Source organism: Alkalicoccus luteus (genome assembly GCF_052061695.1).
Taxonomy (GTDB): domain Bacteria; phylum Bacillota; class Bacilli; order Bacillales; family Salisediminibacteriaceae; genus Alkalicoccus; species Alkalicoccus luteus.
This window is the reverse complement of sequence record NZ_JBPZEY010000011.1, coordinates 1-56,181: the sequence shown is the minus strand read 5'-3', so window position 1 is coordinate 56,181 and position 56,181 is coordinate 1. Positions and strand designations below refer to the sequence as shown.

Sequence of the window (56,181 nt, the reverse complement as noted above, 5' to 3'; positions counted from 1 at the left end):
CGGAGGGCAGCGCCAGCGGATTGGCATTGCCAGGGCGCTGATCGTTCGTCCAAAGCTGATTATTTGCGATGAGCCTGTTTCGGCGCTCGATGTATCGATTCAGGCCCAAGTGCTGAATTTGATGGAGGATCTGCAGGAACAGTTCGGTCTTACCTATGTGTTTATTGCGCATGACTTAAGCGTCGTAAAACATATCAGTGACCGGATCGGTGTCATGTATCTCGGTAAGATGGTAGAGCTTGCAGATAAAGAGGATTTGTATGCAGAGCCGCTCCATCCCTATACGCAGTCTCTCTTATCTGCAGTGCCGGAGCCGGACCCTGATCTGAAGAAAGAACGCATTATTTTAGAGGGGGATGTTCCGAGCCCGGCAAATCCGCCTTCCGGATGCCCTTTCCATACACGGTGTCCTCACGTTATGGAGGAATGCCGCACGGTCGTACCCGAGTTTCGGGAAATCAGAGCTAACCATTTTGCTGCTTGTCACCTCTACAACGAGGAGCGTACGGGACAATCAGCAGAAACCACTATACATCACCAATCTTAAAGGGGGAAATGGAATGAAGAAGTCTTTTGTACTGACGTCAGTTGCTGCAGCTGCGCTGCTATTCACAGCCTGCGGCGGAGAAAACAACGAACAAAATACAGATGTCGACAACAACGCTGAAGCGAACAATGCTGCAGATGATGGGGCCGATGAGAACAACGGTGCGGATGCTGAGGATAATGGAGATGAAGAAGCAGGAACACCTTCTGAAGACCAGACGCTGATTTTTGCCAGGGGCGGCGATTCTGTCAGCCTGGATTATGCGAGCGTAACAGACGGAGAATCGTCCCGTGTGACAGAACAGATTTATGAGTCGCTGCTAAGCTTTGAAGAGGCTTCGTTTGAAATTCAGCCTGGGCTTGCAGAAGACTGGGAAGTGCATGATGACGGCATGCGGTACACGTTCCAGCTGCGTGAAGGGGTAACGTTCCATGATGGAACAGACTTTAATGCAGATGCGGTCAAACTGAACTTTGAACGCTGGGCTGATCCGGATCATGAATTCCATTTCGCTGATGAAGGATACGCATACAGCGTGTACGGAACGCAGTTTGGTGGTTTCGTGGGAGACGAAGGCCACGTGATTGATGAAATTAACGTGCTTGACGACTATGAGGTTGAATTTGTACTGAATCAGCCGCTCGGATCGTTTATTCAAAATATGGGGATGAGCTACTTCTCGATCACGTCTCCAGCAGCCTTTGAAGAGTATGGAGCAGAAATTAACGAGAATCCGGTTGGGACAGGCCCATTCCAATTTGTCAGCTGGTCTCGTGATGATTCAATCGTACTGGAGAAATACGAGGACTACTGGCAGGAAGATCTGCCTAAGCTGGATCAGGTAATCTTCCAGGTGATCCCGGATAATTCCGCTCGTCTGACGGCTCTTCGTTCCGGAGAGATCGATATTATGGACGGACTGAACCCGGACGATTTGGAGCAGCTTGAAGGAGAAGAAGGCGTTCAGACATTTGAGCGTGCAACAAATAACATCGGCTATCTGGGCTTTAATGAAGACAAAGAGCCGTTCGATGATCCAGAGTTGAGGCGTGCATTGAACCATGCGATCGACAAAGAAAATCTGATTTCCCTGCTTTATGCTGACATGGCAGAGCCGGCTAAGAATCTGATTCCACCTGATTATCTGGGCTACAATGATGACATTGAAGCGTATGAGTATGATCCGGAGCTGGCTCAGCAGATGCTGGAAGATGCAGGCTATGAAGACCTGGAATTTGATCTTTGGACGATGCCTGTTGCACGTCCATACATGCCGGATCCTCAGAGAGCTGCAGAGGTTATGCAGGCAAACCTCGATGAAATTGGTGTAACGGCGAATATCGTCAGTATGGAGTGGGCGACGTACCTGGAGCAGACAGAAGCAGGTGAACATGACCTGTTTATGCTCGGGTGGTCCGGTGTAAACGGTGATCCGGACTACTTCTTCGGCAACCTGCTTCATTCAGACGCAATTCCTGGCGGTAACCGTAATTTCTACCGCAATGATGAAGTAGATGCACTTCTCGATGAAGCGAAGGTTACGATTGATGAAGACGAGCGTGCAGAGCTTTACATGGAAGCTCAAGAAATCATCCATGAAGACGCGCCGATGATTCCACTCGTTCATTCCATTCCGGTTCTTGCGGGCAGCGAGCGGGTTTCTGGATACGTACCGCATCCATCTACCAGTGAGCCGTTGACAAACGTTGAACTTATGGATTAAAAGCATATTGGTGCAGCGGGCAGGTTGCCTGTCCGCTGCGTTCCTTATGCAGAAAAACGGATACATACGCTGTAAGGCAGCGGGGGGTGCAGGCAATTGCTTTCATATACGATAAGAAGACTGCTCATGCTCATTCCGGTTTTGATCGGGATGTCGCTGATTACATTCTCCATCATTCATTTAATACCAGGTAACCCTGCCCAGACCATTCTCGGCGAGCAGGCTACTCCTGCGGCAATTGAACAGCTTGAAGAACAGCTGGGGCTGAATGAACCGTATTTTGTACAGTATACAGAATACATGTTAGGTCTGCTCCAGGGAGATCTCGGAAACTCGCTGCGAACAAACGCGGCAATCTCTGCAGAAATCTGGCCGTTTCTAGCGGCTACAATTGAACTGACGTTTTTTGCAATGGTATTTGCTGTAATTGTGGGCGTTAACGCCGGAATTATCAGTGCTTGGAAGCAGAATTCTATGTTTGATTATACAGCTATGCTGATTGCTCTCATCGGTGTATCGATGCCAATATTCTGGCTGGGGTTAATGCAGCAGTGGGTGTTTGCCCAGGAGCTCGGATGGCTGCCGGCTTTTGGCCGCTCCAATCCACGGGACCCTGTGGAAACAGTCACCCATTTTTATCTGATTGACACCTTGCTTTCAGGAAGACCGGACCAGTTTGTTACGTCGTTGAAGCACCTCGTTCTCCCGGGAATCGCGCTCGGTACGATTCCTATGGCGATTATTGCGAGAATGACAAGATCGAGCATGCTGGAAGTCCTGCGCTCCGACTACATACGGACCGTGCAGGCAAAGGGAATCAATCACATGTCCATCGTGTATCGACACGGGTTTAAAAATGCGGTTATCCCAGTTTTGACAGTAGTCGGTCTGCAAACTGGAACCTTGCTGGGCGGGGCGATTTTAACAGAAACGATTTTCAGCTGGCCTGGAATCGGGAGATACGTGTTTGAAGCGATCGGTACACGGGATTATCCTGTTATTCAGTCCGGCATTCTGGTCATCGCTACCATGTTCGTATTTATCAATCTGATCGTGGATCTGCTTTACAGCTATATCGATCCTCGTATTAAATATTAGGGGGAGAGGAACATGGAACAGGCTAACAAACAAAAAAGCCCCATTCCAGGCCCTGAAAACGATGAGGCCGGCACGGTGCTGCCAGCACCAGCCTCTCCCTGGAAGGTCGCTTATAAGGAACTGAAGAAAAACAAGCTTGCGCTTGTCGGATTGTTTATTATCGCCTTTTTTATTCTGACAGCGATTTTTGCACCGCTGTTGACGAGCTATCAGCCTCAATCGATCAATGCCGGTCCCAGGCTCCAGTCTCCGAATGCGGATCACTGGTTTGGTACGGACGATCTGGGACGGGATATCTTCACGAGAATTGTGTACGGGGCTAGAATTTCCCTAATGGTCGGTTTCTTTGCTGTAACCGGTGCCCTTTTCTTCGGCTCTCTTCTCGGGATTATAGCCGGATACTTTGGGCGCTGGATTGATATGATTATCTCGCGCATCTTTGATATTATGCTCGCATTTCCATCCATTCTGCTTGCGATCGCGATCGTAGCGATTCTTGGTCCGTCTCTGCAGAATGCGTTGATCGCGATTGCGATTATCAATATTCCGATTTTTGGCCGTCTTGTCCGATCGAAAGTTATCTCAATCCGGGAAGAGGAGTACATTCTTGCGGCTAAAGCTCAGGGAATGAAGAGCGGGAGAATCCTTATTCATCACGTCCTGCCTAACAGTACCGCACCGATTATTGTTCAGGCAACGCTCGGTTTTGGTACGGCCATTCTGGAAGCCGCAGCACTTGGGTTTCTCGGGCTTGGTGCCCAGCCGCCGACGCCGGAATGGGGCAGCATGCTCTCTGATGCACGGCAGTATATTCAGAGCGCCCCTTGGACGGTACTATTCCCGGGTCTCTCGATCATGCTTGTTGTACTCGGCTTTAATATGATTGGCGATGGCCTTCGCGATGCACTTGATCCAAAAATGAAAACATAAGCGCTGGACCGTCCGGTGACCGGACGGTTTTTTCGTTTGTTCGTGCAACTGATCATCTGCCGACTCAGCCTCTACGCACCCTGCAGCATGGAATAGAGTGAGTGCTTTTTCACAGCAGTATAATAAGCTATACTGTATAGGAAAGGGGGGCTGCGGATATGAGTGGCCAGAACAGAGCATCCGTTACTCCGGGAGCGAGAGTAGCAGTCGTGCAAAAACAAGATCAGCGCAGCGGTAAGCTGACAGAGGGTGTCGTAAAAGATCTTTTGACGAAATCAGCGACGCATCCGCATGGAATAAAGGTCCGGCTGGAAGACGGCACCGTCGGACGTGTAAAAGAAATTCTGGATCAGAAGCAATAACTAGTCCGGGACGCTTCGCAGATTGCTTGCGGGCGTTCTTTTTATAAGGTTGAGACAGGAGCGTATCATCATGTCATTTTTATTTGCAAAACAGAACAACTGGACGGTGCTCGGATTTTTATGGGCAGTCACAGCAGTGATGACAGCTTGGCTGACGGCGGCCAGAATTCATTTTGGCGGCGTCGGTCTGCTGGAGGCTGCAGCAGCGTTCACATCGCTGCTCGCTGTAATCGTCAGCTTTTATTTTTTTCGGCTGCACCGGATGGAGCTGTTTCGAATCGAGGAGGACGGAATCTATATCCACGAAGGGCCTGCACGAAAAAAACGTCTGGTGCGATGGACTCAACTGCATTATGCTATTTGGACCCAAGAGGGCTGCCTTCTGGTGAAAGAAGACGGAGAACAGGAAGTTCTGCAGACAAACATGCTGAAAGAAGAAGATATCTCCCTTTTTTATGAGCAGATCGGGACAAAACGACCGGTTTATAAGCGGATAGACTGAGGTTATCTCCTGCTTGGACCGGGTATAGATTACCACTTGCATCAGACAAATGGATGGCCAAGTCGAGGTAGCTTTTGAAACGGCCTCGCATCAGCCGGGAGGTCTTCGTATGAGAAATGCTGAAGAATGGACGACCCTGCTCTCGATCGGCACAGAGGGGGGAACAATCGAACTCAAAGGGGCAGAGCGGTACGATGGCTGGTGGGACTTCCGCCTGCGTACAGATGAATCATCAGAGGGCGTCACGTATCATACAGCGCAGGGAGCAAAAGAAGACGGCTTAAAGCTGCTGGATGGAATCGCCTGGATGTCACTTTATCCTCTCTACGTGAGCCCGGAAGCAGCAGGAGCAGTTGAAAAGAAAGTGCTTCACCATAAATACAGAAATGAGTCATCGTTTATGGCTTGGCTTGAAGCCTGCTATCCGGAAGCGGAGCGAAAAGCAGCGCTGCTTGCTAACTGGCTGCTGACGGCCGAGCGAACAGTATTGTTCACCGGAGCAGGAATGAGCACTGAATCGAACCTGCCTGACTTTCGTTCTAAAGAAGGATGGTGGAGACGGGTCGATCCGCGAACCGTCGCCACTCCGGAAGCGATGAATCAGGATTATCCGTTGTTTAAGGATTTCTATGCAGCCAGGATGGCATCTTTAGAAGCGGCTGTGCCGCACGCTGGCTACTATGTCATTTCATCATGGGAGAGCCGGGGCATGGTGCAAGCTGTCGCCACGCAGAACGTAGACGGGCTTCATCGTAAAGCGGGCAGCCAAAGGGTGTATGAGCTTCATGGCAGGCTGCAGGCGGTCCGGTGCTCGCGATGTGATGAAGAGGCTGGTGAAGCAGATTTCCGCAAAGGCAGACCGTGTCAGATTTGCGGCGGAAAGCTGCGTCCAGGGGTAGTACTCTTTGGCGAGATCCTCCCCGAAAAAGATTGGGATGAAGCCCTTTTAGCTGTACAGAAAGCAGATCTTGTCGTCACAATAGGCACCAGTCTGGAAGTGTATCCGGCCAATCAATTGCCGTTGATGTCAAAAGGGCGGTCCGTTTATATTAATGCCGACTACAGCGGAACAGCATCCGATTTCGACTTAGTGCTGGAAGGACGGGCAGGAGAGGTGCTTCAGGAGGTAGACCGGCTGCTGAAAAGCGTGCAGTTATGATTTTGTTCATAAATTCACAAAGTCGACACGTTTTTTTGCTAGCTTTCATTTTTCCAAGACTGATTTCACGGTATAATGGAATCAGTCCTTACATAAATCTATTTATGTGAAATGTTGAACAAGGAGGGCGTCGGCAATGCTCATGCTTACAGCATTAAGTGCAATTATTCTTCCTTTTCTTTTTCTGGTAGTTCTGCGCCTTCCTGCGAGAAAAGGTATGCTTTACAGTGCCGTGCTGTTTATCATACTTTCGGCAGTCGTCTGGCAGATGGAGCTTCTCGTGCTTTCAGCTTCCATTTTGGAAGGGCTGCATCAGGCGGTCACGATCTTATTCATTCTGCTTGGCGCTATCGTGCTGTTGAATACACTAAAACGGACAGGGGCCGTCGTTCGTATTAATCAGGGATTCCGGCGTGTCTCAGGAGATATGCGCGTCCAGGCTGTATTAACTGCCTTTCTATTCGGCAGTCTGATTGAGGGGGCGGCAGGGTTCGGCACTCCGGCTGCTGTTACAGGTCCGCTGCTCGTCGCCCTCGGTTTTGCCCCGATGGCAGCGGCTTCGCTCGCACTCATTGCAGATAGTACGGCTGTTTCATTTGGAGCCGTAGGAACGCCTGTTATCGTCGGCCTCGGCGGTGTGCCGGGAGCCGATTCAGCATTGTTCCAGGACACAGCGATCCGGATTACGGCAATGGATCTTGGAGCTGGGACCTTTATTCCGCTGCTGCTCATATTCGTGCTTACGTTTTTTGCCGATAAAAAACATGCCTGGAAGGATACGCGGGAGATGGCTCCCTGGGCACTGCTGACAGGGATGACATACACCGGATCTGCTCTTCTGTATGCCGTTTTATTCGGACCTGAGTTCGTTGCGATCCTGGCTTCTTTGACAGCGCTGGCTGTCGCAGCAGCTACGGCAAGCGCCGGTATTTTTATGCCGGAAAAAGAGTGGAAGAAAGCGCTGGAACCTAAAGCGGTGCAGGAAGAGGAAGCACCGAATATGTCGCTTTTTGCAGCATGGAGCCCATACTTTATCGTCATCGGCCTGCTTTTGCTGACAAGAATAGTAGAACCAATCCAGGAATTTGCTCAAACGGCGGTCGATTTGTCATGGACAACGATTCTCGGTGTTGAAACCGCCACTTCTACTTGGCAGGTGCTTTACTCACCAGGTGCAGTTTTACTTCTTGCAGCGGTGCTGTCTGTATTCGTGCAGCGGAAAAAACTGCGAGTCGTCGGAGAAGCCGTAATGGATTCGAGGAAGATGGTAGGCGGAGCCGCACTGGCTTTGTTCCCGACGCTTGCGTTAGTGAACGTGTTTATTAATTCCGGTGTTAATGCCGGAAATCTCGTATCAATGCCGGAACACATTGCTGTGATGCTCGCATCAGGCCTCGGAAGCGTCTGGCATCTTGCAGCGCCGTTTCTTGGACTTTTGGGATCGTTTATTACAGGCAGTGCAATGGTATCAGGCTTGACCTTCGCGCCAATTCAGACATCTGTTGCGTCGGCAGCAGGGCTTGATCAGACGCTGGTTCTCGCTCAGCAGACTGCGGGTGCAGCTGCAGGGAACATGATCTGCGTGCATAACGTCGTCGCAGCTGCGGCGGTGGTCGGGCTTGCAGATAAGGAAGGCGATATCATCAGAAGAACGGTCGTTCCTGCGCTTGGCTACGCGGCGCTGATCGGAATTGCGGGAACGATTCTCGCCGGCCTGACCGGCCTGTTTTAACGGTCATGCTTCGGACTATGCTTTCGAGCGGGTTCATATGCTACACTGATAGAAAGACATGGTGCTGCTTTGACAGGATACTGTTGAAGCAGCATTTACTTATGAAACAGCAGCAGGAAATGGAAGGGGAACCGCCATGCATTTAACTCAATATACCGATTTTTCACTCCGGGTGCTTATGTACACTGCAGTTCAGCCATCTGGAAAGCTGTCGCAAATCAAGGACATATCAGAGGCTTACGGCATTTCCAAAAACCATCTTATGAAGGTTGTGTATCGACTCGGTAAGCTCGGCTACATAGAGACAATCCGTGGCAGGAACGGCGGTATCCGACTTGCACGTGAACCGCAGAATATAAATATTGGCGAAGTTGTCAGACATACCGAAGACAATTTTCATTTGGTGGAATGTTTTAACAGTGAAACGAACACGTGCCCAATTACACCGGCATGCAAGCTTCAGTTTGCTCTTTCTGATGCGCTGACAGCCTACTTGGATGTGCTGGATCAGTATACGCTGGAGGATATCACCGATAACAGGGATGCACTTGCAGTCTTATTGAAGCAGCCGGACTAGGAGGAATTTTCATGCAGGAATTAAAGAAGCTCTCGGAGCGATTTTATTATCTCACACCGGTCGAAGAAACAGACAGGCCCATTCTTGGCGCAGTAGTCGGGGATAATCTGACGCTGCTGATCGACGCCGGAAACTCAGAAGCACACGTGCGTCTGTTTTTAGACGAATTAACACGAAGCGGTGTTCCTGCCCCTTCACTGGCTGTTCTGACCCACTGGCACTGGGACCATGTTTTCGGGGCGTCGGCGTTAAACCGAACGCCTGTTATCAGCACAGAGGCGACGAAAACAGAGCTGCAGCGTTTGTCGTCCTATTCATGGGAGGATGAAGCACTCGACGAGCGGGTCAAGACCGGAGAAGAGATTCGTTTCTGTGCAGAAGCGATAAAAAAAGAATTTCCAGCTGAACGTTTTATACGTATCCATATGCCGGAGATAACGTTTAACGATGAGCTGGTACTTGACCTCGGCGGAATCACTTGCCGGCTCGTTCATGCTGGCGGCAACCACGCGTCTGATCATTTGATTGTTCACCTTGCAGAGGAAGATATTTTGTTTGCAGGAGATATTACTGCTCCGAACTTATATGCATCATCCTGGCACTATACGCCAGACGAAACAAAGCAGCTTGTAAAAAAGCTGAAGCCTTTTGCTTCAGCCTGGAACGTCATATCACACTGGAAGCCCTTGTCGAAAGAACTGTTTATCGAGGAGCTGGAGCTGCTGGAGAAAACAGCCTCGTTAAGCGCTCGTGCAGGCGATGAAGCAGAACTGAAAAACTTGCTGATGGACGAATACGGAAAACCGTTGTCAGAAGAAGAGAGTCTTGCAGCGCAATATTTCATGAACGGAAAAAAGCTTTAGATGAACAACGAAACCTGCATCTTTTGACAAAAAAAGAAATATGGTCAGCTGAAGGCGGTCTACCAGTATGTCGTTGAAAATGATTTGCTATTCTGCAAGTTTCATGTTGCAAATAGCTGGGAATAGAGGTAGCATAATCAATATATTGAGTGTATAAGCAAGTAGACATCTAAATATAGCGTGCAGAAACGTACAGGTACCGCAAAAGCGGTTTAATAGGGAATCCGGTTAAAAGCCGGAGCTGTCCCCGCAACTGTAACTGCTGACGAGCAGCCGATCACCCACTGTTTTTTAACGGGAAGGGAGGCTGTAAGGATGAAGCAGAAGCCAGGAGACCTGCCGTACGTTTCAGACGTTTCTTTTCTTCGGGGATTGAGAAAGGGAATGGTGCAGCGCCGTTATGCCGGGCGTCTGTGCTGTTTCCTTTTTCGTGTCTCTTCCTCCGAAGAGGCACTTTTTTGGTTCTGCTGATTTGTGCTGCATCATTCAATATAGTGAATCATGTAGAAGAAAAGGGAGGCATTTCAATGAAATCTGCACTACAATCACGGATTCAGCTCACGATCAACGAGCTGGAAAACAACTACAAACTTGATTTATCGGAACTGAAACAGCAGGTCGAATCGAAACAGGAGGAGGAAGCGTTTGATCATGCGCTGCATACCTCCCTTAACAAGATCGCCATGGACCAGCCGGATTATACATTTGCAGCAGCCCGGTTTTACTTAACGCGACTTTATGAGCAGGCAGAGGCTCAGCGCGGTTATAAGGCTTACAGCGGGTTTTATGAACTGCTGCAGGTACTGACGGATAAGGGAATTTACAGCTCCTCGCTGCTGCAGTCGTATTCAAAAGCAGAAATTGAAAAATTAGAAACAATAATAGAGCCGGACCGGGATCATTCATTTACATTTATCGGACTGTTTTTGCTCGCAGACCGGTATCTGGCAAGAGATCATGATAAGCAGGTGTGGGAGCTTCCACAGGAACGGTGGCTCGTAATCGCAATGGCCCTGATGCAAGATGAGCCAGCCAGTAAACGGATTATGCTCGTAGAAGAGGCATACTGGGCGCTGTCTAACCTCTACATGACGGTAGCGACGCCTACGTTAGCAAATGCAGGGAAAAGCTACGGGCAACTCTCCTCCTGCTTTATCGACACCGTCTCGGATTCGCTGGACGGCATTTACTTAAACAATTGGGATACGGCAAGACTCAGTAAGGATGGCGGAGGAATCGGCGTTTATTTTGGCAAGGTGAGAGCGCTTGGTTCGGACATTAAAGGCTTTAAAGAGACCTCTTCAGGTGTTATTCCCTGGATCAGGCTGCTTAATGATACTGCTGTAAGCGTCGACCAGCTTGGCCAGCGGCAGGGGGCTGTTGCAGTTTATTTAGATATTTTCCACAAGGATATTATGAGCGGGTTTTTGGACTTGAAGACAAACAATGGAGATGAGCGCAGAAAAGCGCACGATATATTTACGGGCGTCAGTATTCCTGATCACTTTATGAGAATGCTGGAAGAAACAGATGAAGCCGGACGCAGCAGTGGAGAGTGGTCGGTATTTTGTCCGCATCAGGTGAAGACCATCATGGGATGGAAGGATGAGAACGGCAATTCGCTCGGTCTGGAGGATTTCTATGATGAAACGGACCACCTTGCGTTTACTGAAAAATACAAGGAAGCCTGCGCGCATCCGATGCTTCCGCGGAAGACGTACCGTGCGATGGATATCATGAAACGCATCATGATCGCTCAGCTGGAAACTGGAACGCCCTATATGTTCTATCGGGATGAAGTGAACAGAGGCAACCCGAACAAAAAGGCAATGGGCCGTACCTCGATATTCTGCAGCAACCTTTGTACCGAAATCGCCCAAAATATGTCCGCCTCAGAAATCACTGATGAATATGTGGCGGAAGACGGAAGTATCGTGATCGTGCGAAAGCCGGGTGAATTCGTCGTCTGCAATCTCTCCTCTATCAACCTGGCTGCAGCCTGCAGAGATGATGTGATTGAGCGGACGGTAGCTATACAGGTAAGAATGCTCGATAATGTTATTAATTTAAATACGCTTTCTGTCGGCCAGGCACAGGAGACGAATAAAAAATACCGGGCCGTCGGTCTCGGAACATTTGGCTGGCACCACGTACTTGCTGTGAACCATATTGACTGGGAATCAGAGAACGCGGTAGCTTTCGCGGATGACCTGTATGAACGGATTGCGTTTGCCGCTGTTCAGGCAAGTGCAGCGCTCGCAGAGGAGAAAGGAGCTTATCCTGCTTTTCGGCACTCAGAGTGGGAAAATGGCCGGTACTTTGAGCGGCGGGGCTATACGTCAGACCGCTGGCTGCAGCTGAAGCAGAAAACAGCTGAGACAGGAATTCGAAACGGCTGGCTGATGGCGGTCGCCCCAAATTCATCAACGGCAAAAATTGCCGGTTCGACAGATGGCATTGATCCTGTTTATGCACTGGAGTACGCGGAAGAAAAGAAAAATTTCAAGCTCAAGGTTACACCGCCGGACCTTACGCATCATACGTACCCATATTACAACAGGGCCAGGCATGAGCTGGATCAGCACTGGAGCATCCGCCAAAACGCAGCGCGTCAGCGCCATGTCGATCAGGGAATCAGCTTTAACTTGTATGTCCGCCACGATATTCACGCAAAAGACCTGCTGCAGCTGCACATGGAGGCTTGGCGTCAAGGGCTGAAAACGACCTATTATGTGCGCAGCACGTCCCAGGGAGAAATTGAAGAATGCGAAAGCTGTCACTCCTGATTGCAGGAGGCAGCAAAACGAAAGGATGGAGCATACGATGACATTGACAAAAATGAAGCTGCTTGAGCCGGATCACGCGAATAAATCGACCGGCATTATAAACGGACGAGCTTCCGGCATTTTAAACTGGAACGATATCGCCTATCCGCAAATGTACGATATGTACCACGTTTTACTGTCTAACTTCTGGAAAGCGCAGGAGATTAACATGCAGGACGATATTAAACAGTGGGAAGCCTTGTCTGACGCAGAAAAGGAGATTTTTTTAAAGGTCAATACGCAGCTGGCTTCACTCGACAGTCTGCAGACACCAACGATGTCGATGGTGCTTGATTATGTAAGCGATCCGAGCTTTAAAGCAGTATTTGCCGTGATCGCGCAGCAGGAAGCCGTGCACAATGAATCGTACTCTTATGTCCTGAGTTCTCTCGTTTCCACCGATGAACAAACAAAAGCATTTGATGACGCAAAAAATGATCCGCTCGTCCGAAAGCGAAATGCCCTTATTCTGGATTCCTATGAACGTTTCAGGAAGAACCCCTCACCTCAGCGTTTATTGGAGCTGTGTATTAACTCTGTCAATCTGGAAGGAATTTATTTTTATGCTGGATTTGCATTTTTTTATCACCTCGCCCGCAATCAAAAAATGGTCAAAACGAGTACGATGATCAGCTACATTCAGCGTGATGAAATGCAGCATGCCTATTTCATTTCCCAATTTATCCGAATTCTGATGGCTGAAAACGAAGAGCTTCGGACAGAGGAAAACGAAGCATTTATTTATGACACGATCGCTAAGGCGGTTGAGCTTGAAAAAGAGTGGGCCGCTGTCCTTTTGAAGGACATAAAAGGCATTGATACGAATGAATATGAAGCATATGTGGAATACCTCGCAGATAAGCGGTTCAGGCAGCTCGGTCTTTCCAACCTGTATCATCGTTCAGAAAACCCAATGCCGTGGATTCAAGTATTCAGTGACGACATGATGAATGAAACAAAATCAGATTTCTTTGAGCAGAAATCCAGAGCCTATACAAAAGTAACGGAGCAAAACGGGTTTGATGAGCTGTGATCGCGGTTCTTGTTCAATCGATGTCGGGGAATACGGATGAGCTTGCAGATTTAATTATTCAAAAGCTTCATGAGCGAGGCTGGTATGCAGAAAAAACGGCCGTTCGTGATCTGCCGGATGAATTGGATTTGCACCAAATCGAGGGGATTCTGTTCGGGACGTATACGTGGGGAAACGGCGAGATTCCCCGTCACATGAAGCCTGCACTGGATCGGATCAAATCACAGGATTTAACTGCAACGCCATGCGGCATATTTGGAACAGGTGATTCGTTCTATCCACATTTCTGCGGTGCGGTGGATCGGCTTCGTTCCTTATTGAAGCTAGTAACCGGGGCAGAGCCTCCTGTTCTGAAAGTGGAGCTGCTGCCCCAGCCTGATGACGAAGAGCGGATTGCTTCCTTCGTTCAGGCATACATGGAACATGTTGAATCGGTAAAGCAGTCACATTTTCAAAAACGGCAGGAATTGACGCGATGAAAGCGAATACACTGTAGAGAAACCAAAATCTGCAGAGGAGGCTCATCATGTCAGAACAGTTTTATGCGTTTCAGACTGAAGGAGAGGGAACGGGGTCACTGATTCAGCGGAATAAAGAAGACCTTCCTCAAGGAGAAGTACTGATTAAGGTTCATTATTCAGGTGTGAATTATAAAGACGGGCTTGCGCTCCATAAAAAAGCGAAAATTGCAAAGGACTATCCGATGGTACCTGGGATCGATCTGGCGGGAACCGTTGAGCATTCGGAATCTCCCGATTTCAGTAAAGGCCAACGGGTGATTTGCACGAGCTATGATCTCGGCACTGCCCACGACGGGGGCTACAGCCAGTTCGCGAGGGTGCCGGCTGCCTGGGTTGTGCCTCTTCCGGAAAACCTGTCTCTGCGTGAATCAATGATTATCGGCACTGCCGGTTTTACTGCAGCTTTGTCGATTCATCGTCTGGAACAAAATGGCCTGACCTCTGAAGATAAGCCGATACTGGTTACGGGAGCTTCAGGAGGTGTCGGCTCCATGGCTGTTGATATGCTGGCGGGAAGAGGCTACCATGTTACAGCGAGTACAGGACGTCTTGAAGAAGAAGCTTATTTGAAAAAGCTCGGTGCAGCAGAAGTGATTGATCGGGAGGAGGTCACTCCTGAGAAGATCCGGCCTCTCGATAAACAAAAGTGGGCAGCAGCAGTAGATCCGACAGGAGGAAGCGTACTCGCGGCTATTTTAAGCAGCGTGAAGCAGCATGGAAGCGTTGCTGTATCTGGGCTTACGGCCGGGGTAGAAGTACCGACGACGGTGATGCCCTTCATTTTGAGAGGCGTGGATTTGCTTGGAATTGACTCAGCATACTGCCCGATGCCGCTTCGTAAAGAAGTCTGGTCCAGATGTGCTGGCAGCTTGAAGCCGTCCCATATGGAAGAAACAGCGACAGAGATCGGACTTGACGGGATTCAGCAGGCTCTTCACGATATTCTTAAAAGCAAAATCAGAGGCCGCGTGATTATCGACGTACAAAGGTAAGTGCTCCCTTTGCGTGTAGTGGCCAGCCGCATGCTATCGAAACAGCAAACGTAACGCCGGAGGTCTGGATGCGACCTCCGGCGTTACGTTCTGCGTTCCATCGAGAAGCGCGTTCCATTCAGGACTTTATTATAGGTGTTAAAAGCATCTTAACGTGCCGTAAAGTCCGGTCGTAGCGTCCACCTGGAAAGCTTGGACGCATTACGTAGGTTGCCGGCCTCCCTGGCTCTTTCTTGAGCGGAACAGATCCTGAAGCTGATCTTTTATCTGAAGCGACTGATTCTCAAGCTCTCGCAGCCGGGAAGTATTCACCCGGGGCTCGCGCCCGGTTTCCTGATGCTTCATGTCATCAATCAAGTAGAGGAAGAAGCCGTTTAAAAGCGGAATCCACCAGCCATTTAAATGATAATCGACGCTGTGTTCCTCCGGTTTAATGCTTGAGAGCGTAACGGTAGCAACCTTGATGCCGTCATCCTGGCCGAACTTGCCGTCAGCACCGCGTAAGTGCACATAAATATTCACGTAGTTGGACAGCGGAAAACGAAAAACAAGCAAAATATCGCGTGAGGCCTCATAAAAGACATAACGTCCCATTGAACCCGCACCGCCTAAAATGTCAGTCGCATCCATAAACGAATCCCGTTCCTGTACGGCCTTAATGATGTAAGGAGAATCTGTGATGCGGAATTCCGGAATCTGCCAAGTCTGATACGTACGGTAAAACAGTCCAAACATTTGATCATCATTCCTCCCTGCAGCCCGCGGAGGCTGAGAAGCAGGTTACAGTCATAGCAGCTTAGAAAGAGTAGGTGGTAGACCTCTGCAAGGCATGATTTCAGTTTACGTACAGTTTACCATACCCGGTTTAAGGCCTGTATCAATCTGCTTATTAAAAAATAGCTCTAAGGAAAGGGGCTCTTCCCTATCCATAGAGCTATTTGCCCGTCAGAGGGAAGGGTCTTCGGTAACTTCCAGCAGTTCGACCCTGTTGCCAAACGGATCACGGAATTCGAAGCGTTCCATTCCGGGGACAGGGACCGATTCTTCCGGCACAAGGCCTTGTGCTCGAAGTGTTTCTTTCCAAGCTTCCAAGCCGGTTACTTCATAAGCAAGATGTGCTTTCGTTGTGCTTCTTGCATCCCCGTCTTCTGTACCTACGTGAACCTGCAGGTTTCCGGCGTGAAGCCAAAACCCGCCTCTGCCTTTTAGAGCTTCCGGTTTTTCCATTTCCTCTAAGCCAAGCAATTCACAGTAAAACTGCCGGCCTTCTTGTTCACGTCCTTTAGGGATCGTAATTTGAGCATGGTGCAATCCTTGAATCTGCATCGATTGAATTCCTCCTCATCGTGGTAACGTTTGAACAGCCAGTGGCGTTAAAACAAGGGGCATACACTTTTCTTTTCTGGGCATGCTTCATCAAGCGTTATTTCCTCTCAAATGAGGAAAAAAGGGTACTATTGCTGGGCAGGAGTTCCTTGAAACATCCAAGCAAGATAGAATGCGATGATGATATACGCGGTTGGAAGCATCGTAACGACGATCCCCCACGTTCTCATACGCGGCTTTGTCTGCCAGATGATCCCTGTGATCCATATTGCAGCAAGCAGGAAATAATACCATCTGGAGGGTATGAGCCGGGATTCTTCAAATGCAGCTCCGCTCATCCAAATCACAAATACAAAGACAACAGCACCCGTCAGGATATTGCTGATATAACGGAGCAATCGAATCATAGGCGGCCTCCTGATTCATTCGGATATCGAATGATACATCCTTTATTCTAATGCAATTGGCAATAAACGGATATAGCGAACGTGAAACGGCAATTCTCAAAGAGAACCTAACATGCGTATGGTATACTAAACGAAAATCAAATGCTGCAGGGGGAACAGGATGAGAACGATGTTATTCGATTTGGATGATACGCTGCTCGATTTTAAACGATCAGCTGAGCAGTCGCTTCATCAGGTTTTTCACGCATATGGATTACCGTTTAATCAGGACGTTCGTGATTACTATCAGAAAACGAATCGTTCCTTATGGGAGCAATATGAACAAGGAAAAGTAAAAAAAGAGTATGTGATTACCGAGCGGTTCAACCGAACCTTCGCTGCCTTTGGGAAAAAAGGATCCGGGGAACGGGCAGACCGGATGTTCCGTCAGGGGCTGGAAGAACATGTATACTTAGTCGACGGTGCCGAACAAATACTGGATTATCTGTCGTATCATGCAGTGATCTGTGCGGTGACAAACGGGATAGGCGATACACAGAGGCGCAGGCTTAAAAAAGCAGGCCTCATAGACCAGTTTGATCAGCTTTTCATATCCGGTGATATTGGCAGTGCGAAACCGTCCAATCATTTCTTTGATCACGTTTTTGCAGTACTCGATCAGCCAGACCGCAGTCAGACTGCTATCATCGGCGACAGCCTGGCAGCCGACATTGAAGGTGGCTTTCGTGCGGGAATAAAGACGGTCTGGTTTAATCCGGAGCATCATAAGGTTCCTCACAACGCAGATGCAGAGATTCATCGGCTTCAGGAGCTGGAAAAGCTCGACTTCACTGTACAGAAACCTATGTAAAAACAGGCTTTCAGACTGTTGAAGAAGTCTTTCAACTTACATGTGTAAGCGAAATGACTCTGCTTGTTGAAGAACAACGTCATAACAGGCGGACGCGACTGCTTTTTTTCCATTTATCATGAATTCGATGAAGGCCTGGCATCCCTATTTAACTTCGAAACGTCTCATGGGAAGCTCTATCCGTATGGAAGCCGATCGTGCCTTCATAACCAGGCTCGTGAAACGTATGATCAGCTGCCGGCATCGAAGGATCTCGGCTCAGAACGAGGCGAAGATCCGGCGGACAGCAGGAGGGAAAGCCGAGCTCGTTCCCTTCAGGAAGCGAAATTCCGCAGCTACAGGCAGATGCAATGATATTCACTTTAATTGACTTTATCCACGCTCTGGAAGCCCGGACTGATTACAGGTCCGGGCTTTCCTGCTTTTGACTATGTTTCGTTTGAAACACAGAATGGAGGAGGATGAAAAAACAGATTGATTGAATGGTCCCTATGCAGCACACGTCCGGCCAAGAAACCGTGTTGATGATCAGCCTTGTTCTTGAGATGCATATACTGCTTCAATCACCTTCATGTTGTTATGTGTACTCTCCGGTGTGTAGACCGGCTCCGTACCATCGAGCAGACACTGGGAAAAATGCTCCACCTGGAGGGTGAACTGATTGCCTGCAAACGATCTGCGCTCTATTTCCTTACCATTTTCATCTTTTATGATGACCAGGCCTTCGCCGTTATCTGGATTCTGATCCGGGCGGAACGCATAGGGGACTTCTATCCGGCCTTTCGTTCCGGACACTTCATACCGGTTCAAAGCAGACTCGTTAAAGCTGCAGTCGATAACGGCATCAATTTCCGGAAACGTTAGAATCGCAGAGGTAGAAATATCTACTCCTGTTTCACTCTGCCTGCGCCCTGTACCGACAACCGCCTCCGGCTCCTGATCGATAATGTGCCGGCAGGCATGTACGCAGTAACAGCCAACATCATAAAGGCTGCCGCCGCCTAAGGAAGAATTCAGCCGAATGTTCGAGCTGGTCAGATCCAACGGGAATGAAAAGGAGGCACGCATTTTTTGAATCGTACCGATCGTCCCTATAGCGATCTGTTCCTTTACATAGCTGTGCTGCGGATGAAACTGATACATAAATCCTTCCATCCACGTCATACCGGTTTCTTTTCCTGCCTCACGGATCTCACGGATATCGTCAGAAGTAACGGCTGCAGGTTTTTCTACCAGCACATGCTTGCCGTGATGCATGGCTTTTATGACCCATTCCTTATGAAGGGCATTTGGGAGGGGAATATAGACAGCGTCTACTTCAGGATCATTCAGAAGCGCTTCGTAGGAATCATGATGGACTGCGGCTCCCCATTCTGCGGCTGTAGCAGCAGCTTTGCCGCTTCCGCTTGCAACGGCGTATAGCATTGCATTTCCGGCCTCTTTAATAGCCGGAACCATCTGCTTGCGTGCAATTCCTGCTGTACTGAGTATTCCCCATTTGATTTGCTGCATCGTTGATTCCTCCTTTAAGAGTTAACTGCATCATCCTAGACCAATTCCATACGAACGTCCGGATTCCTGCAAGATTTGTCTATTTTAGACTAAATGGAATGGGTGAGAGTCAGAAGTACGGTTTGAAGCTTGTGAGGGCTGGGAATAGGTTGGTACTTAACATGCTATTAGGGGAGGGGACTGCGATGATCAGGATGGCAGCTGTCACACTTTTGCTCAGCAGTCTGTTTCTGCCAGGGTGCCTGCATTCCTCAGTGCCTGAAGAACCTCCGCAGCTCTCTGGAACGGTTGTCGACCATCAGCATGGACAAGGGCGTATTCAAATACGTATCAATGATGAAGAAGACCAGCAGCTGGTATGGCTGATTGAACATTTGGATTCAGTCATCTTATCGTCAGAAGAAGAACCGCTTTCCATTTCTTCAATCCGAAGGGGCATGGAAGTAAACGTATGGATCATCGAGCGGGAAGAACTTGAAGGACAGCCGAGGGCTGTGATTGATACGATGATTGTTTACGACAGCAACTAAAAAGACAGAAATAAGCGTCTGCTTCATCCCTGTCTTCATGTCCAATTTATACATGTATAATGGCAGTAATCGGGTTAACGGCTGTCAGATAATCATATACAAAAATACGTGCATCTGCTAAGTCCACAGCTTGTAAAATGGCTTTTACAGCTGATCATTCGTCCAGCACCAGACAAAGTGCAGCTTATTTTAACAGCATTTTAACGGAAAAATCTTTATAAGCCTCTTTCAGTTCATCGTAAAAAACACGTGCAGACTGAAGATCACCTGCTGAAAGCTCCTCCAATGCCTGACCGTTTCTAGGATCCATAATGTGCTGAGTCTCACCTTCTGCATCGAGCACAATCAGGGAATATTGCTTATCCAAGAATGACCACTCCTTTCTAAGTTGACTTAAAGATAGGTAACTAGTACGACTATAACCGGCTTTTTGCGATTGTAAACGTCTGGATAGAAAAAACAGGAGGGATTCCAGTGTTTTTTGGCGGAGATGCTTCAGAAGCCCCGTTCACCATGTTCGACTGGCAGCATATATCCGCTCTGGCACTGCTTATCGGTGCCATCCTATTCGTGCGGTTAAATCAGAATCGTTCACCAAATAGAAGGCTGGAATGGACGGCCGCCCTGCTGCTTGCCGGAATGGAGGTCTGGTATCAGCTCTGGCTGCTGATGACCGAAAGGTGGGAAGTCCACCATGCCCTTCCACTTGAACTGAGCAACATCATGGTTATATGTACAATTATCCTCCTGCTCACAAGAAATCAATTCGTCTTTGAAGTAGTATTTATGGCTGGAATTGCGAGTGCTTTAATGGCCTTTTTAACACCGGTGCTCTCGTTTGGACTGCCTCACGCCCGTTTTTTTCATTTTTTCCTGACACATGGTGCCGTCATCATAACAGGCTTTTACTTTCTCTGGGTGCACCGCTATTCTCTTTCATTCCGCTCCGTCTGGCTGACACTGCTGCTGCTTAATGTGCTTCTTCCATTTATATGGATCATTAACAGAGCAACTGGGGGGAACTACTGGTTTATTATGGACAGACCGGATGGTACCAGCCTGCTTGATTTATTCGGAGGACAGCCGTGGCACATTATCGGCATGGAAGCAACAGCAGCTGCAGCTTTCCTGCTCTTGTGGATGCTGTTTGGAGACTGGCGTAAAAAGCCTTAACCGTGATAAGGTAACGAAGGATGTTTAATTGATGCAGGGGGGAAGAATGGAATGATGTTGAAAAGCAGGCGCCTGTATTTAATCCTGTCCGGTGGATTGATCGGTGCTGCCGCTGTGGCGCTGCTTCTGATTCATACAGGGGGAGTATACCCTGGAACGGTGCAGTATGAAGAGCAGGGAGAGGAAGTACAGTTTGAGCAAGGTGTTTTTCAGCCGGAGCGGTTCACCATAAATACAGCAAATGCAGATGAAACGAGTGAATTCCTGACCGTTCTGGCGATGGCGCAGGCTGATGAGCTGGAAAGAGCAGCCGGGTCAAGTGTGGTATTGCTTGCAGCAGCAGGTGCTGCTGTTTTATACGCCCTTCGAATGAACAGTGAGACGAGGGGCAGGCGAACCATAGCTGTCATCCTCATTCTTGCTGCGGTGTTTATTATGCTGTATGTGTTCGTCAGCTACCCGACGATGATGGAGGCTCCAGCCGAAACGCTTGAGCTGTTGGAGACAGAAACGTCATAAAACAGATTCTGGACAACCACGAACCTGTCAAAAAAGACCCGGTCCCTTTCATAAGAGGGGGCCGGGTCTTTTTTTGTTGTCAAGTACAGGAGCGCTTACTCTTCAGGTACGTGTGGTTCGATTTCGGATTCACCGTCCATCGTATCCTGATCCATTAAATACAAATAAGGACGGTCAGGCTCGTCGTCAAACACAACTTCGAACATGAAGATCGGATGCGTCTCTACTTGGCTTCTATTCATTTCCCATTCCCTTTCCGGATATTCCTCTTCCAAATGGGAGGAAAGAGCAGCCTCCCGCTCCGGCAGCTCCGTATAAATCAGCTGGTACGGACGAACAAGCCAAAAGGTTACGCCTACAAGAATGACAGCAAAAAAGAGCGTGATGGAGATGCCTGTCACAAGCTTTAAACGGCGTGGGATGAATATCGCTAGTGCTAAAAACATGGCGGCAAGTGCTGCGGTTGCAATAGCCATGACTGTTTCGACAGGGTGTGCATAGTCTGCTATGTAAGTCTGATAAAAAATAATCGATGTGATCAGAGCAGCCGCAAATAAGATAGCAGCTGTAACGGTTAATTTCATCTTGTCAGCTCCTTCATAAAAAACGTGCAGATTGGCGGCAAGCCACAAAAAATACCGGAATAAAAACTTCTTCCGGCGAAGACGAATTACATATAGGACGCGTAATAAAAAATGAGGGCAGTCCATAAAAGAGGTAAAGCATTAATCATGGCAGCGCGGCGCGGATGCTCCAGTGACTTCCATGCATAAACGGCGCACAATCCTGCTACAACAGGGAAGAGGGTAGTCAGGCTAAAAAACATGACGTTCCATAAGTGAAAGCCAGCATCAAGCGTCATAAGTGCAATAAGCCAAACAATCACCCAAGCGGGAATTGCTGCCCCGTACAGCAGCTGAAGTGAAATCAAATATATTTTCACATCCACTGAACCTCCTGCGATGGATTCACACGCTTTTTATTAGTATAGCACGAAATGGAGAAGCGTCACTATATGCTCACAAGGAAGGTGAAAATCAATAGGCTTACTTTTTGTAAGTTGAAGATAGATGTGGTATAAAGGTAAAACAGTGATGTTAAAGAAAGGAGCCGTTCATCGATGAATTTACGAACAGTGAAAGATTTTTGGCACGTGCAATATCGAAATCCGGGACTTCCGCATATGCAGCAAGGATTCGTGCTGCCACCGGAGAAAATGACGGAAGTAGATCCGTTTTTATTAATGGCAGAAGACTGGTTTAAACGCGGAGTATTCTCCGATCATCCTCACCGGGGATTTCAAACGATCACCTACGTCATAGACGGAAGACTGGAGCATAGTGACAATGCAGGAGGTTACTCCATTCTGGATGCTGGCGACGTACAGTATATGAATGCAGGTGGTGCAGCGAGACATGCTGAGGAAGCATACAACGATGATTTAATTCATACGCTGCAGCTGTGGCTGAACCTTCCGAAACAAGAGAAGTTTTCGGACACTTTTTATCAAAACATTCGTCTTGAAGACGCACCGCTCGTCGATATCCAGGGCGGACATTTGCGTATTTACAGTGGAGAATTTAACGGCGTAAAAGGGCCGGCTGAAAGCGTGTATCCATTTCGAATGGCAGAGCTTTATCTGGAAGAGGGCGCGGAATACACGATCCCATTTCCCGGAGACGAATTTGTGTTCAGCTACGTGCTGGCTGGCTCCGTGAAGGCTGGAGAGTCTGAAGCGCAGATGGAGCGCTCCGGCACAGCGGTTTATGAAACGCCTGGGGAAGGTGAAACGGGGGTGCGCATAAAGGCAGCTTCAAGAATGCGAATGCTGTTTTACTCTGGTAAACCAATTCAGGAGCCGGTAGCTGCAGGCGGTCCATTCGTTATGAATACAGAAGAAGAGCTCGAGCAGGCGATGATGGATTATAGGCAGGGAAAATTCGGACCTTCGTCTCAATAGATAAGTGATTGAAAATTCTGAAAACGGGTATAGGTGGTTATCAGTCCTTGACTGTACATCATTGTGCAAGGAGGAGAACACCATGACTACCACTCAGCTTGTCCTTTTTGTAATGCCGGTTATCAGTCTGTTTGTTGGGTTTGGAGCAGGCTTTTTGATTCGAAATCAATATATAACGCTGCTGGCTCTCCCGCTTACTGTTGTTCTGATGCACGCTGTCGTTGTCTTCCCTATCATGCAGTTCGCCTATGCCGTCTGGCTGATCACAGCGCTTATGGTATCCGGTATGATTATGGTTCCGGCAGCCCTTCTGGGAGAAGATCTCCGCAGACGATTCGACCGCTACCGAACCAAAGATGTCACGTATCCATCTGAAAAGCAAGTGATTAAGTAAGTGAAGGATTGACCACTTATAACGCACGCCGAAAGCGCTCCGGTAAACAAACCGGTGCGCTTTTTTTAGGTACGCAGGGATATGCTATACTAAATCCGTGAAAGAGGTGGATCAGATGAAAAAATGCCCAGCCTGTTATGCAGAGCTGTCTTACAGCGACTTGCTGCAAATCAATCGCAGTACAGTTTGCAAAGCCTGCAGTAAGAAGCTAGTCCCTACGACAAAATCGAGAAGAATGCAGGGCTTGCTGCTGATTGGATCGGTCGGTGCAGCTTATCTTATTGGAGAAGTTGTAAACGCAGACAGCGGAGCATCTCTCGTGCTGCTGGCCGTTGCTCTTGTTGCCGCATACTTAGCCTCACCTGCGGTTGTCAGTCTTCAGGAAAGCGAGTAATTAGAACGATGTAAAACGGGAAGGCGGTGAATGATCTGGTTATCTCCGACGATCTCGCTGCGAGAATCGTAGCCGAAGCATCCGACGTCATTGAAGAAGAAATCATTGTGATTGATAAAGATGGCTATATTACCGCAGCTACAGACTCCGGCAGAATCGGGACCCGGCATCTTCCGGGACGGGAAGTGATGATCACCGGAAAAGCGAAAACGGTCAGTGAATCGGAGGCGCAAACGGATCCTTCGGTGAGAGCGGGAACAGTGCTTCCGCTTGGGTTTCGTGGAAGCATCATCGGAGTCCTCGGTATAACAGGGAGCAGGGAAAAGACTGCTACGTATGGTGCACTTCTTCAAAAAATGACGGAATTACTTATCGAAAAGCTGTTTAGTGCAGAAGCGCTCCGGCTTCGCTGGTATGCAGGAGAAAGGCTGTTGCACGGGCTGCTTGCAGCAAAGGAAAACTCTGAGGAGCAAAAGCGGATTGCCAGCCGGATCGGGCTTAATGATGACGATTTCTACAGCGTACTCATCGTTCAAATGGTACAGCCCGAACCAGAAGAGATCCCCTATCCGGAGCAGTTTGCCGGCTTTTTAACAAAATGGCGCTATGATCAGTACGTTTGTATATGGGCAAGTGACCAGGCGGAGCAGCTTTCCAGTCAGTTCATGAATTATTTGGACAAGCATGATGCAGTAGTGGAACGTGCCGGACTTTCACGGCCAGGGATGGATTTTGCAAATATGCTTGAAGAAGCAGAAACAGCAGCGCAGCATTCATCTGGAGAATTAATTATCTATCAAATGCTGTCGCTGGAACTCTTGCTGCACGATTTGACTGATCGGACGAAGAAGAAGCTGATGGAGGACACTGCCCTGAGTAATGATACAGCTCTTCGCAGGACGGTCGAGGCGTTCATACAAGAGGGCTATTCGTTAAAACGCACAGCAGCCGTGCTCGACGTGCACGTGAACACCGTTCAGTACAGACTTGCCAAACTGGAAGATCTTACTGGACTTTCGTGGAAACGGGGAGAAGACTTGGCAGTGCTTGTAATCGCCGTGAAATTGTTAAATCAGCCAAAAAAACAATAAAAATATTACCTGTAATTAGCAGAAGTGATATACCATTTTCTCCCTTCTTTGCGTATACTCAAGTATAAACAGCGCAGAGAGGGGATTTTTTATGCTGGATCAAACAGTTAAGGATCAACTGACGGCTATTACAGGGGTGGAACGTTTCTCAGATACACATGAACAGAGGCTCGTCTATTCTTATGACGCAACGCCTGGTTTCCAGTCCGAGCCTGACGGTGTAATCAGACCTGCATCGGTTCAGGAAGTACAAGCGATTATAAACGTCTGCCGAGAGCACCATATCCCTATCATTCCGCGCGGCTCGGGAACGAACCTGTGTGCCGGTACGGTGCCGTCACAAGGTGGGATCGTCATGGTATTCATGCACATGAATCGAATTTTGGAGGTCGATAAGGAAAACTTGACGATGACCGTTCAGCCGGGAGTCATCACACTTGATATTACCAAACGGGCGGAGGCGGAAGGGCTGTTTTATCCACCGGATCCGAGCTCGATGAAAATATCTACGATCGCTGGCAATATTAATGAGAATTCCGGCGGCCTCAGAGGATTAAAGTATGGAGTAACGAAGGACTATGTACTTGGTCTGGAAGCGGTGCTCGCAAACGGTGAAGTTATACGTACAGGGGGCAAGCTCGCGAAGGATACGGCAGGATATGATTTTACAAAACTTTTGACGGGAGCAGAAGGAACGCTCGGTATCGTGACAGAGGCTATTTTAAAGCTCGTGCCAAAACCGGAAACGAAAAAAACGGCGCTGGCCCTTTTTCCTAACATGGAACAGGCGGCAGAATCAGTTTCTGCGATCATTGCCGATAAAATCATTCCTGCAACCCTCGAATTCGTAGACCAGCCAACGCTTCAAGCGGTAGAAGATTTTGCTGAAATCGGCCTGCCTGTAGATGCAGGAGCGGTTCTCTTAATGGAGCAGGACGGCGACCCGGAAGTGGTAAACCGGCATATGGAAGCCATGCAGCAGTTATGCAAAAAGTATGGAGCGATTTCAGTCCGCCTTGCTCAGAATGAAGAAGAAGCACTAGCATTAACCGAGGCGAGACGATCCGCTCTAACAGCGCTCGCGCGAAGAAGGCCGACGACGCTGCTGGAGGATGCCACAGTTCCGCGCTCCAAGCTCGCCGAAATGGTCCGCTTTATCGAAGAGACAGCAGCTGCCTATGAGGTGGAAATTTGTACGTTTGGTCATGCCGGGGATGGGAATCTTCATCCTACGTGTATGACGGATGTTCGAAATCATGCTGAGATGGAGCGAGTAGAAGAGGCTTTTGCGGCTATTTTTGCAAAAGCAGTGGATCTCGGAGGAACGATTACCGGTGAACACGGCGTCGGCGAAATGAAAGCGCCTTACCTGGAATGGAAGCTCGGTCAGGCTGGGGTGGATGCGATGAAAGCAGTAAAGCAGGCGCTTGATCCGGACAATATTTTAAATCCTGGAAAAATATTTGCAAAGGATACGAAAAAACGTATTGTGCTGGGAGGCGGAACACGTGAGTAAGACATCGCTTCAACAAGAATTTCAGAGCCGTATTGATTATGAGGAACTGATGAACTGCACGAGATGTGGATTTTGTCTGCCCTCTTGCCCGACATATATAAAAACCGGCGGAAATGAGGCAAGCTCTCCGCGTGGAAGAATTGCGTTGATGAAGGCTGTTGCAGATGGTAAAAAGGAGCCGGACGAGGAAGTGGAGGCTCAGCTGAATGAGTGTCTGGGCTGTCGAGCTTGCGAACCTGCGTGTCCGTCAGGCGTCAATTATGGTCATATTCTGGAGCAGGCCAGAGCCGTTATTCAGGAGCATAAACGCTACTCGGTCCCGGTTCGTGTCCTGCGAAAGACAGTGTTTCAGTGGCTCTTTTTAGATCGGCGCAGAATGGAAACGGTTCACCGAATGAGGTGGATGTATGAAAAGACCCCCGTGCAAAAGCTGATGCAAAAAAGCGGAGCGTTTCGCCTGCTGCCGGGAGAAGCAGCGCTGATGGAGCGAATCATGCCTGAAGCAGCTCCTCCAAAGCAGGCTCTTCGTCCGCCGGTACTGGCAGTGCGGCAGCAGCAACCTCTAAAAAAAGTGGCCTTTTTTGACGGATGCTTAATGAGTACGATGTTCACAGAAACGAATCAGAATACGCTCTATTTGCTTGAGAAAAGCGGATGTGAAGTAGTTGTTCCTGATACGCAGCAGTGCTGCGGAGCCCTGCATGCTCATGCTGGTGAGGCGGATGGAGCAAAAAAACTTGCTAAAACGAACATCGAAGCCTTTGAACAAACTGAGGCTGACTTTATTGTTACCAATGCAGGCGGCTGCGGGGCAGGATTAAAGGAATATCCTTTTTTACTGAAGGAGGAGCCCGAATGGTGTGAACGGGCAAAAGTTTTCTCTGAGAAAGTGGGCGACATCAGTACGCTGCTTGCAGAGCTGGAGCTTCCGCCGATGAAGCTGGACGCTGAGCTGGTAACGTATCAGCCGTCCTGTCACTTGGAAAACGTGATGAAGGAGAAGGGAAACGTGGAAGCATTGCTGCGGCGCATAGAAGGCGTTACCTATGCAGCTATGCCAGATAAGGAACAGTGCTGCGGCTCGGCTGGTATTTACAACCTGGTGCAGCCGAGAATGGCAATGAAAATTTTAGACAAAAAGATGGCAGATGTTCGTCATGTTCAGGCCAGCGTAATCGTGACATCGAATCCAGGCTGTCTGCTGCAGATGAAAGCAGGGATTGAACGAGAGGGACTGGCTGACAGCGTGAAAGCGGTCCACATCGTCGATCTGGCAGCAGAAGCTTTAAAGCAGGCAGAAAGCGGCGTTACCACATAAGATGAAAACCATCCGGGCGACTCGGATGGTTTTTTCTCATGGAAAGAAACGGTCCAAGTATGCAAGTTGAGCCGCTTGAACGCTGTCCTGTTTCTGTGACTAAAAACGAGTTCGCGGTATCCGCGGTAAAGGGACTCATTTGTGAAACCTGATAGCAGCGGCTTATAGAAATAAAGCTGGAAGTCGTTCCAAAAAAGACGCTTGTCTGCAGCCGGCAGAGGGAAAGGAATCGTAGCAGAGGTGCAGCTTTACTATCTTGTATATACAAGTTATAATGCAGGCAGATACCGATATGAGGAGGCTGACACATGAATACAATGCAGGAATGGTGGCGCAGAGCCGTCGTCTATCAAATTTATCCGAAAAGCTTTAATGATACTACAGGAAACGGTACGGGAGACTTGCAGGGGATCATTGAGAAGCTCGATTATTTACAAACGCTTGGAGTGGATGTCATATGGCTGACACCTCCGTACAAATCCCCGCAGCGCGACAACGGGTATGACATAAGTGATTATTTCAGTATACATGAGGAATACGGAAGCATGGAAGATTTTGACCGGCTGCTTGAAGAAGCACATTCCCGTGATATTAAGCTGATTATGGATATTGTTGTAAATCATACGTCTACGGAACACGAATGGTTTCGAGACGCAGCCTCGTCTAAGGACAGCGCCTATCGAAACTATTATATCTGGAAAGACCCGATAAACGGGGCAGAGCCGACGAACTGGCAGTCTAAATTTGGCGGCAACGCCTGGCAGTTTGATGAAAAAACAGGTCAGTATTATCTGCATTTGTTTGATGTAACCCAGGCGGACCTAAATTGGGAAAATGAACAGCTGAGACGGGACGTTTATGATATGATGCACTTCTGGTTTAAAAAGGGAGTAGACGGCTTCCGGCTGGACGTGATTAATTTAATATCCAAAGATCAGCGCTTTCCCAATGATGATGGCTTAACAGCACCAGGGGACGGCAGAAAGTTTTATACAGATGGCCCCCGTGTGCACGAGTTTATGCAGGAAATGAATCGGGAGGTCTTCTCCCATTATGACGCAATGACAGTTGGAGAAATGAGCTCCACGACGATAGATCACTGCATCAACTATACACGGCCGGACCGGAATGAGCTCAGCATGACGTTTAATTTCCACCATCTGAAGGTGGACTATCCGAATGGAGAAAAATGGGCGCTCGCCGATTTTGATTTTTATGCTTTAAAACAGATTTTATCAGAATGGCAAGTTCGCATGCATGAAGGCGGCGGCTGGAATGCCCTGTTCTGGTGCAACCACGATCAGCCGCGTGTTGTTACGCGCTATGGCGATGATGGACGCTACCATCGCGAGTCTGCCAAAATGCTCGCAGCCTGTATGCATCTGATGCAGGGAACCCCGTATATTTATCAGGGAGAAGAATTTGGCATGACCGATCCTGGATTTGAAAGCATTGAGAGCTATCGAGACGTAGAAACATTAAACTATTACCAGGCAAAAAAAGCGGAAGGAAAAACGGACGATGAAGTGATGCCTGTTATTCGTGCAAAATCCCGTGACAATTCCAGAACGCCGGTTCAATGGAATGCAGAGCGGCACGGCGGCTTTACTACAGGAACACCGTGGATACCTGCTGCGGCCAACTATGAAACCATTAATGCAGAAGCAGCACTGCAGGATCCGAATTCAATCTTCTACTTTTATAAGCAGCTGATTCAGCTGCGTAAAGAATATGATATTATTACGTACGGAAGCTATGAACTGCTCAGCCCGGATGATCAGAATGTGTTTGCCTACGTAAGGCGCTATCAAGAAGAAGCCCTGATTGTATTGAACAACTTTTATGGCGAGGACGTGTTGTTCCCGGTTCCGGAAGAGTTTCAACCAGCGCAGGCTGAGCGGCTGATTGGCAACTACGAACGTACCAGCTGGAACGATACGATCCGGCTTAAGCCATACGAAACAGCCGCTTTTATTTTGACCAGGTAGGGCAGGTGGACGCCATGCAGAATAAATATCTGCAGATTTATAAGGAGATAGCGGATCAAATTCAAGGCGGAGGCTTTGAAGCTGGCAGCAAGCTTCCGTCTGAGCATGATCTTGTTGAGCAGTTCCAAACATCGAGAGAGACCATTCGCAAAGCACTGAACCAGCTCGCTCAAAACGGCTTCATTCAAAAAGTGCAGGGCAAAGGATCGATTGTACTGGATGCAAGGAAGTTTGACTTCCCTGTTTCCGGACTCGTCAGCTTTACAGAGCTTGCCGGTATGCTTGGCGGGAACGCAGTGACCGAGGTGAAAAAGCTGGAGCTGATTCATCCGGATAAAAGCTTGCAGGGTGCGCTGCAGGCTTCGCCGGAATCCGAAGTCTGGGAGGTTCACCGAATTCGTGAAATCGACGGAGAGCGCATTATTTTTGATAAAGACTTCTTTAAAAAGATGTACGTTGAGCAGTTAACAGAAGACATTTGCCGCGGTTCCATTTATGAATATATTGAAAAAGAGCTTGGCATGGCGATCAGCTTTGCACGAAAAGAAATCACCGTGGAAGCCCCAACGGAGGAAGATAGAGGTTATCTTGATTTGGAAGGCTACGATACCGTAGTAGTGGTGAAGAACTTCGTCTATTTTGATGATGCCAGTCTGTTTCAATATACAGAGTCGAGACACCGGCCGGATAAGTTCAAATTCGTCGACTTCGCAAGAAGAACAAAAGCATGATAACGAAGCCGAGAAGTCGATTTATTCATGGTTCCTGCTTTCTCGCAGATTACGATTGATGAACAGCCCAGGGCGATGATCGAACTAACCGTCCACGAGCGATAAAAGGGGTATTATTAGAAGAGAATAGAGGGTAACTCAGCATGTTTTTGGACGCTGACTTGCTTCCGGCTTCCCGATCAGGTAGGCTGGTGGCTACCAACAACGGAAGGAACACCATGCTAGAGAACATCACGGACATTGCAAACGCGCTGATTGCAGCAGGTTCGCTGTTCGTTAGCTACCCCGTTTATCGGGAGACGAAAAAGGACGACTGACGACGAAAGGGGCTGTCCCATAAGTCGATATTATCGATGGGACAGCCCCTTTTTGGCTTGTTAATGACGGAAAAAGAATGCTCAGAGTGTTGATATAGTCATTTCAGGTGCATCACGTTGCATCTGCCTGTAACTGCAAACACTCGCTTTCTGGAAGGAAGGGGCTCGGCTTTTCCTTCTGCTGTCCGCCGGCTCTTCGCCTCGTTCTGAACCGAGGTCCTCCGATGTCGGCAGCTGGCAGTCCGTCTCACGTACATGGTTAGGCCTGCACGATCGGCTTCATACAGATCGAACCTTCCCGAGGAGACGTTTTGATGTTGAATCGGGGTGTCCGTCCTTCATCAAATTCATGGTAAACGTAAAAAAAGCAGTCGCGTCTGCCGGTTGAGACGTTGTTCTCCAAGAAGCAGAGCCGTTTCCCCGATGTGTGCAGCGTGCCCGTGGAAGCCGCGCCGTTCTCCCTCTATACAGGGGGGCACCCTGAGAAATAGCTGAAGGAAAGCCCGCGTCAGGTTCGTTAAGCAGAGGGGAAGTACAACCAAACGAATAAACATGTAAGTTGAAAGACTTTTTCAACAGCCTGGCATGGTTTTTTGTTAGGTGTTACGTTATTGCGCACGTTCGGTCTGCCGGCGGTTGATGATCAGCAAAAAGACCGGCCGCAAAAATGCGGACCGGTCTAAAGCTTGCAGTGAAGCTATTTTTTCAATGATTGGACAATCGCCTGCTTCAGCTTTTTATCTACGGTAATGGTATACAGCCATTCCTTCATTGACTGATCTTTTTCCTGCTTGACGCGTCTGGATAAGATACGAAGGAGATTTTTCAGCGTGCTCCGGCCGTAACGGCGATCAATTTGTTCAGCTGTGACGAGAAGCTGCTCCATTTCTTTTTCGTTCTCCATAGGAACAACCCCGGCTGTCTCCTGCAAAAAGGCCTCCAATACAGCTCCCTGCTTCACAGCAAAGTAATCAGCAGACACTTTCTCAATCAGCTCGGGATGTTGATCTGTATAAAAACCGAGTGTCGGCACAAGATCATCCAGGCGGTGCATCTTTAGGTATTCATACGTTTTTTTCGGGTTAGCTGTCCCGGTCGCTTCGAGCAGCGTATTCATAATAAGTGAATCCGGTGCGCCGTCCTCTTCGCGTTGAAGTGCGATTAATCTTGACGGCCATCCATTTTTAATGTCTTCGAGATGCTCGTCGAGAAGAAGCTTCACAATTTTTTTGTTTTTCTTCTTTGCATCCTCTTCACTTTTCAATGCGTCCTTTAAATCATCTTGTGTCATCCGGTGCTGCTTTCTCCTGGACTGCATCACCCGGAACTGTTCGACCGCTTCACCTGAAGCTTTCGTCGTACGGTTGGAGAGATAGAAGGAGTCTAAAAAACGTCCGTTGTAATCGAGTGACCCAAAAATCACCGGATTTTCATGTTCAAATAACAACACGTCGACAGACCGTTTTCCTTTCTTATCTTCGTATTTTACGACGTAATATTGTTTCTTTTCACCGTCCATGTAAACTTTTTTTCCTAAAAAGCTTGGAGGCAGGGCTGGCATGTACATCTCTCCCTTCAGAAACTGTCAGTTTCACGTTCTCTCTCTATCTTACCTGACCTGCAGGCTTATGTGTAGGATAGTCTGCCAGAAATATGCAGGGGTACGTATGAGATCGAGCAGAACATCCCGCTGAAAATCCGGCTGAAACATTGAGACAAGCGGATTTTAGGACGTTTATCTGAAAAGGATGTACCGGAATCATGTATTTTTACTGAATGCTTGTTCAAGCAGGCTAACCGCTCAAGACGTTGAAAATAAACAAAGAAAGCCACCCGCAGATGCACATACGGGCGGCTTTTCGGCGATGAGAGATCAGTGGCCGATTAGATCATAAAGGGCTTCGTCAAGAACGGGGAATGAGAATTCGAACTCATGATCCAGCAGCTTTTGCGGAACAGCCTGCTGACCTTCTAAAATGAGCACACTCATATCACCGAGGGCAAGTTTGACAAGGTTGGACGGGACAGGAGCCCAAAACGGCCGGTTTAAAACATCAGCCAAGGTTTTTCCAAATACTTCATTTTTTTCAGGTGACGGCGCGGTGACGTTTACCGGTCCGGAAAATGCTTTATTTTCGATGCAGTGGAGGATGGCGCGGGCAGCGTCTTCAATGTGGATCCATGACATCCACTGCTGACCGGTGCCGATTCGGCCGCCTCCGCCGAGCTTGAATGCAGGGAGCATTTTTTTGAGAGCACCGCCTTCTCCGGACAGGATGACGCCGAATCTGGTTTTAACAACGCGCACGTTTTCCGGTGCTGCTTCTGCTTCTTCTTCCCACCGTACGACAACATCAGCCAGGAAATCATCCCCAGGCTCGGTGTCGGCCTCGGTAAACGTTTCTGTAAAAGATGTGCCGTAATATCCGACGGCTGATCCGTTGACCAGCACTTCAGGTTTTTGCTCCAATGCCGATAAAATACGGATGGTTTCACGGGTTGCGTCAATTCGACTGTCAAGAATTTCTTGTTTTTTATCTTCTGTCCAACGTCCGGAATTTAAGTTTTCTCCTGCAAGGTTAACAAACGCATCGATCCCTTCCAGCTGTTTTTCAGGTTCTGCTGAAGCAGTTAGCCATTCTACATAAAAAATACCGTCAGACGGTTTTTTATTATGCGGGTTACGGGTGAGGATGTATACGTCATGCCCTTTATATAACAATTTTTTGGTAAGTTCTTTGCCGAGCAGCCCGGAGCCGCCTGCGATTGCTACTTTCATTACAACCCCTCCTGGTTTAAGGTTATGTATAGTATTCCTTAATCTCACTCAGTTGAAACGTAGGAACGGAGGGAACGGTTGTGCCTAAAATCGCAAAGATAACGGCTGCTAAAAAAACGAAGCAGCGATACCACATTCATTTAGAAAAGAACGGGAAAGAAGAGTATGCGTTCTCCGTCTCAGAAGATATGATTGTTTCGGAAGACTTGATGAAAGGAAAAGAACTGACAGAAGAAGATATTTCCCGGCTCAAATCACGAGACGAAATAGAAAAAGTGTATCAGCGTGCGTTAAATTATTTGTCTTACCGGATGCGTTCAGAGAAAGAGTTGAAGGACTATATTCTTGGCCACGAGCATGTGGAAGAAGAAGATGCTTTCGAAATGATTCAACGGCTGCGCAAGCTTGATTTTGTGAACGACGGACGTTTTGCTGAAGCATTCGTCCGCACGAGAAAGGATCAGTCCAAAAAAGGCCCGCGCACGATCAGACAGGAACTCAAGCAAAAAGGGATATCTGAAAAGGAGATGGAGAATGCGATGGAACAGTATGGTGAGGAAGAAGCAGTGGAGCTCGCGGTTGAACTGATTGAAAAAAAGCAGAAATCCTACAAGCGTGAATCACGCCGCCGAAAAGAACAGAAGCTGATGCAGTTTCTGCTGCAAAAGGGGTATTCCATGGAGACCGCATCGAAAGCTCTCCAGCAGGCAGATATTGAGTCGGATGAGGAAGAGGAGCTGGCAGCTGTCAGAGCGCAGGGGGAGAAGCTGTGGCGCAAGCATCAGTCTAAAGCGGATTGGGAACGAAAGCAGCGAGTCAAGCAGGGCCTTTATCAAAAAGGGTTCCCGTCGGAACATATCGAGATTTTTCTCGAAGAAATAGAAAGCTCAGATTCTTTATGACAGCTTGTCATACACGTATACTGATAGTATCGGGAAAGGAGATTGATGACCGTGAGCAAACAATACAGTAAAATGTCCCGTGAAGAACTTGAGGCGGAGATTAAAGAACTCCGGGTCGCTGCGCAAAAGGCCGAAGCGAAAGGAATGATTAATGAATACGCTGTTCATGAACGCAAGATTCTGATGGCAGAAGCATACATGCTGGATCCTGATACATTTCGCTCCGGGGAAACGTATCCGATTGCAAACAGCGGAGGAGAATCGTTTATGATTAAGTATATGAATGGGGTATTCGCCTGGGGCTGGAGAGATGGTAACAGCGGTCTGGAAGCGGTGCCTATTTCTGTTTTAACGAGAGAAGATAGGGGGTTATAACTGATGCAGGACTCTTTGGAGAGGCTCATCAATCGGCTGCTGGAGCAGAACGAACAGCTCTCCTATTCTGAAGCGAGGACATGGGTGGAGCTTTTATGGGAGGACTTCGAAGCAACATATGCTAAAGCAGGCCATTCATATAAAGGCAGAGAGATGACGGAAAAAGTGCTGATTCAATGGATTGATAATTATGGTTCAGAGCTTCATGAAGTATTAAAAAACAATCCGCGCTATCAGAAGTGGTTCGATCAAAAGCGATTTTTTCACTGATTATGTTGCAAATCCGTAAACGTACCCTGCGAAAAGTCACTGCCGGACTTCCACTTTAAAAAAAACGCCCCGCCTGCTGGTGCGGGACGCTTTTCAGGAAGCATAATGCAGCTTTCGTTTAAGCGAATCAGTGTTGTAAATCCAGCCGGTATAGGAGCTGAGCGGCTCCAGGTTCTCATCCAGTCTGACAATGGCGACAAACGGATAATACCCTTTACTTCGGTACCTGAGGTCAACGAATTTAACAGAGTAGCCGTGTGGTTCGATAGAGACTGCCCACCGGTATGCCGGAGAAAACGACAGAAATGCCTGCAGGTTATCATCGTGCCTGGCCGCATCGATAACTGGATCTTCTGGAATTGGTTCAAACGGATACGTTTCAAAATAGGTAAGCTTTTGCCTGCGCCATTCTGCTACAAACATGAGATGATCCGTGCGGACTACGATATGCCACCTTGACCAGCGGAATGTCGGTGACGTAAAAATGTGCGTAGCGTCCGGGTGCTCCAGGTGGACAGCTTTATAAACCTTGCGCTGCTCCCTTATTCTCCACACGTAGTAGCCGGCTATCACGACAAACATGGCGAGGAAGGTCCAGCCCGGGTGAGCCCCGAATCTCCAGGCTACAATCGCGGCAATATGCATGATAAAAATAAATGGATCGAAAATATTGATGACGCCGAGTGCGAGCCATTTGCGGTAGATCGGGGAAAAAGCCTTTGTTCCATACGCGTTAAAGATATCAATAAATACATGAAGAAACACGGCAAAAAAGGTCCACATCCACACATGATACAAATTCAGAGGCGGCATGATCATAAACAGCATGATCGTAATGAGCGTCGGCCAAATAAACCAGAAGGGAACAGAGTGCGTAACGCCCCGATGGTTTTTAATATAAACGGCGTTATTTTTTAATTTTAATACAGTATCAAAATCCGGAGCCTGAGATCCGACGATGGCTCCGATCATAACTGCCTGAGTCATTGCGGGGTTTTGGGATACGACCGGGTCCAGGGTAGCGAGCCCGCCGATTGCTACTCCCATGACGACATGAGTTGCTGTATCCATAAGGTTCCCTCCATCAGCAGATCCTGTAAGTATACATAAGTGTACCCTTTTTTCTACTGTTTCAAAAGAGGAGTTTTCAACGTGCAAATTATAGATACGAAAAAATTCCAGTCCGATCTGCTGGACTGGTACGATAACGAAAAGCGTGACCTCCCTTGGAGAAGGGAAAGAGATCCCTACCGGATCTGGGTATCCGAAATCATGCTTCAGCAAACAAAAGTGGATACGGTTATTCCCTATTACGAACGCTTTTTGACAAAATTCCCTACGCTTGAAGCTCTTGCCGATGCAGACGAAGAAGACGTACTGAAAGCATGGGAAGGGCTTGGCTACTATTCGAGAGCGCGAAACCTTCATCAAGCTGTGAAAGAGGTTAGAGATGACTACAACGGCATCGTGCCCTCTACAGAAAAGGAGATCGCTGCGCTGAAGGGTGTCGGACCGTATACGGCCGGAGCTGTTTTGTCGATCGCATACAACGTTCCGGCTCCAGCGGTAGATGGAAACGTCATGCGGGTGCTGTCCCGGATCTTTTCCATTTATGACGATATTGCAAAGCCGGCTTCCCGAAAAAAGTTTGAAGCGATTACGCGTGATTTACTGCCGGAAAATAGAGCGGGCGATTACACACAGGCTTTGATGGAGCTGGGTGCTGTCGTATGTCTTCCGCGAAAGCCTGCCTGCCTGCTTTGTCCAGTCGCAGAGCACTGCTCGGCCAGAAAGGAAGGCGTACAGGAATTTCTGCCAGTAAAAGCTAAGAAAAAAGCTCCGCGTTCTGTTCAACTTGCAGTAGGTGTTGTTCGGGACAGCAGGGGCCGCTACCTGGTAGAAAAGCGTCCCGATACCGGCCTGCTTGCAGGCATGTGGCAATTTCCACATTCTGAAGAGGGGATAGACGGGCTGCCGGCTGTCGATGAAAGCAGCTGGGAAAACCTCACCCAAATCAGACACGTTTTTTCCCATCTTGTTTGGGAAATGGATGTATACCAAACCGTACACGATGTACAAAAGCTTGAGAAGGCACAGCAGCTGCTAACGGTTGATGAATTGAAGCAAAAAGCGTTTCCTGTGTCGCACCAAAAAATAATAGCCTTACTGGAGGAATCATGATGGAATTGAACCTTGCTAATAAACGAGTACTTATTACAGGCGGATCAAAAGGAATCGGCTACGGTATTGCAGAGGCATTTATAAAAGAAGGTGCCAGGACAGCTGTTATTGCGAGAGGAGGAGACGCTTTAAAGCAGGCCGCTTCTGAGCTTTCTGGACTACAAACGATTCAGGCGGACGTATCGAACGAGGCGGAGCGCGAAAAGAGCTTTAATGAAGCTCTGCGTTTACTCGGCGGCATTGATATTCTTGTTAACAATGCCGGAGGATCCGCCGGGAGCACGCACCTTGATACACCGGTCGATACGTTTCGCGGAGCGATGGAGCTGAACTATTTTTCAGCGCTGCATTATGCCCAGCTTGCCTGCGCTGAAATGAAGCAGCATGGCGGCGGAGCCATCCTCAATATTTCATCCATCTTTGGACGGGAGTCCGGCGGGAAGCCGAGCTATAACAGCGCCAAGGCTGCCATGATCAGCATGACAAAATCACTCGCTGATGAGGTAATACAAGACGGGATCCGCGTAAACGGAATCGCGCCGGGCTCCATCCTGCATCCGACTGGCAATTGGCAGAAGCGGCTCGATGAAAATCCGGAAAAGATAAACCGATTTGTCGAGCAGGAAATTCCCGCGGGCCGATTTGGAACTGTGGAAGAAGTAGCGGATACGGCTGTTTTTCTCTGCTCAGAGAGAGCTTCATGGATCGTTGGAGCTACACTGAATGTAGACGGCGGTCAATCGCGATCCAATTTCTAATTCATATCTAGAACGGAAACTTTCGTTCTCATGATGAGTCTCCTGCTCATGAGGTTGTGACATAAAAGAATATTAATTGCGGTATTTACTTGACAATTAGTTATTTTTTATTGATATATATTAACATTGTGTTAATTTTTGCGCTCGGATGTGATACAGTAAGATAAAAGCAATGTGAGGAGATGGTTCATTCATGAATACAGATCAGGCACATACGTATCCCTACGCATCAACCCGAAATGTAACGTTTGCAAAAAATGGGATGGTCGCAACATCCCAGCCGCTGGCTGCACAGGCTGGACTTGATATATTAAAGCAGGGAGGCAACGCCGTTGATGCGGCGGTGGCAGCAGCAGCAGCTCTTACAGTTGTAGAGCCGACATCGAACGGGATTGGCGGCGACGCATTTGCGCTCGTTTGGATGAAGGATGAACTGCATGGATTAAATGCCAGCGGCCAGGCCCCGGAAAAGCTGTCTATTGAAACGCTTAAAGCAGCAGGAGTGGAAGAGATACCTAAGTTCGGGCTGACACCTGTCACCGTTCCAGGAGCACCGGCTGCATGGGCGGAACTCTCAGAGAAGTTTGGGAAGCTGACTCTTGAAGAAACGCTGGCTCCAGCTGTGAAGCTTGCCCGTGAAGGATTCCCGCTCAGCCCTACTTTGGCGAAGTACTGGAATAAAGCAGCTGTTGCTTACCAAAAGGCTTGGCAGGGGGAAGAATTTAACGAATGGTATCGAATCTTTACGCCTGACGGCAAGGCGCCGCAGGCAGGAGAGATGTGGCACTCCGAGGATCATGCAAGGACACTTGAAGAAATTGCTTCAACAAAGGCTGCCTCTTTTTACAGCGGCTCGCTTGCCGAAAAGCTGGACTCCTTTTCACGGAAGCACGGAGGCTATATTCGAAAGTCGGATCTGGAAGCGTTTAAGCCGGAGTGGGTTAAGCCGATATCAGTCCGCTACAAGGGCTACGATGTGTGGGAAATACCACCCAACGGCCAGGGGCTCGTCGCGCTGATGGCCCTGAACATGCTGAAGGAAGATTCATTCGCCGCCCGGGAAGATGAAGCTACGTATCATCATCAAATAGAAGCGATGAAGCTGGCATTTGCAGATGGAGAAACCTATATCACTGAAGAAAAGCATATGAGCAGAAGCGTTGAGGCGCTTTTATCAAAAGAGTATGCTGCTGAGCGCCGCAGCCTGATCGGTGACGAGGCACTGACGCCGGAAGCTGGAGATCCTTCTGCTTCAGGCACTGTCTACCTCGCAGCAGCAGATGGCGATGGCAATATGGTGTCCTTTATACAGAGTAACTACATGGGCTTTGGTTCAGGAGCCGTTGTCCCAGGGACCGGTATTGCACTGCAAAACCGCGGCCATAACTTCAGTCTTGATCCAAACCATGATAATGCGCTGCAGCCCGGAAAGAAAACATTCCACACTATTATTCCGGGTTTCCTTACGAAAAATGGGGAGGCTATCGGTCCATTCGGCGTAATGGGAGGCTTTATGCAGCCGCAGGGGCATATGCAGATGATCATGAATACGATCGATTTCGGTCTCAATCCACAGGCTTCTCTCGATGCACCAAGATGGCAGTGGATGAGCGGTAAGAAAGTTGTACTGGAGCACAGCGTGCCAAACCATATTGCTCAAGCACTTGCTGCAAGAGGCCATGAAGTGCAGCTGACGCATGATTCAGGTATGTTCGGACGAGGCCAGATCATTTGGAAAGATCCGAAAACAGGCGTACTGCAAGGTGGAACGGAGCCCAGAACAGATGGAAGCGTAGCCGCTTACTGATCACAGAGACCTTCTGCCTTCAAGCTCGTAACCGCCGTCCAATTTGTACAGTTGGACGGCTTCTTCTTTTCGCACGGCTGTGCGCAAAATCATGGTAACTGTGAAATGGAACGGTTCTGAAAACCGCGGCAGGTTAATAGCTGTTACAGTAAGTCTTAGTTCAATGTAGTGAGGTGAAATCGAATGGGAGTACAAAAAGAGCTGTTCATGGCTTTTTTCAGAGTCGGAATGCTCGGATATGGAGGCGGACCAGCTTCCATTCCCCTTATTCAAAAGGAAGCTGTTGAAACCTACGAATGGATGAACGATGAAGAGTTCTCGGATATTCTGGCAATTGGGAATACGCTGCCAGGTCCGATCGCCACAAAGATGGCAGGTTATATCGGATACCGGGTCGCAGGAACTGCCGGACTTTTAAATGCCATCGTTGCTTCCATCGTTCCGACGGTTATCTTAATGATCGCGCTGCTCGTGTCGCTGGCTTCGTTCCGGGAATATGCCTGGGTGCAAGGGATGACGCAAGGTGTGATGCCCGTTGTAGCAGTCATGCTCGGTGTATTGACGTGGGGGTTTTTAACGAAAGCAAAAGGAGATCTTGGGTGGAAAGTAGTTATTCTGCTGACGGTAGCTTCTGTAGCCCTTACAGAATTGGCTGGAGTTCATCCAGCGATCGTCATTGCCGCGCTTATTCTCTTTGTACTAGTAAAACCGGTAAAAAAGGCAGGTGACCGCACATGATCTACTGGGAAATATTTCTGGCGTTTTTCATTCCTGGTATTGTCGGTTATGGCGGCGGGCCAGCAACAATTCCGCTGATTGAGTACGAGGTAGTGCACCGCTATGAATGGATGGGGGTAGAGGAGTTTGGCGAGGTGCTTGCATTAGGCAATGCGCTGCCCGGACCAATCGCGACAAAAATGGCAGGGTATATCGGTTTCGTGGAAGGCGGTATTTTAGGGGCAGGGATCGCCTTGTTTGCCACCGTCGCACCATCGCTTATTTTGATGATCATTTTGCTAAGCATTCTGCTCCGCTTTAAAGATTCACCGAAAGTGAAAAAGTTATCAGCTATTGTAAGGCCGACAATAGCGGTTCTGCTCGGCGTCATGACGTTCCGATTTTTAGAAACGTCCTATACGGACAGCGGCTGGCTGCAGACGGTTTTCTTGCTGGGAGCCAGTTACTACCTGCTCGAAATCCGCAAGGTACATCCAGCGTTCGTTATTGCCGCAGCTTTGCTGTATGGCGCTGTTTTTCTATCCTGATCTATTCTCATCTGGACAAAATGATGCAACTGAGGAACAATAGCGGAGAGACCGTTTATTTTGGAGGATTGATCTGAAATGGAAAATCGAAAAACAGCACTGATTACTGGAAGCAGCCGCGGCATTGGCAAAGAAATTGCACTGACCCTGGCAGATGCCGGATACGATATCATCGTTAATTATGCGAGAAGCCGGGCAAAGGCGGATGAAACGGTAAAAGAAATTGAGGCTAAGGGCCGCAGAGCGTTTGCAATCAAGGCAAATATCGCAAAAACCGAAAAGCTTGATGAGATGTTTCAGGAGATTGATGAGAAGGTCGGCAGCATTGATGTATTGATCAATAATGCAGCCTCCGGCGTCCTTCGTCCATTGATGGAGCTCGAAGAAAGCCACTGGGACTGGACGATGAACATCAACAGCAGAGCGATGCTGTTCGTAAGTCAAAAAGCAGCGGAACGCATGAAGGATGGCGGAGCGATCGTCAGCCTGAGCTCGCTCGGATCGATCCGCTACCTGCCCAATTATACAACAGTTGGAGTCTCCAAAGCTGCTGTTGAAGCACTTACCCGCTACATGGCAGTTGAACTGGCTCCGAAAGGAATTCGTGTGAATGCAGTGTCCGGTGGAGCAGTGGACACTGATGCGCTGACGCATTTCCCAAATCGTGATGAACTGCTTGGCGATGCAGCATCCCGGACGCCTGCAGGCCGTATTACAGAACCGCAGGATCTGGCAGCTGCTGTGAAATTTCTCGTCTCCGATGAAGCGTATATGGTAAGAGGACAAACGATCATCGTCGACGGCGGAATATCGCTTCTGGCGTAAACGGTGATTCTTCTGTGCATCCGGCGCCAAACAATAGTATAATAAAAGGGAATATTCAGGAACCGATACTATGATGTTTATCCGCCGGTTTATCGAAACAGGTAATCACTGCTAAAGGAGAGGGCGTCATGTTCAGACGGAAGCAGAAAAAGCAGGGCCGAGATAAAGCACAGCAGGAGCCGGAAGTCATCTCCTGCTCACTGGAGGAGGTTCGGCAGGCAGTTAACGCGTTTGCTGAGTCTGCCGGACCGGGAATTTCACTGCGAACGCTCGTCACATCCGGTAACAAACTGGATGCGGAGCTGCTTATTCCTTATTTGAACGGCTTACCGGACCGCCCTTTTTACATGTCTAAAGAGACATTCGAGCTGTTTGAAGAACCGGATACGCCGAGATTGATCGATCATGCTCAGATTGCATGCGACCAATATTTTCTTGAAACCGGAGAGCTGCCGCTTAAGGGCAGCGATCAGACTAGTCCGATCAGCTATTTCAAATTGAAAAATTACCTGCGTGAGGAACCACCGTTTGACCTTTATCTGCATCCGGAGGACAGGATGGTGACCCACCGAAAACCGGCGGCCAGATGACAGGAAGGAGAGGCCGCGTGGATTTTCCGACAGTTGGAAGTACGATCGAAGTTCAAAGCTACAAGCACGATGGAAGTCTTCACCGCGTCTGGGAAGAGACGGTGATTTTAAAAAGCACGAGTCAGGAAGTAATTGGTGGAAACGACCGGATACTCGTCTATGAATCGGATGGCAGACACTGGCGGACGAGAGAGCCTGCCATTTGCTATTTTACTGCGAACAGCTGGTTTAACGTCATCGGCATGATTCGTAATGACGGCATTTATTACTATTGTAATTTAGGGACTCCATTTACGTATGATTCGGAAGCGTTAAAGTATATTGATTACGATTTGGATATTAAAGTATTTCCGGATATGACCTATAAGCTGCTGGACGAGGATGAATTTGATATCCACAAAAAGCAAATGAACTATCCTAAGGAAGTAGAGCCTATCCTGCATCGTGCAGTTGATGAGCTCGTGTCCTGGATCAGCTCGCAAAAAGGACCATTTGAACCCGGATTTATTGAGTACTGGTATGAACGATTTCTTCAGCACCGCTGATCATCCAGCCGGAGCTTGTGAAAGGCGTCATGACGGCATGTGTCCGTTATGGCGCCTTTAGACCGTCCGGACTGCTGAAGATAGGAGGCACTTTGCTTGGATAGTATTAAACGTTATATGCAGTTTATTCGTCCTTACTGGAAGGAAATATTGATTACCGTTTTTATCGGTATGCTGAAATTTGGAATTCCGCTCTTAACGCCGCTGATTTTGAAATTCGTTATCGATGATATCATTGGCGGAGAAGGTCTTGCAGTCGCTGAACAGATGACCATGCTTTATTGGCTGATGGGCGGGGCGTTATTTATCTTTTTAATTATCCGGCCCCCGGTCGAGTACTACAGACAGTACTTTGCCCAGTGGACCGGGAATAAAATTTTATATGATATTCGGGATCAGTTATTCAGCCACCTGCAAAAGCTGAGCTTAAAGTTTTACGCCAACCGCAAATCAGGTGAAATCATTTCGAGGGTGATCAATGACGTCGAGCAGACGAAGACGTTTATCATGACGGGCATGATGAACATTTGGCTCGACATGTTTACGATCATCGTTGCAATTGCTATCATGCTGACACTGGATCCGCTCTTGACGCTTGCAGCTGTAGCGCTGCTGCCGTTTTACGCGCTGTCGATCAAGTTTTTTTATGCCAGACTGCGTGATTTAACGAGAAAGCGGTCGCAGGCGCTGGCCGACGTGCAGGGACACCTGCATGAACGGCTGCAGGGAATCAGCGTCATTAAAAGCTTTGCCCTTGAAAACCATGAGCAGGAAGAGTTCGGCAAGCAAAACAACAATTTTTTAAACCGTGCTGTAGATCATACGAAGTGGAACGCCAAAACCTTTGCGGTCGTGAACACCATCACGGATATCGCTCCGCTTATCGTCATCTTCACTGCTGCAGTGCTGGTTATTCAAGCCGATCTGACCGTCGGTACGCTCGTTGCCTTTACCGCTTATATGGATCGGTTATATAATCCGCTCAGAAGGCTGGTTAACTCCTCGACAACACTCGTTCAATCAATCGCGTCGATGGACCGGATGTTTGAACTGGTTGATGAGAAGTATGATATTAAAGATCACGAGCAGGCAAAGCCATATAAAAGCGGTAACGGTGAAGTGATTTTTGACCGTGTTTCGTTTGGTTATGACGAAGAAGAAGTGCTGCATGAAGTTAGCTTCCGTGCCGAAGCAGGAGAAACCATTGCGGTTGTTGGCATGAGCGGCGGCGGAAAAAGTACTATTATGAGCTTGATTCCGCGATTTTATGATGCCAATGAAGGTGCTGTAAAGATAGACGGAGTGAACGTCAAAGATTATCAAGTAAGAACCCTTCGCGACAGAATCGGTATGGTCCTGCAGGATAACATTATTTTCAGCGATTCGATCATGTTCAACATTCGCATGGGAAATCCTGAAGCAACTGACGAACAGGTGTATGAAGCTGCCCGGGCTGCAAATGCCGACGGATTTATTCAGGAAATGCCGGACGGCTATGAAACGAAAATCGGGGAGCGCGGTGTCAAACTATCAGGAGGACAAAAGCAGCGCGTGGCAATCGCACGAGTGTTTTTGAAAAACCCGAGCATTTTAATATTTGATGAAGCGACTTCTGCCCTTGATCTCGAAAGTGAAAAGCTGATTCAAGACTCTATTTTAAGGCTTGCCGAAAACCGGACAACCTTTCTCGTTGCCCACCGTCTGTCCACTGTGACACATGCGGACAAGATCATTGTGATGGAGAATGGCCAGGTCGCAGAAACAGGTACACATGATGAACTTATGAAGCTCGACGGGCGGTACAAAAAGCTATTCTCAATTCAGAAGCTTGGTTAATGGAAACAGCAAGCAAACTGCAGAAAGAAAGGAGCTGCCGGAATGGGACTCAAGCTCAGTCAATTAACAAAGACCTTTCAAGAAGAAACGGCTGTTCACGCGCTCTCGGCTGAAATTCAAGCAGGAACCATTTTCGGCATGCTTGGATCAAATGGTGCCGGTAAAACGACTACATTTCGCATGATATTAGGATTAATTGATCCATCTGCAGGCAAGGCTGAATGGCATGGAGAACGGCTAGACTATCGGCGCACCAGACTGGTCGGCTATCTTCCCGAAGAAAGAGGCCTTTACCCGAAGCTGACCGTTAAACAGCAGCTTCATTATTTTATGAAGCTCAAAGGTATGCCGAAAAAAACGTTTTTTGAGGAAATGCGCCGCTGGCTTGCGCGCTTTCAAATTGAAGAATATGAGAACCGCCGGGTAGAGGAGCTGTCCAAAGGGAATCAGCAAAAAATACAGTTCATGGCTTCTGTACTGCATAAACCAGAGCTGCTTATTTTAGATGAACCGTTCAGCGGACTGGATCCTGTGAATTCAGACATGCTGAAGCAAGCTGTGTTAGATTTGCAGAAAGAAGGTACGACCATTCTGTTCTCCAGTCACCAAATGCATAATGTAGAAGAGCTTTGTGACGAATTGATGATGCTTAAAAAAGGAAACGTTATTTTAAAAGGCAAGCTGACTGATATTAAGGCTGCTTATCCTGTTAAACGCATTGCCGTCAGAGGCGCAGATGATTTACCCGAACTTGAAGGACTTCCCGGCGTGCTTCAGGTTTATAAAAGCAAGCTTGAAACGATTGTACAGGTTAGCGGAGCGGAAGCAGCTGAACGTGTTTTTCGCCGCTGCTCGGAGGCGACATGGCTGAAAAAATTTGATTTGCAGGAGCCATCCCTGCATGAAATCTTCGTCGATCAGATGGGGGGCGAAGAACATGCGTAGCTTTTGGATTACGGTCAGTCACACTGCAGTCAGACGAATTACGTCAAAATCTTTTTTAATATCTACTGCTGTCATGGCCTTTTTAATCATGGCGTTCTTTCTTATCCCGGCTCTGCTTCAAACGGCGGCTTCCGATGAAGGGACTACAGTTTACGTTGCGGATGAGTCGGTGTGGGGTGGAGCGGCTGCAGAACGGTTTCAGGAGCAGCAGGCAATGGAAGCGGAGCTCGTTTCATCAGCGGACGAAGCGGAACGACGGGCGGAAGAAGGAAATGGTGCGGCGCTGATCATCTCGGGAGAGGCAGCGGCACTTCAAGCAGATCTTCTCGTTAGTGGCGAGCAGGCGATCCTCGCTCAGACGACGGCTGACGTTCTGGACCGTGTTCAGGCTACTCTTTATGCAGAGCAGGTGCTGGAGCTTGATGAGTCGGAAGCAGCCCCGCTTTATGGAGGAGTAGATGTCAGTCAATCACCGCTTCCCGGAGCGGAGGAGCGGCCCGAGGCCTTTTCTGGATCGTATTGGATGGTCTACGGGCTCGTGTTTATTATCTATTTAATCGTCGTATCCTTTGGATCAATGATTGCGACAGAGGTAGCTGCAGAAAAATCGTCAAGAGTGATGGAGCTGATTGTATCCAGCGTGTCTCCTGTGACCCAAATGTTTGGCAAGCTTGCGGGGATTGGATTAGCCGGCTTGGTCAATCTATCTGCTGTGGCTGCTGCAGCTGCGGCAGGGGCCTGGCTGAGCGGGGAAGAGACGGTCTCATTTATTCTCAATGAGGTACTTGACTATTCCCTTTTAGGCTACGCCCTTCTTTTTATCGCGTTAGGTTATGTCCTGTACGGAGGGCTCGCAGCGATGACAGGTGCGCTTGTCAGCCGTGCGGAGGAGGCTAATCAGGCAATGCAGCCAATTATTTTCCTGGCGATGATTGCATTTTTTATCTCGATCGTTGCATTGAATGCACCGGAATTAACGGTGTTTCGTATCCTGTCCTACGTGCCGTTTTTTACACCACAGCTCCTGTTTCTGAGAATTGGCATGGAAACAGTACCTGCCTGGGAAATTGCGCTTATCATCTTCCTGCTGATCACGAGTGCCGTATTAATCAACCTGGCAGCAGCAAGGGTATACAAAGGCGGCGTACTCATGTACGGGAAATTCTCTTTCCGTCAAGGTATTTCGCGGGCCATTGCTGTTTCAAAAAAAGAGTCGTGATACTACCGGCAATTGGGTGCAAATAGCTGCATACAAAAAACGAGCCGGCACCGGCTCGTTTTTGTATGTGCGTCGATAAAGTCTGTCTGAATGACTAATTCCTGCAGCTGCGGTCACTCGCTCTCCGGAGAGCACGGGCGCGGCTTTTCTTTCTTGTCCGCCGGATCTTCTCCCTGTTTGAGCCGGGTCCTTCCGGCTTCGGACGTTGACCGGACAGATGAAACGCCTGATTTCATTTTGGATCGAGCCAGCTGCGAGTGTTTGACCCTTTCCCGCGCAACAATGAAACACAATCGTCATGCCAGTGTTTTACAGCGTTCGCCAGAGGCACAACAAGCAGTCTCAAAATTCTTTACCGGTCTGGTACTTCACCGGCAAATCGAACGAAGCCTAAAAGGCTTAAGCCGTGCCATTCCGATCCGGGCAAAGAATTCTGAATAGAGCTTATAGCAAGCCCGCGGCAGATTAGATAAGCGAAAAAGGACTGAGAAATGAATAAACGTTTACCCAAAATGATTTTTCGGCTGGAAGATACATCAGGGGTGGATGACGGCAAGAGTTTCTTCGCTGTGAGCATGCGTGTTCCACTTCGCTCATGTATTCCTGCTGCTTAACATTGGGATGACATACCAAGTCCACGATGTACGCTTCAATTAAATGTTCCGAAGATCTGAATTCGGCTTTCGTATCGCGTGAAGGCTTCCAGTCCTACAGTTCTTTTGCTGCAATATCTACTTCGTTATCTTCCGTATGATACGTGAAAAATCCGTCTACCAGCTTATCGAGATGTTCAAGCTCTTCGGAGTATTCAATGATCAGCGCGATTACGGGAAGAAAATGAATCCACGTTTCATGTTTGAATTCGACGTGTTTTTCCGAATTCATAAATATCTCTACGAGCGTGGCTCGTCCCTCCGTTACTTCTTCCAGATCCATCGTAAACGACTGTGGCCGAACCTTGCCCATATATTTGAGCATAATCCGCTCGTGATAATTTGTCAGCGCATCCAGCTGATGCTGAATCACTTCTTCTACTTCAGGGGGGAGCTGATGTGTCACATGATCATGTCTCGCAAGACTTTCAAGAATATTTTCTGCTTTCGACGTCGTGCGGATCATTTGACGAAACAGGACAATTTTGCGCATACGGGAGTACTCTTTTTTTCGGAACAGACTGCGTTCCTGACGGTACAGATCAAAGAGCGTATCAAGTTTTTGAATCGACGTGCGAATTTTATCCTGATCCTGTTTAAGGGTGCTGTAGTCAATTTCATGATGAAGGATGAGCCGGATCCATTGAATAATTTCATCATTCGCTGCTGTCAGCTTGTGATAAAGCTGGTTTTCATGGTTAGGCGGTAGAAAAATCATGTTAACCGCAGATGCAGCAAAGACGCCGATCATAATGAGCAGAAACCGATCCAGTGCGAAAGGAAGAAAGTCGTCAGTAGGACTGCCCATGATAATAACTGCGGTCACAACGGCGAGAGGAATGATCGCCTCACGTCTCCAGCGAATATGAATGGCAATGATCAGGACGACTACGACACCGATCACGAACGGCTCCGGACCAAATGCGAGCACGAACGTGACTGCCAGCACTGCGCTGATAATGTTGGCTTGAATTTGATCCCAAATTAAGGTGATGCTTTTATACAGAGATGGCTGAACAGCAAAAAAAGCCGCAAGTGCGGCAAAGGCAGGAGTTGTAAAATCCAGCCACATCGCCGCATAAAGGGCCAGTGTCACTGCCAGACCAGTTTTAAACATCCGGGCTCCGAGCCTCATAAGATGTGTACTTCCTTTCTTTTTCGTGTTGAAGTCAGCTGGAAAGCTGCTTGCAAAAAGGACCCGGCTGCACATGCTCCGGGTCGCCTTCCTTTCTATTCATCATACACCCGCTTCCTGTCATTGACAAGAAAGGCTCAGCTCATCGCTTGAAATGCTCTTCTCGCAGCGCTGATTGTTTCGTCGATATCGGCTTCCGTATGGGCTGCCGTTAAAAAGAGAGCTTCAAATTTAGAGGGAGCAAGGTTGATGCGCTCCTTCAGCATCAATTTAAAGAAAGCTGCAAACATGTCCGTATCAGAAGCATCTGCTTCCTCATAGTTCGTCACACGGTTGACCCCGAAGTAGATTGTAAGCGCACCGCCAAGCCTGTTTATACACGCATGGATGCCTGCTTCTGCGACAGCGGCCGTGAGCCCTTGTTCCAGTCTTGCTCCCAGGCGGTCAAGCCTGTCATAAAGTCCTGGCTCCTGCAGCACTTCCAAACAAGCAATTCCTGCTCGCATAGAAGCTGGATTTCCAGCCATCGTGCCAGCCTGGTAGGCGGCTCCCATCGGAGAAACCTGCTCCATAATGTCGCGTCTGCCTCCATATGCTCCGATCGGAAGACCGCCGCCAATTATTTTGCCCATAGCAGTTAAATCCGGATAGACGTTCAGCTTATCTTGAGCCCCGCCGTACATAAAGCGGAACGCTGTGATAACCTCATCGTAAATCACCAGCGAGCCATTTCCTTTAGCAAGGTGATTAACCTGTTCGAGAAAACCGGGATGCGGTTCGACAATTCCGAAGTTGCCAACAATCGGCTCGACAAGGACAGCTGCAATATCTTCACCAAACCGATGCAGGGCCTGCTCTAAAGCATCTGCATCGTTAAAGGGAACTGTGATCATCTCCGCAGCTGTTGCGGCCGTAACACCAGCAGAATCAGGATGGCCGGTCGTCGATGGTCCCGAACCGGCTGCCACAAGAACCGGATCGGAATGACCGTGATAGCAGCCGGCAAATTTAATGATTTTCGTTCTGTTAGTAAATGCTCTCGCCACGCGGATTGTTGTCATAACAGCTTCTGTGCCGGAATTGACGAATCGAACACGATCCAGTGCCGGCATCGCTTCTTTCAGCATGGACGCAAAGATGTTTTCGTGTCTGGTTGGAGTTCCGTAAAGCAGGCCGTCTTCTGCAGCGTCCTTAACTGCCTGGGTGATGTGCGGATGGGCGTGTCCAGCAATTATTGGTCCGTAGGCAGCCAGGTAATCAATGTAGCGGGTGCCGTCTTCATCCCAGAAATAAGCGCCCTCTCCGCGATTCATAAACACAGGCGTACCGCCGCCTACGCCTTTATAGGCTCTCGAAGGACTGTTAACTCCTCCAAGAATGACTTGCTTTGCTTCATGAAAAAGCTTTTCAGATTGTTCGTATGTATGCATGATGTTCTCCTTCCATTACACTCGTATCTGTCGGAAAGATTGTATCATGCACACTCATTCGTGTCGACGCGTACTAATAGAGCAGCTCTCTCCAAGCAGGATCTCCCTCTCTCGGCATGCCAATTCCGGCTTCCGTTGAAAACCAGCTGCGTATCTCTTCCCAGTCCGACGTACGAATCGCTTCGCCTGCGGAGGAAAGAACGAGATAGGACGGCGTATCGTCGATTTCCATAAAGGTCTCAAAATAATCCGGTGCATAATAGTTAACGTCGATGTAGACCCCGTAGCGTTCGCCGGCCTGCGAGCCGAACTCATCTAAAATGAGCAAGTATTCTCTATTGAAATTTTCATCAAATAAAAACAGCATATAATGATCGTCTTCAACCGGTGTATGCACTTCAATAAAATCTTCGGATGTGTATGGATGGGCTTTAATTTCTTCAGCAGTATAAATCGGGAACAGGCGGGATTCTTCTGTAACGGGTCTTTCCAGTGTTCGGGTAAAGGGCTCAATCTCTTCTGAAACGAGGATTTCCAGGTGCTGATTCGGCCAGTGGAGCGGAAAATCAATCTCGCTCATCAGGGCAGATTCACCGGTGTCGAGATCAGTAAAAACAGTCTCCTCCGTCGTATGAATCAAATACGATTCAGCCTCATACATGACCGGGAGTGAAGTCTGCAGCCCGTTTAAGTAACGGTAGGAAGACCCGGTATACGAATCCTCAACAAATAGTTGGAAACTGCCTTCCATGGAAAGAGTGAACATGTAACGGCCCTCGAGCGTCTGCTCTTCATCCTGACTGCAACCGGAAAGGAAAAGAAGCAGTGCAGCGAGCGCAATAATCAGCTTCATGTGTCATCCTCCTCCGCTCTTTCTTCGAAAAAACCAATGATGTCCATCGGACTGTCAACCTGAGCCGCCAGGCCGTCTGATGTCAGCAGCACCCAGTTGTACTCGAGCTGGGCAGCCTGCTGCTGTTCGAGCAGTTCGGCAGAAAAGCGCTCCCTTTCCTGAAGCATAGAAGGGATGCCCTGCAGCTGATATAAAAGCTCTTCTTCACTTAATCCGCGGCCGATCAAGCGGAAGTCTCCGTCCCGTACAGGCTGGTAAAAAGTCGTTACATCTTCTTCTTCAAGCGGATGAACAGCAATCTCTTCCGGGATATAGGCTGGAAGGAATCGTGGCTGGTAGGTTAAATAGCGTTGGAGGGGAGTTTTGTGTCCAGCTTTCTCCGGCGGCGGATAGATGCTCAGCCGTTGATTCGGCATGAATGTATCAGAGTCAACTTCTTCTCCTGTAACAGCATCATATATCGCTGTTTCCTCTCCTTGCATCAGGTGAAATGCCTCAGCCTCATATCCTTCAAGCGGATGTCTGGAGCGGTCTTCCTGAATAGCCGGTCCGAATGTATCGCCTGCGGTAAAAAGAATTCGTCCAAACCCGTCGGAGGGACCAGCTGTGCGGCCTTCGTATGCTTCTTCGGCTGAGCAGGCTGTAAGCCATAGAAGAGCCAGTATGAACATTTTCTTCATAGATGCCAACCCCTTAACGGAAACGATTATTTCTGTCATTGTATCATTTGAACAGACTGCGGAGGGCGGTTCCTGCTTTGCGGCTGAATTCCATGCAGGAGTCTGCTACTATAGTAAGTAGGAAAGGTGGGATCCGGATGAAGCAGGTGCTTCCGTTTATACTGATTTCCGCTGTTGTCGGAGCTCTATTATATTTTCTGCAGGATGATTATGAAGGTCCTTTCGATCCGGATCACCGAAGTGATGCCTCAGATGCATACTGGGATGCGGTTTTGTTTGTCGAAAGGGAAGGTGATGAAGCGGAGATCGGCTTCAGACTTAGTCCTGCTGAAGACAGTGAGTTCGAGCCGGATTCGATCGACATGCTGGAGGTATTCGTCGACAGTTCAAATGTTAGCTTTTATTTTCAGGATTTAGAGATGGATTCATTTGAAGATGAGCTCATTCACCGCGAAGCGTGCAGCGTCTGCAGTTCGGCTTCGCAGATCGAAGCACGTATGCTCGTTAATTGGAGAGAAGAGGGCGAAACCAGATCGAGTCAGTATCAATTTAGCTTAATGCTGGAGGAATAAGTCAGGAAGGTTGTGGCCACAGGTGAAAATTGTATCGTCAGGAAATATTCATCATGATATTACCTCTCGCTTAGAGGAGCGGTTTCAAGAACATGAGTTCCGCTGGCACGAAAATATGTCACAGGCGGAAGCTGATTTAAAAGATGCAGATGTTTTTATTACTTATGGAGAAGATATGGAGCCTTGGCATGTCGAATCCGCATCTCGTCTTAAATGGATTATGATCGTATCGGCCGGCATGGATGAAATGCCATTCAGGCAGGTGGCAGCTAAAAACATACTTGTGACGAATGCGAAAGGCATTCATGCTATTCCAATGGCTGAATACAGCATGCACATGATGCTTCACGTTGCCCGGAAAACAGCGATTGTGCAGCAGCAGGAAAAAGAACACCGATGGAGCAGAGAGCCGGTCATGCATGAGCTGTACGGATCATCTTTGCTGATTGCGGGAGCCGGAGCGATCGGAACACGTACGGCTAAGCTTGCTAAAGCGTTCGGCATGCATGTAACCGGTATAAACAGAAGTGGTGGCGAGAGTCCTTATTTTGATGAATTGCTGCACGTCTCCAAACTTCCTGAAGCCTTACATACAGCCGATTATGTCCTGTCTATACTTCCAAAAACTGCCGAAACGAAGAATTTCTTCAGCCTGGAACAATTCCGTCAGATGAAACAAAGCGCTGTTTTCATTAACATGGGCCGTGGGAATGCTGTTAATGAGCAGGAAATCATTATTGCTCTCGATGAGGGCGAATTCCGGCATGCTTGTCTGGATGTGTTCAATGAAGAGCCGCTTCCAAAGGAGCACCCATTTTGGGCACACCCTGCTATTACAGTAACTCCTCATTTGTCAGGCATCTCGCCGATGTATCAACCGCGAGCGATGGATATTTTTGAAAAGAATCTTACTGTTTTTCTTCACGGGAATGGGGAATATATAAACCAAGTGGATCCTGATCGGGGATATTGAAAGGGGTGCGAGCTGTGAAGCTGATGGTCTGTATCGTTCAAAATCGATATCGGGATGTACTGGAGGAAGGACTTAAGCTGGCGGATTACCGCATGACGGAGTTTGCAAGCAGCGGAGGCTTCCTGAGAAAAGGAAGCACCACATTTTTAATCGGGGTTGCCGAGGAAGATGTGAATCAGGTACACAGCTTAATGAAAGATATCTGCCTCCGCTATGAAGAAAAGCGTGGAAGACCTAATCCGGAACACAACCGATATATATCTTTTATGATTGATGCCCGCGACAGTCTTCCCTTTCTAAAGGGTCAAAATTGACACCGAAGTGATGCATTCGGTATACTGTTTATAACCATTATTATGTAAGAATCTCTAGATGCAGCTGATCCATCATCCAATCAATGCCGTTTTCATCACCTGAATAGAGAGAGAGATGCACGAATTGTGAGGTGAGCAAGTTGGAAAATGCCGAACTAAAAGAAGCGCTTCAATCATTAAAATCAACCAAGGTTCGCATGACGCCGCAGCGGCACGCGATTTTGGAGTTTCTGTTCGATTGTGAGAGTCATCCGACCGCTGATGAGATTTACAAGGCGCTCGAAGACAAATTCCCGAATATGAGTGTTGCGACGGTTTATAATAACCTGAGAGTCTTTAAAGAGGCCGGCCTGGTTCGAGAGCTGACGTATGGAGATTCCTCCAGCCGCTTTGACAGCAACACAAGCCATCATTATCATGTGATCTGCGATGACTGCGGTAAAATTGTTGACTTTCATTATCCTGGATTAAATGAAGTGGAGGCATTGGCAGAGCATGTTGCCGGTTTCCGCGTTAGAAGTCACCGTATGGAAGTGTACGGGACTTGTCCAGACTGCAGGCAAAAGCATTAACTAAAAAAGCAGGAAGTAGACGCTTGTCTACTTCCTGCTTTTTCGTTTGGAGTTATACGATTCGTCAAACTCTTTTCCTTCAAGTGTCGGATCAAGTGTCAACGGCTCATTGCAATGCATGCACGCATCAACACGGCCAAGCATTTTTGTTGGTTTGCTGCACTCCGGACAGGTGACCTGCACCGCTTTTGACGAAAGCATGCCAATCCAAAAATAAATGACGGTGCTGGCGATGATCGCAAGAAATCCGATCAGCATGAAGATTGTCATCACAAGCGGATTCGCCTGAAAGAATAAACCACCGTACATAATCACGATACCTGCAAAAATGAGCACTAGAGCAAACGTGCGGATTTTGTTTATTTTGTTTGTAAATGTAAGCATTGAACTATCACGCCTTTCTTCACCGCTAGTATATCATAGAGAAGGCCCTGAAAATATAAAAAAGTCGTGAACACGAGATGGGAAAGAGGAATCTGGCGGTTGTTGTCGAATACTAGCCTGACCAGGAGTTTGAAGGCAGGTTTTATTGAATAGGAGGAAGGCTCTATCATGAGAGAATTTCTGCGCGAACTTTATCAGGACCGTACCAGTGATCCCGAGACGCTAGCTGTCGTCATGATGGAGGGGAAAAAGCTGGAGGATGCTGCAACGGATTATTTTGACGGTGTGATTCTCATCGTTACTGATGATAGCAGGCAGTGGGAAATAAAGCACTATGAGTATCGCGGGATGAAGGCTGCGATGCATCTCGTCAGCAGTGAACAGTTAATGGAGTGGGTTCGTCTAAGTACAAATCGCCGTGTCGTGGAATGGCTCATCAATGGGAGAGTCATTTTTGACAGAAATGAATTCATGCACAGGTTTAGAGAGCGAATGCTTCATTTCCCTGAATCAGACAGATATTCCCGGATAGGGCTGGAGTTTGCAAAATTGGTCAGGCGCTTTGCAGATGGAAAATCACTGTATCAGGAAAAGCATTACCTTGACTCGTTTAATCAGATTGTACATGCGCTGCATCACCTCGCCCGTCTTTCTGTGATTGAGAAAGGATATTATCCTGAAGTGACCGTTTGGGAACAGGTCAGGCGAATTGAACCTGAAGTGCATAAATTGTACTCTGAGCTCGTTAACGGTACCGAACCATTGGAAAAGCGGTTGGAGCTGCTCCTTTTAGCAAACGAATTTGAGCTTGCTACTAAGATGAGGCTTGGCAGTGCGCACCTTCTGTCTATTATGGAGGAAAAACAGGAAGCTTGGAGCGTAGACGAGTTAAAAGAGCGGCTGACATTTCATGAATACTCGCTGGATTTAAGCATGCTGCTGGAATATCTCGTTAGAAAAGGACTTGTATCCGTCCAGTTTGGGAAGACGAAAGGCGGGGCCATTCAGCACCGGCTTTACCGGCCGGCGCTTCCTAAGGCAGATTCAATTTGATGGGTTTTGACAGGAAGGGGAATTGCTGCACAGGCTGCTTCACTGCATTTGACCCTTCCTGCAGGTTCCCCTTATATAGAAGAAAAAAGCCACTTTTAAAAAAGTTTATCTTTTTATAGAAAAGCTGTTGCGCGTGATGAAATTATTATGATATATTAATAATCGTCGCTGAGACAGCAGGCGCTCAAACGCCCGGCAGACTTGAAGAAAATTAACTTTTTCTGTTGACGGTCATGTGTCTCTGTGGTAAATTAATAAAGTCGCCAAAACGAGCGACGCCGAGCAACACGGCCCTTTGAAAACTAAACAAAAGACAAGAAGAAGGAAAGAGAATGAATCATTCTCTGTCAATTTTTGAAATACAGGAATCTTTAG

61 protein-coding genes and 1 riboswitch (1 of these 62 only partly in view) are annotated in these 56,181 nt (G+C 48.3%); of the genes, 46 read left to right on the top strand and 15 right to left on the bottom strand.

Annotation, left to right across the window (positions count from 1 at the left end; genetic code table 11):
• The 14 genes from ACSZLD_RS14070 to ACSZLD_RS14005 form a co-directional block, all read left to right on the top strand.
• Positions 1 to 547: the 3' portion of an ABC transporter ATP-binding protein gene (locus ACSZLD_RS14070; RefSeq protein ID WP_377907708.1), read on the top strand. The gene continues 473 nt to the left of window position 1, outside the view; the window shows 547 of its 1,020 coding nt (coding positions 474-1,020); its start codon lies beyond the left edge, outside the window; its stop codon occupies positions 545 to 547.
• Between the two features lie 13 nt (positions 548 to 560).
• Positions 561 to 2,270 (top strand): ABC transporter substrate-binding protein, encoded by a 1,710-nt coding sequence (locus ACSZLD_RS14065; protein WP_444685555.1) that lies wholly within the window; start codon positions 561 to 563, stop codon positions 2,268 to 2,270.
• 96 nt (positions 2,271 to 2,366) lie between these two features.
• Positions 2,367 to 3,368 (top strand): ABC transporter permease, encoded by a 1,002-nt coding sequence (locus ACSZLD_RS14060; RefSeq protein WP_444685554.1) that lies wholly within the window; start codon positions 2,367 to 2,369, stop codon positions 3,366 to 3,368.
• Positions 3,369 to 3,380: 12 nt separating this feature from the next.
• A complete protein-coding gene (gene nikC, locus ACSZLD_RS14055; protein WP_377907711.1) occupies positions 3,381 to 4,298 on the top strand; it encodes a nickel transporter permease in 918 nt (305 codons plus the stop codon).
• Between the two features lie 158 nt (positions 4,299 to 4,456).
• Positions 4,457 to 4,660: a YwbE family protein gene (locus tag ACSZLD_RS14050; protein WP_377907713.1), complete on the top strand. Its 204-nt coding sequence runs from the start codon at positions 4,457 to 4,459 to the stop codon at positions 4,658 to 4,660.
• 70 nt (positions 4,661 to 4,730) lie between these two features.
• Entirely contained in the window at positions 4,731 to 5,162 is a 432-nt protein-coding gene (locus ACSZLD_RS14045) for a hypothetical protein (RefSeq protein WP_444685553.1), read from the top strand.
• Between the two features lie 109 nt (positions 5,163 to 5,271).
• Positions 5,272 to 6,321 (top strand): SIR2 family NAD-dependent protein deacylase, encoded by a 1,050-nt coding sequence (locus tag ACSZLD_RS14040; protein ID WP_377907715.1) that lies wholly within the window; start codon positions 5,272 to 5,274, stop codon positions 6,319 to 6,321.
• A 136-nt stretch (positions 6,322 to 6,457) separates the two neighbouring features.
• Positions 6,458 to 8,053 carry an L-lactate permease gene (locus tag ACSZLD_RS14035; protein ID WP_377907716.1) on the top strand — a complete coding sequence of 532 codons (1,596 nt, stop codon included), beginning with the start codon at positions 6,458 to 6,460 and terminating at the stop codon, positions 8,051 to 8,053.
• Positions 8,054 to 8,189: 136 nt separating this feature from the next.
• Entirely contained in the window at positions 8,190 to 8,630 is a 441-nt protein-coding gene (locus tag ACSZLD_RS14030) for an Rrf2 family transcriptional regulator (RefSeq protein ID WP_444685552.1), read from the top strand.
• Positions 8,631 to 8,641: 11 nt separating this feature from the next.
• Entirely contained in the window at positions 8,642 to 9,493 is an 852-nt protein-coding gene (locus tag ACSZLD_RS14025; RefSeq protein ID WP_444685551.1) for an MBL fold metallo-hydrolase, read from the top strand.
• Positions 9,494 to 9,669: 176 nt separating this feature from the next.
• Positions 9,670 to 9,851: riboswitch (cobalamin riboswitch) on the top strand.
• A 169-nt stretch (positions 9,852 to 10,020) separates the two neighbouring features.
• Complete coding sequence (locus ACSZLD_RS14020; protein WP_444685550.1) at positions 10,021 to 12,279, top strand: ribonucleoside-diphosphate reductase subunit alpha; 2,259 nt, start codon at positions 10,021 to 10,023, stop codon at positions 12,277 to 12,279.
• 37 nt (positions 12,280 to 12,316) lie between these two features.
• Positions 12,317 to 13,351 carry a ribonucleotide-diphosphate reductase subunit beta gene (locus ACSZLD_RS14015; protein WP_444685549.1) on the top strand — a complete coding sequence of 345 codons (1,035 nt, stop codon included), beginning with the start codon at positions 12,317 to 12,319 and terminating at the stop codon, positions 13,349 to 13,351.
• Entirely contained in the window at positions 13,348 to 13,830 is a 483-nt protein-coding gene (locus ACSZLD_RS14010) for a flavodoxin domain-containing protein (protein ID WP_377907721.1), read from the top strand. The genes ACSZLD_RS14015 and ACSZLD_RS14010 overlap by 4 nt, the downstream gene beginning before the upstream one ends.
• Positions 13,831 to 13,877: 47 nt before the next feature.
• Positions 13,878 to 14,864: an oxidoreductase gene (locus ACSZLD_RS14005; RefSeq protein WP_444685548.1), complete on the top strand. Its 987-nt coding sequence runs from the start codon at positions 13,878 to 13,880 to the stop codon at positions 14,862 to 14,864.
• A 201-nt stretch (positions 14,865 to 15,065) separates the two neighbouring features.
• Here ACSZLD_RS14005 and ACSZLD_RS14000 read toward each other — a convergent pair whose 3' ends face one another.
• The 3 genes from ACSZLD_RS14000 to ACSZLD_RS13990 form a co-directional block, all read right to left on the bottom strand.
• Positions 15,066 to 15,599, bottom strand: a complete 534-nt coding sequence (locus ACSZLD_RS14000) for a hypothetical protein (RefSeq protein ID WP_377907723.1) — start codon at positions 15,597 to 15,599, stop codon at positions 15,066 to 15,068.
• A gap of 210 nt (positions 15,600 to 15,809) precedes the next feature.
• Positions 15,810 to 16,190, bottom strand: coding sequence for a VOC family protein (locus tag ACSZLD_RS13995; protein ID WP_444685547.1), 381 nt, complete (start codon positions 16,188 to 16,190; stop codon positions 15,810 to 15,812).
• Positions 16,191 to 16,318: 128 nt separating this feature from the next.
• A complete protein-coding gene (locus ACSZLD_RS13990; RefSeq protein ID WP_377907725.1) occupies positions 16,319 to 16,597 on the bottom strand; it encodes a hypothetical protein in 279 nt (92 codons plus the stop codon).
• Between the two features lie 160 nt (positions 16,598 to 16,757).
• Here ACSZLD_RS13990 and ACSZLD_RS13985 point away from each other — a divergent pair, with 160 nt between their 5' ends.
• On the top strand, positions 16,758 to 17,447 hold the full coding sequence (locus ACSZLD_RS13985; protein ID WP_444685546.1) for a YjjG family noncanonical pyrimidine nucleotidase: 690 nt from the start codon (positions 16,758 to 16,760) through the stop codon (positions 17,445 to 17,447).
• A gap of 66 nt (positions 17,448 to 17,513) precedes the next feature.
• On the top strand, positions 17,514 to 17,801 hold the full coding sequence (locus ACSZLD_RS13980) for a hypothetical protein (protein WP_440898569.1): 288 nt from the start codon (positions 17,514 to 17,516) through the stop codon (positions 17,799 to 17,801).
• Between the two features lie 174 nt (positions 17,802 to 17,975).
• Here ACSZLD_RS13980 and ACSZLD_RS13975 read toward each other — a convergent pair whose 3' ends face one another.
• Entirely contained in the window at positions 17,976 to 18,959 is a 984-nt protein-coding gene (locus tag ACSZLD_RS13975; protein WP_444685545.1) for a Gfo/Idh/MocA family protein, read from the bottom strand.
• Positions 18,960 to 19,144: 185 nt separating this feature from the next.
• On the opposite strand from ACSZLD_RS13975, the gene ACSZLD_RS13970 reads away from it, so the two are divergent.
• Positions 19,145 to 19,489 (top strand): hypothetical protein, encoded by a 345-nt coding sequence (locus ACSZLD_RS13970; RefSeq protein ID WP_444685544.1) that lies wholly within the window; start codon positions 19,145 to 19,147, stop codon positions 19,487 to 19,489.
• A 184-nt stretch (positions 19,490 to 19,673) separates the two neighbouring features.
• Here ACSZLD_RS13970 and ACSZLD_RS13965 read toward each other — a convergent pair whose 3' ends face one another.
• Positions 19,674 to 19,856 carry a hypothetical protein gene (locus ACSZLD_RS13965; protein ID WP_377907729.1) on the bottom strand — a complete coding sequence of 61 codons (183 nt, stop codon included), beginning with the start codon at positions 19,854 to 19,856 and terminating at the stop codon, positions 19,674 to 19,676.
• 107 nt (positions 19,857 to 19,963) lie between these two features.
• Between ACSZLD_RS13965 and ACSZLD_RS13960 the strand changes: the two genes are divergently transcribed.
• On the top strand, positions 19,964 to 20,662 hold the full coding sequence (locus tag ACSZLD_RS13960) for a YwaF family protein (RefSeq protein ID WP_377907730.1): 699 nt from the start codon (positions 19,964 to 19,966) through the stop codon (positions 20,660 to 20,662).
• A gap of 51 nt (positions 20,663 to 20,713) precedes the next feature.
• Positions 20,714 to 21,181 (top strand): hypothetical protein, encoded by a 468-nt coding sequence (locus ACSZLD_RS13955; RefSeq protein ID WP_444685543.1) that lies wholly within the window; start codon positions 20,714 to 20,716, stop codon positions 21,179 to 21,181.
• A gap of 95 nt (positions 21,182 to 21,276) precedes the next feature.
• On the opposite strand, the gene ACSZLD_RS13950 is transcribed toward ACSZLD_RS13955, so the two are convergent.
• A complete protein-coding gene (locus ACSZLD_RS13950) occupies positions 21,277 to 21,765 on the bottom strand; it encodes a hypothetical protein (RefSeq protein ID WP_444685542.1) in 489 nt (162 codons plus the stop codon).
• An 86-nt stretch (positions 21,766 to 21,851) separates the two neighbouring features.
• Positions 21,852 to 22,124, bottom strand: a complete 273-nt coding sequence (locus ACSZLD_RS13945; protein ID WP_377907733.1) for a hypothetical protein — start codon at positions 22,122 to 22,124, stop codon at positions 21,852 to 21,854.
• Positions 22,125 to 22,301: 177 nt separating this feature from the next.
• Here ACSZLD_RS13945 and ACSZLD_RS13940 point away from each other — a divergent pair, with 177 nt between their 5' ends.
• The 8 genes from ACSZLD_RS13940 to treR all read left to right on the top strand — a co-directional run bounded on the left by ACSZLD_RS13940 (position 22,302) and on the right by treR (position 30,573).
• Entirely contained in the window at positions 22,302 to 23,141 is an 840-nt protein-coding gene (locus tag ACSZLD_RS13940; RefSeq protein WP_377907734.1) for a pirin family protein, read from the top strand.
• 82 nt (positions 23,142 to 23,223) lie between these two features.
• Positions 23,224 to 23,535 (top strand): hypothetical protein, encoded by a 312-nt coding sequence (locus tag ACSZLD_RS13935; RefSeq protein WP_377907735.1) that lies wholly within the window; start codon positions 23,224 to 23,226, stop codon positions 23,533 to 23,535.
• A 115-nt stretch (positions 23,536 to 23,650) separates the two neighbouring features.
• Positions 23,651 to 23,929: a hypothetical protein gene (locus tag ACSZLD_RS13930; protein WP_377907736.1), complete on the top strand. Its 279-nt coding sequence runs from the start codon at positions 23,651 to 23,653 to the stop codon at positions 23,927 to 23,929.
• Between the two features lie 26 nt (positions 23,930 to 23,955).
• Complete coding sequence (locus tag ACSZLD_RS13925) at positions 23,956 to 25,020, top strand: CdaR family transcriptional regulator (RefSeq protein WP_444685541.1); 1,065 nt, start codon at positions 23,956 to 23,958, stop codon at positions 25,018 to 25,020.
• A 91-nt stretch (positions 25,021 to 25,111) separates the two neighbouring features.
• The gene (gene glcD, locus ACSZLD_RS13920) at positions 25,112 to 26,536 is read left to right on the top strand and encodes a glycolate oxidase subunit GlcD (RefSeq protein ID WP_444685540.1); all 1,425 of its coding nucleotides are present in this window, start codon (positions 25,112 to 25,114) and stop codon (positions 26,534 to 26,536) included.
• Positions 26,537 to 26,585: 49 nt separating this feature from the next.
• Complete coding sequence (locus ACSZLD_RS13915; protein ID WP_444685588.1) at positions 26,586 to 27,854, top strand: (Fe-S)-binding protein; 1,269 nt, start codon at positions 26,586 to 26,588, stop codon at positions 27,852 to 27,854.
• Between the two features lie 317 nt (positions 27,855 to 28,171).
• On the top strand, positions 28,172 to 29,842 hold the full coding sequence (gene treC, locus ACSZLD_RS13910; RefSeq protein WP_444685587.1) for an alpha,alpha-phosphotrehalase: 1,671 nt from the start codon (positions 28,172 to 28,174) through the stop codon (positions 29,840 to 29,842).
• 14 nt (positions 29,843 to 29,856) lie between these two features.
• Positions 29,857 to 30,573: a trehalose operon repressor gene (gene treR / locus ACSZLD_RS13905; RefSeq protein ID WP_377907739.1), complete on the top strand. Its 717-nt coding sequence runs from the start codon at positions 29,857 to 29,859 to the stop codon at positions 30,571 to 30,573.
• 1,014 nt (positions 30,574 to 31,587) lie between these two features.
• On the opposite strand, the gene ACSZLD_RS13900 is transcribed toward treR, so the two are convergent.
• The gene (locus tag ACSZLD_RS13900; RefSeq protein ID WP_377907740.1) at positions 31,588 to 32,451 is read right to left on the bottom strand and encodes a hypothetical protein; all 864 of its coding nucleotides are present in this window, start codon (positions 32,449 to 32,451) and stop codon (positions 31,588 to 31,590) included.
• Positions 32,452 to 32,763: 312 nt separating this feature from the next.
• Positions 32,764 to 33,669 (bottom strand): TIGR01777 family oxidoreductase, encoded by a 906-nt coding sequence (locus tag ACSZLD_RS13895; protein ID WP_377907741.1) that lies wholly within the window; start codon positions 33,667 to 33,669, stop codon positions 32,764 to 32,766.
• 80 nt (positions 33,670 to 33,749) lie between these two features.
• On the opposite strand from ACSZLD_RS13895, the gene recX reads away from it, so the two are divergent.
• The 3 genes from recX to ACSZLD_RS13880 are packed head-to-tail and all read left to right on the top strand — an operon-like array spanning position 33,750 to position 35,216.
• Positions 33,750 to 34,571, top strand: coding sequence for a recombination regulator RecX (recX, locus tag ACSZLD_RS13890; protein ID WP_444685539.1), 822 nt, complete (start codon positions 33,750 to 33,752; stop codon positions 34,569 to 34,571).
• 51 nt (positions 34,572 to 34,622) lie between these two features.
• Positions 34,623 to 34,946, top strand: a complete 324-nt coding sequence (locus ACSZLD_RS13885) for a YfhH family protein (protein WP_444685538.1) — start codon at positions 34,623 to 34,625, stop codon at positions 34,944 to 34,946.
• A 3-nt stretch (positions 34,947 to 34,949) separates the two neighbouring features.
• Positions 34,950 to 35,216, top strand: coding sequence for a YfhJ family protein (locus tag ACSZLD_RS13880; protein WP_377907744.1), 267 nt, complete (start codon positions 34,950 to 34,952; stop codon positions 35,214 to 35,216).
• Positions 35,217 to 35,309: 93 nt separating this feature from the next.
• Here the strand turns inward: ACSZLD_RS13880 and ACSZLD_RS13875 are convergent, their stop codons facing one another.
• Entirely contained in the window at positions 35,310 to 36,287 is a 978-nt protein-coding gene (locus tag ACSZLD_RS13875; protein WP_377907745.1) for a metal-dependent hydrolase, read from the bottom strand.
• Between the two features lie 81 nt (positions 36,288 to 36,368).
• Here ACSZLD_RS13875 and mutY point away from each other — a divergent pair, with 81 nt between their 5' ends.
• The 11 genes from mutY to ACSZLD_RS13820 all read left to right on the top strand — a co-directional run bounded on the left by mutY (position 36,369) and on the right by ACSZLD_RS13820 (position 47,187).
• Positions 36,369 to 37,397 carry an A/G-specific adenine glycosylase gene (gene mutY, locus ACSZLD_RS13870; protein ID WP_444685537.1) on the top strand — a complete coding sequence of 343 codons (1,029 nt, stop codon included), beginning with the start codon at positions 36,369 to 36,371 and terminating at the stop codon, positions 37,395 to 37,397.
• On the top strand, positions 37,397 to 38,155 hold the full coding sequence (locus tag ACSZLD_RS13865) for an SDR family NAD(P)-dependent oxidoreductase (protein WP_444685536.1): 759 nt from the start codon (positions 37,397 to 37,399) through the stop codon (positions 38,153 to 38,155). The genes mutY and ACSZLD_RS13865 overlap by 1 nt, the downstream gene beginning before the upstream one ends.
• A 193-nt stretch (positions 38,156 to 38,348) precedes the next feature.
• On the top strand, positions 38,349 to 39,962 hold the full coding sequence (locus tag ACSZLD_RS13860) for a gamma-glutamyltransferase family protein (RefSeq protein ID WP_444685535.1): 1,614 nt from the start codon (positions 38,349 to 38,351) through the stop codon (positions 39,960 to 39,962).
• 183 nt (positions 39,963 to 40,145) lie between these two features.
• Positions 40,146 to 40,700 carry a chromate transporter gene (locus ACSZLD_RS13855; protein WP_444685534.1) on the top strand — a complete coding sequence of 185 codons (555 nt, stop codon included), beginning with the start codon at positions 40,146 to 40,148 and terminating at the stop codon, positions 40,698 to 40,700.
• Positions 40,697 to 41,227, top strand: a complete 531-nt coding sequence (locus ACSZLD_RS13850; protein ID WP_377907750.1) for a chromate transporter — start codon at positions 40,697 to 40,699, stop codon at positions 41,225 to 41,227. The genes ACSZLD_RS13855 and ACSZLD_RS13850 overlap by 4 nt, the downstream gene beginning before the upstream one ends.
• A gap of 78 nt (positions 41,228 to 41,305) precedes the next feature.
• Entirely contained in the window at positions 41,306 to 42,052 is a 747-nt protein-coding gene (gene fabL / locus ACSZLD_RS13845) for an enoyl-[acyl-carrier-protein] reductase FabL (protein ID WP_377907751.1), read from the top strand.
• Between the two features lie 128 nt (positions 42,053 to 42,180).
• Positions 42,181 to 42,642: a DUF3939 domain-containing protein gene (locus ACSZLD_RS13840; RefSeq protein ID WP_444685533.1), complete on the top strand. Its 462-nt coding sequence runs from the start codon at positions 42,181 to 42,183 to the stop codon at positions 42,640 to 42,642.
• 17 nt (positions 42,643 to 42,659) lie between these two features.
• Entirely contained in the window at positions 42,660 to 43,187 is a 528-nt protein-coding gene (gene ntdP / locus ACSZLD_RS13835) for a nucleoside tri-diphosphate phosphatase (RefSeq protein WP_377907753.1), read from the top strand.
• A 96-nt stretch (positions 43,188 to 43,283) separates the two neighbouring features.
• Positions 43,284 to 45,023, top strand: a complete 1,740-nt coding sequence (locus ACSZLD_RS13830) for an ABC transporter ATP-binding protein (protein ID WP_377907754.1) — start codon at positions 43,284 to 43,286, stop codon at positions 45,021 to 45,023.
• A 42-nt stretch (positions 45,024 to 45,065) separates the two neighbouring features.
• A complete protein-coding gene (locus tag ACSZLD_RS13825) occupies positions 45,066 to 45,968 on the top strand; it encodes an ABC transporter ATP-binding protein (protein WP_444685532.1) in 903 nt (300 codons plus the stop codon).
• Positions 45,961 to 47,187 carry an ABC transporter permease gene (locus ACSZLD_RS13820; RefSeq protein ID WP_444685531.1) on the top strand — a complete coding sequence of 409 codons (1,227 nt, stop codon included), beginning with the start codon at positions 45,961 to 45,963 and terminating at the stop codon, positions 47,185 to 47,187. Before ACSZLD_RS13825 ends, ACSZLD_RS13820 begins: the two co-directional genes overlap by 8 nt.
• 708 nt (positions 47,188 to 47,895) lie before the next feature.
• Here the strand turns inward: ACSZLD_RS13820 and ACSZLD_RS13815 are convergent.
• From ACSZLD_RS13815 to ACSZLD_RS13800, 4 genes are all read right to left on the bottom strand, one after another.
• Entirely contained in the window at positions 47,896 to 48,975 is a 1,080-nt protein-coding gene (locus ACSZLD_RS13815; protein ID WP_444685530.1) for an FUSC family protein, read from the bottom strand.
• A 137-nt stretch (positions 48,976 to 49,112) separates the two neighbouring features.
• Positions 49,113 to 50,405, bottom strand: coding sequence for a glutamate-1-semialdehyde 2,1-aminomutase (locus ACSZLD_RS13810; protein ID WP_377907758.1), 1,293 nt, complete (start codon positions 50,403 to 50,405; stop codon positions 49,113 to 49,115).
• Positions 50,406 to 50,478: 73 nt separating this feature from the next.
• Positions 50,479 to 51,258, bottom strand: coding sequence for a hypothetical protein (locus ACSZLD_RS13805; RefSeq protein ID WP_444685529.1), 780 nt, complete (start codon positions 51,256 to 51,258; stop codon positions 50,479 to 50,481).
• Entirely contained in the window at positions 51,255 to 51,938 is a 684-nt protein-coding gene (locus ACSZLD_RS13800; RefSeq protein WP_377907760.1) for a hypothetical protein, read from the bottom strand. Before ACSZLD_RS13800 ends, ACSZLD_RS13805 begins: the two co-directional genes overlap by 4 nt.
• A gap of 137 nt (positions 51,939 to 52,075) precedes the next feature.
• Here ACSZLD_RS13800 and ACSZLD_RS13795 point away from each other — a divergent pair, with 137 nt between their 5' ends.
• The 4 genes from ACSZLD_RS13795 to ACSZLD_RS13780 all read left to right on the top strand — a co-directional run bounded on the left by ACSZLD_RS13795 (position 52,076) and on the right by ACSZLD_RS13780 (position 54,369).
• Complete coding sequence (locus tag ACSZLD_RS13795; protein ID WP_444685528.1) at positions 52,076 to 52,510, top strand: hypothetical protein; 435 nt, start codon at positions 52,076 to 52,078, stop codon at positions 52,508 to 52,510.
• A 22-nt stretch (positions 52,511 to 52,532) separates the two neighbouring features.
• Positions 52,533 to 53,483 (top strand): D-2-hydroxyacid dehydrogenase, encoded by a 951-nt coding sequence (locus ACSZLD_RS13790; protein WP_444685527.1) that lies wholly within the window; start codon positions 52,533 to 52,535, stop codon positions 53,481 to 53,483.
• A gap of 23 nt (positions 53,484 to 53,506) precedes the next feature.
• Complete coding sequence (locus ACSZLD_RS13785; protein WP_444685586.1) at positions 53,507 to 53,797, top strand: cyclic-di-AMP receptor; 291 nt, start codon at positions 53,507 to 53,509, stop codon at positions 53,795 to 53,797.
• Positions 53,798 to 53,994: 197 nt separating this feature from the next.
• Complete coding sequence (locus tag ACSZLD_RS13780) at positions 53,995 to 54,369, top strand: Fur family transcriptional regulator (protein ID WP_377907777.1); 375 nt, start codon at positions 53,995 to 53,997, stop codon at positions 54,367 to 54,369.
• Between the two features lie 27 nt (positions 54,370 to 54,396).
• Here the strand turns inward: ACSZLD_RS13780 and ACSZLD_RS13775 are convergent, their stop codons facing one another.
• On the bottom strand, positions 54,397 to 54,753 hold the full coding sequence (locus ACSZLD_RS13775; RefSeq protein ID WP_377907763.1) for a YgzB family protein: 357 nt from the start codon (positions 54,751 to 54,753) through the stop codon (positions 54,397 to 54,399).
• 168 nt (positions 54,754 to 54,921) lie between these two features.
• On the opposite strand from ACSZLD_RS13775, the gene ACSZLD_RS13770 reads away from it, so the two are divergent.
• On the top strand, positions 54,922 to 55,806 hold the full coding sequence (locus ACSZLD_RS13770) for a nucleotidyltransferase-like protein (protein WP_377907764.1): 885 nt from the start codon (positions 54,922 to 54,924) through the stop codon (positions 55,804 to 55,806).
• Positions 55,807 to 56,181 lie beyond the last annotated feature (375 nt).

What these genes read in the sequence shown, in the direction of transcription:
- ACSZLD_RS14065 (WP_444685555.1), top strand. Translation starts at nt 561, where the DNA reads ATGAAGAAGTCTTTTGTACTGACGTCAGTTGCTGCAGCTGCGCTGCTA.
- nikC (WP_377907711.1), top strand. Translation starts at nt 3,381, where the DNA reads ATGGAACAGGCTAACAAACAAAAAAGCCCCATTCCAGGCCCTGAAAAC.
- ACSZLD_RS14050 (WP_377907713.1), top strand. Translation starts at nt 4,457, where the DNA reads ATGAGTGGCCAGAACAGAGCATCCGTTACTCCGGGAGCGAGAGTAGCA.
- ACSZLD_RS14045 (WP_444685553.1), top strand. Translation starts at nt 4,731, where the DNA reads ATGTCATTTTTATTTGCAAAACAGAACAACTGGACGGTGCTCGGATTT.
- ACSZLD_RS14040 (WP_377907715.1), top strand. Translation starts at nt 5,272, where the DNA reads ATGAGAAATGCTGAAGAATGGACGACCCTGCTCTCGATCGGCACAGAG.
- ACSZLD_RS14035 (WP_377907716.1), top strand. Translation starts at nt 6,458, where the DNA reads ATGCTCATGCTTACAGCATTAAGTGCAATTATTCTTCCTTTTCTTTTT.
- ACSZLD_RS14030 (WP_444685552.1), top strand. Translation starts at nt 8,190, where the DNA reads ATGCATTTAACTCAATATACCGATTTTTCACTCCGGGTGCTTATGTAC.
- ACSZLD_RS14025 (WP_444685551.1), top strand. Translation starts at nt 8,642, where the DNA reads ATGCAGGAATTAAAGAAGCTCTCGGAGCGATTTTATTATCTCACACCG.
- ACSZLD_RS14020 (WP_444685550.1), top strand. Translation starts at nt 10,021, where the DNA reads ATGAAATCTGCACTACAATCACGGATTCAGCTCACGATCAACGAGCTG.
- ACSZLD_RS14015 (WP_444685549.1), top strand. Translation starts at nt 12,317, where the DNA reads ATGACATTGACAAAAATGAAGCTGCTTGAGCCGGATCACGCGAATAAA.
- ACSZLD_RS14005 (WP_444685548.1), top strand. Translation starts at nt 13,878, where the DNA reads ATGTCAGAACAGTTTTATGCGTTTCAGACTGAAGGAGAGGGAACGGGG.
- ACSZLD_RS14000 (WP_377907723.1), bottom strand. Translation starts at nt 15,599, where the DNA reads ATGTTTGGACTGTTTTACCGTACGTATCAGACTTGGCAGATTCCGGAA.
- ACSZLD_RS13995 (WP_444685547.1), bottom strand. Translation starts at nt 16,190, where the DNA reads ATGCAGATTCAAGGATTGCACCATGCTCAAATTACGATCCCTAAAGGA.
- ACSZLD_RS13990 (WP_377907725.1), bottom strand. Translation starts at nt 16,597, where the DNA reads ATGATTCGATTGCTCCGTTATATCAGCAATATCCTGACGGGTGCTGTT.
- ACSZLD_RS13985 (WP_444685546.1), top strand. Translation starts at nt 16,758, where the DNA reads ATGAGAACGATGTTATTCGATTTGGATGATACGCTGCTCGATTTTAAA.
- ACSZLD_RS13975 (WP_444685545.1), bottom strand. Translation starts at nt 18,959, where the DNA reads ATGCAGCAAATCAAATGGGGAATACTCAGTACAGCAGGAATTGCACGC.
- ACSZLD_RS13970 (WP_444685544.1), top strand. Translation starts at nt 19,145, where the DNA reads ATGATCAGGATGGCAGCTGTCACACTTTTGCTCAGCAGTCTGTTTCTG.
- ACSZLD_RS13955 (WP_444685543.1), top strand. Translation starts at nt 20,714, where the DNA reads ATGATGTTGAAAAGCAGGCGCCTGTATTTAATCCTGTCCGGTGGATTG.
- ACSZLD_RS13950 (WP_444685542.1), bottom strand. Translation starts at nt 21,765, where the DNA reads ATGAAATTAACCGTTACAGCTGCTATCTTATTTGCGGCTGCTCTGATC.
- ACSZLD_RS13940 (WP_377907734.1), top strand. Translation starts at nt 22,302, where the DNA reads ATGAATTTACGAACAGTGAAAGATTTTTGGCACGTGCAATATCGAAAT.
- ACSZLD_RS13935 (WP_377907735.1), top strand. Translation starts at nt 23,224, where the DNA reads ATGACTACCACTCAGCTTGTCCTTTTTGTAATGCCGGTTATCAGTCTG.
- ACSZLD_RS13930 (WP_377907736.1), top strand. Translation starts at nt 23,651, where the DNA reads ATGAAAAAATGCCCAGCCTGTTATGCAGAGCTGTCTTACAGCGACTTG.
- glcD (WP_444685540.1), top strand. Translation starts at nt 25,112, where the DNA reads ATGCTGGATCAAACAGTTAAGGATCAACTGACGGCTATTACAGGGGTG.
- ACSZLD_RS13915 (WP_444685588.1), top strand. Translation starts at nt 26,586, where the DNA reads ATGAACTGCACGAGATGTGGATTTTGTCTGCCCTCTTGCCCGACATAT.
- treC (WP_444685587.1), top strand. Translation starts at nt 28,172, where the DNA reads ATGCAGGAATGGTGGCGCAGAGCCGTCGTCTATCAAATTTATCCGAAA.
- treR (WP_377907739.1), top strand. Translation starts at nt 29,857, where the DNA reads ATGCAGAATAAATATCTGCAGATTTATAAGGAGATAGCGGATCAAATT.
- ACSZLD_RS13900 (WP_377907740.1), bottom strand. Translation starts at nt 32,451, where the DNA reads ATGCCAGCCCTGCCTCCAAGCTTTTTAGGAAAAAAAGTTTACATGGAC.
- ACSZLD_RS13895 (WP_377907741.1), bottom strand. Translation starts at nt 33,669, where the DNA reads ATGAAAGTAGCAATCGCAGGCGGCTCCGGGCTGCTCGGCAAAGAACTT.
- ACSZLD_RS13880 (WP_377907744.1), top strand. Translation starts at nt 34,950, where the DNA reads ATGCAGGACTCTTTGGAGAGGCTCATCAATCGGCTGCTGGAGCAGAAC.
- ACSZLD_RS13875 (WP_377907745.1), bottom strand. Translation starts at nt 36,287, where the DNA reads ATGGATACAGCAACTCATGTCGTCATGGGAGTAGCAATCGGCGGGCTC.
- ACSZLD_RS13865 (WP_444685536.1), top strand. Translation starts at nt 37,397, where the DNA reads ATGGAATTGAACCTTGCTAATAAACGAGTACTTATTACAGGCGGATCA.
- ACSZLD_RS13860 (WP_444685535.1), top strand. Translation starts at nt 38,349, where the DNA reads ATGAATACAGATCAGGCACATACGTATCCCTACGCATCAACCCGAAAT.
- ACSZLD_RS13855 (WP_444685534.1), top strand. Translation starts at nt 40,146, where the DNA reads ATGGGAGTACAAAAAGAGCTGTTCATGGCTTTTTTCAGAGTCGGAATG.
- ACSZLD_RS13850 (WP_377907750.1), top strand. Translation starts at nt 40,697, where the DNA reads ATGATCTACTGGGAAATATTTCTGGCGTTTTTCATTCCTGGTATTGTC.
- fabL (WP_377907751.1), top strand. Translation starts at nt 41,306, where the DNA reads ATGGAAAATCGAAAAACAGCACTGATTACTGGAAGCAGCCGCGGCATT.
- ACSZLD_RS13840 (WP_444685533.1), top strand. Translation starts at nt 42,181, where the DNA reads ATGTTCAGACGGAAGCAGAAAAAGCAGGGCCGAGATAAAGCACAGCAG.
- ACSZLD_RS13825 (WP_444685532.1), top strand. Translation starts at nt 45,066, where the DNA reads ATGGGACTCAAGCTCAGTCAATTAACAAAGACCTTTCAAGAAGAAACG.
- ACSZLD_RS13820 (WP_444685531.1), top strand. Translation starts at nt 45,961, where the DNA reads ATGCGTAGCTTTTGGATTACGGTCAGTCACACTGCAGTCAGACGAATT.
- ACSZLD_RS13815 (WP_444685530.1), bottom strand. Translation starts at nt 48,975, where the DNA reads ATGAGGCTCGGAGCCCGGATGTTTAAAACTGGTCTGGCAGTGACACTG.
- ACSZLD_RS13810 (WP_377907758.1), bottom strand. Translation starts at nt 50,405, where the DNA reads ATGCATACATACGAACAATCTGAAAAGCTTTTTCATGAAGCAAAGCAA.
- ACSZLD_RS13805 (WP_444685529.1), bottom strand. Translation starts at nt 51,258, where the DNA reads ATGAAGCTGATTATTGCGCTCGCTGCACTGCTTCTTTTCCTTTCCGGT.
- ACSZLD_RS13800 (WP_377907760.1), bottom strand. Translation starts at nt 51,938, where the DNA reads ATGAAGAAAATGTTCATACTGGCTCTTCTATGGCTTACAGCCTGCTCA.
- ACSZLD_RS13795 (WP_444685528.1), top strand. Translation starts at nt 52,076, where the DNA reads ATGAAGCAGGTGCTTCCGTTTATACTGATTTCCGCTGTTGTCGGAGCT.
- ACSZLD_RS13785 (WP_444685586.1), top strand. Translation starts at nt 53,507, where the DNA reads ATGGTCTGTATCGTTCAAAATCGATATCGGGATGTACTGGAGGAAGGA.
- ACSZLD_RS13780 (WP_377907777.1), top strand. Translation starts at nt 53,995, where the DNA reads ATGACGCCGCAGCGGCACGCGATTTTGGAGTTTCTGTTCGATTGTGAG.
- ACSZLD_RS13775 (WP_377907763.1), bottom strand. Translation starts at nt 54,753, where the DNA reads ATGCTTACATTTACAAACAAAATAAACAAAATCCGCACGTTTGCTCTA.
- ACSZLD_RS13770 (WP_377907764.1), top strand. Translation starts at nt 54,922, where the DNA reads ATGAGAGAATTTCTGCGCGAACTTTATCAGGACCGTACCAGTGATCCC.